Consider the following 57671-nt stretch of genomic DNA (forward strand, 5'->3'; position numbering starts at 1 on the left):
CGCAAAACCCCTATCTGCGCATGCAGGTAGGGGTTTTGTCTTTTCTGCGCGCCGTAAAATCAGCTGACACTTACACCTTGCTCTCAAGTTGCGGCATGCCCGGCCAGATGGCATCGTTTCCTCTCGAAAACCCCAGGTAGCCCTATGTCGCAGCACGAGTCCATCACCCCCGGCTTCATGGTCATCCACGGCAACCGCTCGGACGACCTGCGTAACCTGGTAGTGGAATGGATGCGCCTCTATCCGCTGCGGCCCCTGGAGAACGAAGTGGTCCTGGTGCAGAGCAACGGCATTGCCCAATGGCTGAAAATGGCCTTGGCAGCAGACTCCGACGATGGCGGCTGCGGTGTGGCCGCCGCGATCGACGTACAGCTACCCGGCAGTTTTCTCTGGCGCCTGTACCGGGCGGTGCTTGGCCGCTCGGAAATCCCGGAGACCTCGGTACTCGACAAAGGCCCGCTGACCTGGCGTCTGATGCGGCTACTGCCCGTACTCATCGAACAACCGCTCTTCGCACCCCTCGCACGTTTTCTCAAGGACGACCGGGACATGCGCAAGCGCTACCAGTTGTCCCAACGCCTGGCCGACCTCTTTGACCAGTACCAGGTCTACCGTGCCGACTGGTTGGAAGACTGGGCCGAAGGCCGTTACCAGCTGCGCAACGGCCGCGATGAGCTTCGTCCGCTCGCCGAAGGCAACCAATGGCAAGCCGCGCTGTGGCAAGCTTTGTTGCAGGATGTCGGTACCGAGGGTATGGCACAAAGCCGAGCCGGCGTGCACCAACGCTATATGCATACCATCGAAGCCGCCCAGATCGCGCCGGCCGGGCTACCTAGCCGAGTGATCGTATTCGGCATTTCGTCGCTGCCCGCCCAAGTGCTGCATGCGCTGGCCGGGTTGTCTCGATTCACCCAAGTCCTATTGTGCGTGCACAACCCTTGCCGCCACCACTGGGCCGATATCGTCGCCGACAAAGACCTGCTGCGCCGCGAATACCGCCGCCAGCACCGCAAGCCAGGCATACCGCTGCAGCTCGATGCCACCAGCCTGCACCAGCACGCGCAACCGTTGCTCGCCGCCTGGGGCAAACAAGGCCGCGACTACATCGCACTGCTCGATGAATTCGACCAGCCGGACAGCTACCGCGGTGCGTTCAGCGACGGCAAGATCGACCTGTACAGCGACGAGCCGGCGCAAACGCTGCTCAACCAGTTGCAGGACGACATCCTCGAACTGCGCCCGCTCGCCGAGACCCGCGAGGTCTGGCAACCCGTCGACCCTGCTGCGGACGATTCGATTCGTTTCCACATCGCCCACAGTGCCCAGCGTGAAGTGGAAGTGCTGCACGACCAACTGCTCGAGCATTTTTACCGCAACCCGGCGTTGAACCCCCGCGACATCATCGTCATGGTCCCGGACATCAATGGCTACGCGCCGCACATCCGCGCAGTGTTCGGGCAGATGCCACGCGAGGACAAGCGCTTCATCCCCTTCACCCTGAACGACCAGCTCCAGCGCGGCCGCGACCCGCTGCTCATCGCCTTGGAACACCTGCTGCAATTGCCCGACAGCCGTTTCGCCGTCGGCGAAATCCTCGACCTGCTGGACGTGCCTGCCGTCCGTGCACGGTTCGACATTCCCGAGCAATCCCTGGCCATTTTGCACCGTTGGATCGAGGGCGCCGGCGTGCGCTGGGGGCTGGATGCGCGGCAGCGCACGGCATTGGGGCTGCCGGCCAGCATGGAGCAGAACAGTTGGCGCTTTGGCCTGCGCCGCATGCTGCTCGGCTATGCCGTCGGCAGCGGCGAGGGCTTTGCGGGTGTTGAGCCTTACGATGAAGTAGGGGGGCTGGACGCCGCGTTGGTCGGCCCGTTGTTCGCCCTGATCGACCGCCTCGACCATTGGTACCAGGCCCTGCTCGAACCTGCTGCTCCGGCTGTCTGGGGCCAGCGTTTGCAAGGCTTGGTCAACGACTTCTTCAAACCCGAAGACGAGCACACCGAATACCTCCTGATCCAGCTCGACGAACTGCGCGACCAATGGTTGCAAACCTGCGCCTCGGTCGAGCTCGAAGAGCCGCTGCCATTGACGGTGGTGCGCGAAGCCTGGCTGGCCGGGCTCGACCAGGGCGGTCTGAATCAACGCTTTCTCGCCGGCTCGGTGAATTTCTGCACTCTGATGCCGATGCGTGCCATTCCCTTCGAGATGGTTTGCTTGCTGGGCATGAACGACGGCGATTACCCGCGCGCGCAACCGCCGCTGGATTTCGACTTGATGGCCGCCGATTACCGTCCAGGCGACCGCTCCCGACGCGAAGACGACCGTTACCTGATGCTCGAAGCCGTACTGTCGGCGCGCAACCATCTGTACATCAGTTGGGTAGGCCGCAGCATCCGCGACAATACCGAGCGTCCGCCTTCAGTGCTGGTCGGGCAGTTGCGCGACCACCTGGCTGCCGGCTGGCGCTTGCTTACCGACACGTCCGACAACGACCCGTCGGAAGGGGGCCAGGCACTGCTTCATGCGCTGACGCTGGAGCACCCCTTGCAGCCCTTTAGCATTCGCTACTTCCAAGCAGGCACGCCGAGCCTGTTCAGTTATGCCCGTGAATGGCAGGCCGTGCATGAACCCTGCGCAGCACAAATGCCGTTCGACCGCCTGCAACCGTTCGAGCCGGATGGGCCACTGGCGATCGAGGTGTTGACCAACTTCCTGCGCAGCCCGGTCAAGCATTTCTACACGCAACGTTTGAAAGTGCATTTCGAACAGGTGCAGGGCGCCCTCGAAGAAGCCGAGCCCTTCACGCTCGATGGGCTGCAGCACTACACCCTGAGCACCGACCTGCTGGAAGCCGCCCTCAAGGAAGAGGACGGCGAACTCGACGCCCGCCTGCGCAACCAGGCCAACAGGCTACAGGCCACCGGTCGTTTGCCCATGGCCGGCTTTGGCGAATCGCTGCAAGCCGAACTGATCGCACCGCTGCCAGACCTCATCGGCCGTTTCCAAGCGCTACGGGTGCGCTGGCCCATTCCCGTGGAGAGCGCTTTGCCGCTGTACTTCACCGCCTACGGCCTGGAGGTCGAAGGCTGGCTTGCGAACCTGCACGAAGCGAATGACGGCAGCCTGTTGCGCGTCACCTTGCTGGCCAACGCGATCAACACCCGCAGTGGACGCAAATGGCCGCGCCTGATCGACAGCTGGGTCCATCACCTGATGGCGTGTGCGCAAGGTTTGCCGTTGCACACTGCGGTGGTCGCCACCGACACCACGTTATTACTGCCGCCGCTGAGCGCGGACGCAGCCAGGACCGCGCTGAGCGACCTGCTCCTGGCCTGGCGGCAGGGCATGGCCGAGCCCTTGCCGGTAGCGCCGCGCACGGCGTTCGCATTCCTTGCCGGCAAGGACCGTGAGGCTGGGCTGAAGGTTGCCCAGGTCACATACGAAGGCTCCGAATTCAGCCAGGGCGATGCCGGCGAGCGCGCCCGCGACATGGCCCTGGCCCGGCAGTATCCGGATTTCGCTGCGCTGACGGCCGACGAGTCGTTCGAAGGCTGGGTGCAGGCGCTCTACCAACCGTTGTTCGAGGCCCCATGGGCAGACCTGCAAGCCCAGGAGACCAAGCGATGAGCGAAGCCGCCAGCCGCCCCCTTGCCTTGACCTTCCCTTTGCGCGGCAGCCAGCTGATCGAAGCCAGCGCCGGCACCGGCAAGACCTTCACCATCTCGGCCCTCTACCTGCGCCTGATTCTGGGTCACGGCCTGGACGACAGCGGCTTTGGCCGTGAACTGCTGCCCCCGCAAATCCTCGTGGTGACCTTCACCGACGCTGCCACCAAAGAGCTGCGCGACCGCATCCGCGCGCGCCTGGCCCAGGCGGCGCAGTTCTTCCGTGACGAGATCGCCGCGCCCGACGCACTGGTTGCCGAGTTGCGCGACGACTACCCCAGCGACACCTGGCCGCTCTATGCCAGCAAGCTGGACGCCGCCGCGCAGTGGATGGACGAAGCCGCGGTTTCGACTATCCATGGCTGGTGCCAACGCATGCTGCGCGAGCATGCCCTGGACAGCGGCAGCCTGTTCACGCAAAGCCTGGAAACCGACCACAGCGAGTTGCTCAACGAAGTCACCCGCGATTACTGGCGGCAATTCTGCTACGGCATGCTGGGCGAGACCCTGGCCTGGGTGCGCGAACACTGGCAGTCGCCCGCCCACCTGCTGGCGCGCGCCAAAGGCCTGCTCGCCAGCGCCGGGCCGCTGGAAGACGGCGCCCATCCCGCGCAACATATCGAGGGTGGTCTGCGCCGACGGCATGAAGCCTTGGCCAGCATCAAGCAGCCTTGGGGCGTTTGGATCGAGGAGCTGCGCGCACTGCTGATGCAGGGCATCGCCGACAAGACTGTCGACGCACGCAAGCTACAAGTGCGCTACGTCGAGCCCTGGCTGGATGCCCTGAGCCAATGGCATGCCGACCCGGACAGCCATCAGTTGGACCTCGGCAAAGGTTTCGAACGGCTCACCCCCCAAGGCCTGGCCGATGCCTGGAAAGGCATGCCGCCCAGCCACGCCGCGCTGGAGGCCATGCTCACCCTGCGCGAACGCCTGCAACAGTTGCCCGACCCCGGCGCCGATGCGCTCGACCACGCCGCCGCCTGGATCTCCACACGTTTCGAGGGTGAGAAGCGTCGCCGCGCCGAGATGGGCTTCGACGACATGCTCCTGCGCCTGGACGCAGCCCTGCGCGGCGATGCCGGCGAGGCGCTGGCGCAGATCATCCGCGAGCAGTTCCCGGTGGCCCTGATCGACGAGTTCCAAGACACCGACCCTGTGCAATACCGCATCTTCGAGCGCATCTACCAGATCGAGCAGAACCGCCAGGACCTGGGCATCTTCCTGATCGGCGACCCCAAGCAGGCCATCTACGCGTTTCGCGGCGCCGACATCCACACTTATCTGCGCGCGCGGCGTGCCAGTGCGGGCCGTTTACACAGCCTGGGCACCAACTTCCGCTCCACCGAGGCCATGGTCGCGGCGGTCAACCGCGTGTTCGAGCAGGCCGAGGCGCGCCCCGAGGGACGTGGCGCTTTCCTGTTCCGCAAGGGCGAGGACAATCCGGTGCCGTTCCTGTCGGTGGCCGCCCAGGGGCGCAAAGACACCCTGGTCGTGCAGGCCCAGGCGCAGGCAGCGCTGACCTTCTGGACCCTGCCCAGCGAAAAACCGGTGGCCAAAGGCACCTACCGCGACCAGTTGGCACCGGCCTGCGCCAGCGAGATCGTGCGCCTGTTGGAGCTGGCCAAGACTGGCGAGTGTGGGTTCGTCGACGGCAACGGCGCACAGCGCCCATTGGCCCCGGCCGACATCGCCATTCTGGTGCGCGACGGCGGCGAGGCCCAGGCCATCCGCAGCCAATTGCGCGCCCATGGCGTGCGCAGTGTGTACCTGTCCGACAAGGAGTCCGTGTTCCGCAGCCAGGAAGCCCTGGACGTACTGGCCTGGCTGCGCGCCTGCGCCGAGCCGGACGCCGACCGCCTGCTGCGTGCCGCCCTGGCCAGCGTCACCCTGGCGCGCCCCCTGGCCGAGTTGGAAGCGCTGAATCGCGACGAACTGGCCTGGGAAGCGCGGGTCATGCAGTTCCGTGACTACCGCACCTTGTGGCGCACCCAAGGGGTGCTGAGCATGCTGCGCCGGCTGCTGCACGACTTCGAGCTGCCGGTGCGCCTGACCGCCCGCGCCGATGGCGAGCGGGTGCTGACCAACCTGCTGCACCTGACCGAACTGTTGCAACAGGCCTCGGCCGAACTGGACGGCGAACAGGCCCTGATCCGCTACCTGGGCGAACGCCTGACCAGCCAGGCAGACGGCGGCGAAGAGCAGGTGGTGCGTCTGGAAAGCGACGAACAGTTGGTCAAGGTGGTGACCATCCATAAGTCCAAGGGCCTGGAGTATCCGCTGGTGTTCCTGCCCTTCGTCTGCAACACCCGACCGGTCGACGGCAGCCGCTTGCCGGTCGGTTGGCACGACGAACGCGGCGAGCTGCGCATGACGATGACGCCGGACGAGGCCGTCATCGCCGCCGCCGACGACGAGCGTCTGGGCGAAGACCTACGTCTGCTGTACGTCGCCCTGACCCGCGCCCAGTACGCCTGCTGGTTGGGCGTGGCGGATCTGAAACGCGGCCGCGAGAGCCGCTCGGTGCTGCACCGTTCGGCGCTGGGTTACCTGCTGGGCGGTGGCGAGCCACTGCCGGCCTCCACCGACCTGAGCGCCTGGTTGACCGAGGTGCGCGGCAGCAACCCGGCGGTGCAGGTGCAGCCGTTGCCCGAGATCAGCGATCGGGTCTACACCCCGGTGCACAGCGAGCAACGCCTGCAACCGGCGCGCGAGCCCGGTCGACGCGCCGCCGAATACTGGTGGATCGCGTCCTACAGTGCCCTGCGCATCGCCGACAGCATCAGCGGCGAACTGGCGCCCGACAGCCTGCGTGCGCAGAACCTGCTCGACGACGAGCCGTTGAGCAATGCCAGCGAGCTCGCACCCGGCCAAGGCTCGATCCATCAGTTTCCCCGCGGCCCGCACCCCGGCACCTTCCTCCACGGCCTGCTGGAGTGGGCCGGGCGCGAGGGCTTCGGGCAACTGGCCGCACAGCCCGAGGCATTGCGCGATGCCGTGGCGCGGCGCTGTGCCACGCGCGGGTGGGAAGGCTGGATACCGACCCTGGAGCACTGGTTGAACGCCATGCTCGGCGTTGCCCTGCCGCTCGCCGAGGGCGCCGAGGTGCGCTTGCGCGACCTGGCCGACTACCGCTACGAAATGGAGTTCTGGTTCGCCAGCCGCGAGGTCGATGTGGTCCGCCTCGACACCCTGGTACGCCAGTACACCCACCAAGGCGCGCCGCGCGCGGCGGCCGAGGGCGGTCGGCTCAATGGGTTGTTCAAGGGTTTCATCGACCTGTGCTTCGAGCATGAAGGCCGCTATTACGTAGCCGACTACAAGTCCAACTGGCTGGGCGCGGACAACGCCAGCTATTCGATGGCGGCCATGGAGGTGTCCATCCTGGAACACCGCTACGACCTGCAATACGTGCTCTACCTGCTGGCCCTGCATCGACAGCTCAAGGCGCGCCTTAGCGACTACGACTACGACCGCCACATCGGCGGCGCGCTGTTCATCTTCCTGCGCGGGCTCGGCGCGCGAAGCCGAGGGGTGTACTTCAGCCGGCCACCCAAAGCCCTGATCGAACAGCTCGACCTGCTGTTCCAGGGCAAGCTGCACACCTTGGCCACTGCGGCCCAGGTCGATCTTTTCGCGGAGAATCGTCCATGAGCGACCTGTTCACTCCCTCTGGGCCCGAAACGGAAACGGCGCCGTCGCTGGCGTCCAACGCAGGCCTGTTCGCCTTGCTGGAGCGCTGGGTGGGCCGTGGTTGGCTACGTGCGCTGGACCTGGCCCTGGTGCGCTTCCTCGACGAGCAAGCGGCGGGCGAACAGCCGCTGGTGTTGCTCGCCACTGCCCTGACCAGCCATCAGTTGGGCCACGGTCATGTCTGCCTCGACCTGGCGCAGACCCTGGCCGAGCCCGATTTCGCGCTGTCGTTGCCGCCCGAGGGCGAGGACAGCCAGACGGTCGAAGTCTTGCCGTCCAGCGTCATGGCTGGCCTGGACCTGGCCGAGTGGGTCCGGACATTGAGCCATTCGCCCTTGGTGGCGCCGGACCAGCACGGCCCGAGCGACCGGCCTCTGGTGCTCAGCGGCGAGCGCCTATACCTGCGCCGCTACTGGACGTACGAGCGTGCGGTGGAAAGCAGCCTGCGTACCCGCCTGGCCTTACCCTTCGACGTGCCGGACGACCTGCCCGCCAGGCTCGCCGGCCTGTTTCCAGCACCCGCTACTGCGAGCATCGACTGGCAGAAGCTGGCCTGCGCCCTGGCCACCCGCGCGGCGTTGAGCATCATCACCGGCGGCCCCGGCACCGGCAAGACCACCACGGTGGTGCGCCTGCTGGCGCTGCTGCAAGGCCCGCGGGTGGAAGCCGACCGGCCCTTGCGCATCCGCCTCGCCGCGCCGACCGGCAAGGCCGCCGCACGGCTCACCGAGTCCATCGGCGCCCAGGTGCAGAGCCTCGACGTGGCGCCGGCGATCAAGGCGCGCATTCCTACCGAAGTGACCACCGTGCACCGCCTGCTGGGCAGCCGCCCCGGCACCCGGCATTTCCGCCACCACCGCGGCAACCCGCTGCCGCTGGACGTGCTGGTGGTCGACGAAGCCTCGATGATCGATCTGGAAATGATGGCCAACCTGCTCGAAGCGCTGCCGCCACGGGCGCGGCTGGTGCTGCTCGGCGACAAGGACCAACTGGCCTCGGTGGAAGCCGGTGCGGTGCTGGGCGACCTGTGCCGCGACGCCGAAGCCGGCTTCTACAGCCCGGCCACCTGGGCCTGGCTGGAAGCGGTCGCCGGCCATCGGCTCGAGGCCCCCGGCTTGCGCGAGGGCGACCCGCAACGCCACGCCCTGGCCCAGCAACTGGTGATGCTGCGCCATTCGCGGCGCTTCGCCGAAGGCAGCGGCATCGGCGAGCTGGCTCGTGCGGTGAACGAACAGCGCGCTGCCGATGCCCGCCGTGTGTTGAACGATGCAGGCCTTGCCGACGTGGTCAGTTGCCGTCTGCGCGGCGAGCAGGACCACGCGCTCGACCGCCTGCTGATCACCGGCAGTGGCCAGGGACGCGGCAAAGCCGGCGGCTACCGGCACTATTTCGATGTGCTGCAGCGCCAGCGTCCCGCAGCGGACACGCCCCTGGCCGATCCTGCCTGGCTAGCCTGGGCCAGCCAGGTCCTGACGGCCTTCGACCGCTTCCGCCTGCTCTGCGCGGTGCGCAAGGGCCCCTGGGGCGTGGAGGCCGTCAACCAGCGCGCCACCCGCGCCCTGCAAGGCGCCGGGCTGATCGAGGGCGACCACCAATGGTACGAAGGCCGCCCGGTGCTGATCACCCGCAACGACTATGGCCTGGGCCTGATGAACGGCGACATCGGCGTGGCCCTGCGCCTCCCCGAGTCCGAACACAGCCAGCACCTCACCCTGCGCGTGGCCTTTCCGCGCAACGACGGCCAGGGCGGCGTGCGCCTGGTGCTGCCCAGCCGCTTGAGCGATGCGGAAACCGTCTACGCGATGACCGTGCACAAGTCGCAAGGCTCGGAATTCGAACATACGGCGCTGATCCTGCCCGACGTGCTCAACCCGGTGCTGACCAAGGAGCTGGTCTACACCGGCATCACCCGCGCCCGGCAGTGGTTCACCCTGGTGGAGCCGCGGGTGGGGGTGTTCGAGGAGGCGGTGAATCGGCGGGTGAGGCGGTTGAGTGGGTTGATGCTGGAGGCGGGTGGGGCGACATAGGCTCAGAGGACTGACCGTGTCGCTTGGCCGTCCTCATCAAGGCGCACTCGAGTCAAACAAGTGAGGTAATTCGCGGATCGTGAAACGGAAAAGCTTTCAACAGAACTTGTTAGCCCCGCTGCGTCAGATGAAGCCGCGCGGGTAACCTAGGCTAAACCCGCTGTCGCCGTGACCTCTGTGCTATAGCGGGCGTACCACAACTTTGCATCAAGGCAGCGCGATCGAGAAAGCCGCAATGGCCATCAGGCGCCAAAAACTTGCAATGCCGACTTTTCACTCGGTGAACACCAACGATCGGGTCTGACCTAGCAGGAGTGTTCGGTTTCGCTCCGTCGTATCGCGGATGTAATCCCACAACAACGTAATGCGCTTGAGCTTGCGCAAATCCTCCCGGCAATACATCCAGAACTGCCGCGTCACCTCCACCTCCCTCGGCAACACCTCCACCAACCGTGCATCCTGCGCCGCGATGAAGCACGGCAGGATTGCCAGCCCATGCCCCTGCACCGCCGCCGTGTACTGCGCGATCACGCTGGTGCTGCGCAGCGGTGCGTGGGCGTCGGGGATCAGGTGGTTGAGATAGAGCAGCTCGGCGCTGAAGGCCAGGTCTTCCACGTAGCTGATGAACCGGTGCTGGCGCAGGTCGTCGAGGGTTGCCACGGGCCGGTGGCGCGCCAGGTACTCAGGCGTGGCGTACAGGCGCAGGCGGTAGTCGCACAGTTTGCAGCACACATAGGCACCGTGTTCGGGACGTTCCAGGGCGATGACGATGTCGGCTTCGCGCTTGGACAGGCTGATGAAATGCGGTAGCGGCAGGATGTCGACGGAAATCGCCGGATAGGTGTCGACGAAGTGGCTCAGTTGCGGGGTGACGAAGAAGCTGCCGAAGCCCTCGGTGCAGCCGATGCGTACGTGGCCCGACAGCGCCATGCCCGAGCCGGACACCTGTTCGCAGGCCATGTGCAGGGTGCTTTCGATGGACTCGGCGTAGCCCAGCAGACGCTGGCCTTCGAGGGTCAGCAGAAAGCCGCTGGTGCGCGACTTTTCGAACAGCAGCGTACCGAGCGCCTGTTCCAGCGCGGCAATGCGCCGCGACACCGTGGTGTAGTCCACGCCCAGGCGCTTGGCGGCGCTGCTGGCTTTGCGCGTGCGCGCGACTTCGAGAAAGAACTTCAGGTCGTCCCAGTTCAGGGTGCCGAGGCGGGTAGGGTCTTTTTGCATGACGATCCGGTTTTTTTATTCGGTTTTGCGGGATGTTTGCACATCTATACTCAAAAGCATCCTGGTGGCGCCATGCCTGCATCGCGGCAGGTGCCTTTGATCGCGTCCTTACAACAATTCCAAGGAGAACGTCGATGAATGCCCCGCAACAGCCCCATAGCACCCAAGTCAGGTCGGCCAAGCTGCTGATCGACGGCCAGTGGGTCGAATCCCAGACCCGCGAATGGCGCGATGTAATCAACCCGGCTACCCAGCAGGTGCTGGCGCGGGTGCCGTTCGCCACCGACGCCGAAGTCGAGGCGGCCGTGGCCGCAGCGCAACGTGCCTTCCTGACCTGGCGCGAAACCCCCATCGGCGTGCGTGCACGGATCATGCTCAAGCTGCAGGCGCTGATCCGCGAGCACAGCACGCGCATCGCCCAGACCTTGAGCGCCGAACAGGGCAAGACCCTCGCCGACGCCGAGGGCGATATCTTCCGCGGTCTTGAAGTGGTCGAGCATGCCGCCGCCATCGGCACTTTGCAGATGGGCGAATTCGCCGAGAACGTAGCGGGCGGCGTCGACACCTACACCTTGCGCCAGCCCATCGGCGTGTGCGCCGGCATCACACCGTTCAACTTCCCGGCGATGATTCCGCTGTGGATGTTCCCCATGGCCATCGCCTGCGGCAACACCTTCGTGCTCAAGCCCTCGGAGCAGGACCCGCTGTCGACCCTGATGCTGGTGGAGCTGGCGCTGGAAGCGGGCGTGCCGGCCGGGGTGCTGAACGTGGTGCATGGCGGCAAGTCGGTGGTCGATGCGCTGTGCACGCACCCGCAGATCAAGGCCGTGTCGTTCGTCGGCTCCACCGAGGTGGGCACCCATGTGCATACCCTCGCCAGCCAGCACGGCAAGCGGGTGCAGGCGATGATGGGGGCGAAGAACCATGCCGTGGTGCTGCCCGACGCCAACCGCACGCAGACCGTCAATGCCCTGGTGGGCGCCGCGTTCGGCGCGGCGGGCCAGCGGTGCATGGCCACTTCGGTGGCGGTGCTGGTGGGCAAGGCGCGCGAGTGGCTGCCGGATATCAAAGCCGCCGCCAGCCGGCTCAAGGTCAATGCCGGCAGCGAGCCGGGCACCGATGTCGGCCCGTTGATTTCGCGGCGCGCCCAGGAGCGGGTGCTGGGGCTGATCGAGCGCGGCGTGGCGCAAGGCGCGGTGCTGGAGCTGGACGGGCGCGGCGTGCAGGTGCCGGGTTACGAGCAGGGCAACTTCGTCGGGCCGACGCTGTTCTCCGGCGTGGCCACCGACATGGACATCTACACCCAGGAGATCTTCGGCCCGGTGCTGGTGACCCTGACGGTGGACACCCTCGACGAGGCCATCGCCCTGGTCAACCGCAACCCCTTCGGCAACGGCACCGGCCTGTTCACCCAGAGCGGGGCGGCGGCGCGCAAGTTCCAGAGCGAGATCGACGTCGGCCAGGTGGGCATCAACATCCCCATTCCGGTGCCAGTGCCGCTGTTCAGCTTCACCGGTTCGCGCGGGTCGAAGCTGGGCGACCTGGGGCCCTACGGCAAGCAGGTGGTGCAGTTCTACACCCAGACCAAGACCGTGACCGCCCGCTGGTTCGACGACGACAGCGCCCATGACGGCGTGAACACCACCATCAGCCTGCGTTAAGGAGGTCGGCATGCGTATCGCATTCATCGGTCTGGGCAACATGGGCGCGCCGATGGCGCGCAACCTGCTCAAGGCCGGCCAGCAACTGAATCTGTTCGACCTCAACCCTACCGTGCTCGCCGAGCTGCAAGCCTTGGGCGGCCAGGTCTGCGCTTCGCCCAAGGAAGCCGCCGGTACGGCGGACGCAGTGATCACCATGCTCCCCGCCGCCGCCCATGTGCGCAGCGTGTACCTAGGCGAAGACGGGGTGCTGGCCGGTATCCGCGCCGGCACGCCGACGCTCGATTGCAGCACCATCGACCCGCAGACCGCCCGCGAGGTCAGCCAAGCAGCGGCGGACAACGGCGTGGACATGGGCGATGCGCCGGTCTCGGGCGGTACCGGCGGCGCGGCGGCCGGCACCCTGACCTTCATGGTCGGCGCCAGCGACGCGCTGTTCGCCACCTTCAAGCCGGTGCTGGCGCACATGGGGCGCAACATCGTGCATTGCGGGGGTGTGGGCACGGGGCAGATCGCCAAGATCTGCAACAACCTGCTGCTGGGCATTTCGATGATCGGTGTGTCGGAAGCCATGGCCCTGGGCGATGCCCTGGGCATCGACACCCAGGTGCTGGCGGGGATCATCAACAGTTCGACCGGGCGTTGCTGGAGCTCCGACACCTACAACCCCTGGCCGGGCGTCGTCGACACGGCGCCTGCTGCGCGGGGGTATACCGGTGGCTTCGGTGCAGAGCTGATGCTCAAGGACCTGGGCCTGGCCACCGAAGCGGCGCGTCAGGCGCACCAGCCGGTGATCCTGGGCGCCGTGGCGCAGCAGTTGTACCAGGCGATGAGCTTGCGCGGCGAAGGGGGCAAGGACTTCTCGGCGATCGTCGAAGGTTATCGCAAGCGCGGATGAGGGTTGCGATAGGGCGCAAGGCGCCTTTGCCACACGACTGAAACGACTTCGCCCGCATCGAGCGGGCGAAGCGGGCCACCGACGCGAATCAGGCGAAGACGAAGTACTTGCGCACCGTCTCGACGACTTCCCAGGTGCCTTTCATCCCTGGCTCGATCACGAACACGTCGCCACCCTTGAGGTGCTTCGGCTCTTCGCCTTCGGGGGTGATGATGCAGTAGCCCTCGAGGAAGTGGCAGAACTCCCACTTGTCGTAGTTCACCTCGAACTTGCCCGGGGTGCAGATCCAGGTGCCCATGATCTTGCTGCCGTCGGCCGACAGGTAGGCGTTGAGGTTGACCGTGTGCGGCTCGCCGCCGATGCGCTTCCATTTGGTGGCATCGACCACAGGCGTCGGGCAGGTTTCACGCAGAACGGTGATGAAATCGGACATGTGCAGGCTCCTAGGCAGGCGGATTGACGGGCCACCATAGGCGCAATGGCCGAGCGCCAGTTGCCTGGGCTCGACCCCTAAGTGCCTGGACGCGCTGTTTCACGCCCACCAGTAGCGCACGAAGTGGAAGAACACGGGCGCGGCGAAGCACACCGAGTCCATGCGGTCGAGCATGCCGCCGTGGCCTTCGATCATGTGACCCCAGTCCTTCACGCCGCGGTCGCGCTTGATCGCCGACATCACCAGCCCGCCGAAGAAGCCCATGGCGTTGACCACCAGCGCCAGCAAGCCCGCCTGCCAGAAGCTGAACGGCGTGATCCAGCACAGCAGCGCACCGACCAGGGTCGCCAGCGCCACGCCACCGAGCAGCCCCTCGAGGGTCTTGGACGGCGACAGGTTCGGCGCCACCTTGCGTTTCCCCAGCAGCTTGCCGCACACGTACTGCAGCACGTCGCTGAGCTGCACCACCAGGATCAGCCAGGCGATCAGCAGCAGGTTGCGGCCTTCGTAGCCGGGGATGTCGAGGGTCATCAGCGCGGGCACCGTCGACACGCAATACACCGCGATCATCAACCCCCACTGCACCTTGGAGGTACGCTCCAGAAAGCGCGTGGTGTCGCCGCCCAGGCTCGCCAGGATCGGCAGCAGCAGGAACACGTAGACCGGAATGAAGATGCTGAACAGCCCGTACCAGTCGCTGGCGATCAGCACGTACTGCACCGGCAAGGCGATGTAGAAGGCGGCGGCCAGGGCCGGGTAGTCGCTGCGCCGGGTCGGGGTGAGGGTCATGAATTCGCGCAGGGCGTAGAACGACACGCCGTAGAACAGCACGATCACGCCGTACTTGCCGAACACGAAGGCGATGCCGATCACCAGCACCATCACCCACCAGGCGTTGATGCGCGCGTTGAGGTTGTCGATGACCGGGTGCTGGCCGGCGCCGGCGCGCCACTTGAGCAGGCGGCCGATGACGCTGGCTAGCAGCAGCAGGGCGCCGATGCCGGCGAACAGCGAAAGGGTGTTGTCGTCCATGTCAGGCCTCCTTGGGGGCCAGGGTGAGCAGGGCCAGGCGGGCCCGTTCGAGAAAGTCCGGTTTGCTCTCGCCAGGGAGCCGGTGCAGGGGTTCGCCGAAGCTCAGGGTGCACAGCAGCGGCAGGGGCAGGGCGCGGCCTTTGGGCATGACGCGGTTGAGGTTGGCGATCCACACCGGCACCAGCTCGATCTGCGGATGGGCCGCCGCCAGGTGGAACAGGCCGCTCTTGAACGGCAGCAGCGGCTCGTCGCCGAGGTTGCGCGTGCCTTCGGGGAAGAAGATCAGCGAGTCGCCCTGGGCCAGGGCGTCGAGCACCGGTTGCAGGGGGCTGTCCAGAGTGTCGCTGCGCTGGCGGTCGATCAGCACGGCATTGAAGACCTTGCGGATGATGAACTCGCGCAGGCCTGGTTTGCACCAGTAGTCGGCGCCGGCCACCGGCCGGGTGCGCTTGCGCAGCGCGTCGGGCAGGGACGCCCAGAGCAGCACGAAATCGCCGTGGCTGCTGTGGTTGGCGTAGTACAGCCGTTGCACCGGCTGCGGCGTGCAGCCCAGCCACAGGGCGCGGGCGCCGGTGATCAGGCGGGCGGCGGAAGTGATGCTGAAGGCGGTGAGGTCAGCGAGCATGGGGCGCGGTCATCCGAGCAAGGGCAGTGTCAGTAGGGTAGCCAACAGCAGCAGGGTCTGTAGACCCAGGCACAGGGCCTGGCGGCGCAGCAGGGCCAAGGCGCCTTGGCTGCGTGCCGGCCAGTCGCGGGGGGTGGCGGTGTGGGGCTTCAAGTGCAGGGCCTGCAGGGCATGGTCCAGGGCCAGGGTATCGTCGGCCAACGCAGGGCCGCTGTCGGCCATGCGGGCGAACAGCTCGGCATCCAGCGCCACGCGCACGGCCCAGTATTTGTGCGCAAGGCCCAGCACCACCAGCAGCACGGCGCCCGCGCTCGCCCAGGGCACCAGCGGAGCGCCGAGCAGGGGCGCCAGCGCATAGGCGGCCGCCAGCAGGGTGATGCCATCGGACAAACGCTCCAACTGCGCGCCGCGGCGCAGCAGGGTGGCGACGACGAAGAGCTTCATGGGTGCGGCTCCGACGGCAGCGAATTTCGACGTCGCCCGCTCGGCCGAAGCGCGCCAGAGCGCGTCGGTTGCAGTCTTGTGACCAGATAGCGGTTCACGAACAGACCGCCAGCCAAGGCAGAACCTGTCGACGGTCGGTGTGCAGAAACGTTCGGCTGCGGTTTCGCAATCGCAGATCGCTTCACGCTGTGCTCTCCAGCCGGCCCAAGACCTGCCGGTGGTCCGCATGCAAGACGACCGTAGGCCGTGCCAGACGAATCAGCGCCTCGGCAGCCTGCAATGTGGCGCAGCGCCGGGTCAGCAGCAGCCAGGCCGCCACCGCGCTGGCGCTGCGCGAATAGCCCAGGGCGCAGCACACCAGCACCGGGCCATGTTGGCGCAGGACTTCGATGTCGGCCGCAGCTTGCGCCAGCACCGCCCCATCCGGCACCACCAGATCGAGGCTGGGCAGGCTGCGGTAGTGGGGCACCTGCGCCGCGCAGCGCAGCTCGGCGCACAGGTCGACGATGGCGACGAAGGGCGCGGCATCGGCATGGTTCGGCACGCGCCCCAGGTACACGCCTTCGCAGATCTCGTCGCAGCGCGGCCGCTTCTTGGTCCAATACCAGGCATTGAGCCTGGCGCCGAGCACATACGGCGCCAGCAGCACGCGGGCCGCGACCGACAGCTGTCCATCGGCGCGTTTCTGGAACCCATCAGGCCCCAGCACCGCGTAGTTGAGCGCCACCAGCAGCAGCGCCACGGCAGGCCACAGCAAGACCAACGCCGCGCCGCCGACCGCCAGTGCCAGAGCCGCCAGCAGTGCCGCCCCCAGCGCGTAGATCCCCGCAAGCCGCCAACAGCGCACGTCCCGGCTGAACCGCGCATGCTGCCAGGGCAACGCACCCTGGGCCGGCCACAGCCACAAACACAGCAACCCCACCAGCGCGCCGCTGGGCACGTCGATGAAGTGGTGCTGCCAGGTGGTCAGCACCGACACCCCGATCAGCGCCATCCAGCCATGCACCAGCCAGCGCCAGGGCTGGGCGTGCACGTGCCGGGCGAACATCGTCCAGACGATCACCAGCAGCGCGATGTGCAGCGAGGGCGCCTGGTTGAAGGGTTTGTCGAAGCCCATCAGCACGTCGAACAACCAGCCGAACAGGCCGTCCAGCGCGGGGCGCTCGAAGGTGAAGCGCAACGGCCAGAGCAGAAAGCCCGCCACGCACAGCACCTGCGCGCTGAGCAGGGCCAGGGCATGGCGGTCCATTTCGCGGCGGCTCAGGGGCAAGAGGAAGGACAGACCGTAGAGCAGGTCGATGGACCAGTACGGAATGATCGTCCACGGCCACAGCGGCACCCGATGTTCCCAGTCGAACACCAGGGTGCCGACGTCGGCGCGCGTGGCGGTGTGGCTGTTGCTCAGGCCGTAGCTGATGAAGAACAGCGGCCCGAGCAGCAGCAACCACAGCACGCCACGGCGGATCAGGCCCGGTTCGCGCAGCGCGGTCATCCACGCACCCGCTGCGCCAGGCTGACGCTGAAGATGCCCCACTCGTCGATGCGTTGGGCGATCTTGCGAAAGCCTGCGGCCTCGACCAACTGGTCCATCTCGGCCTGGCTGCGCCGGCGCATGACCCAGGCCTGCCCTTGGCGGTGGCTGGTCAGGGCGCGGGCGATCATCTCCAGTTGCGGGTGCCAGGGCTGGCCGGTGTAGACCAGGTAGCCGCCGTCTTCGACCGCATCGGCCAGGCCTGCCAGGGAGTTGCCGACCAGCGCGTTGCTGGCGAACAGCTCGTACAGCCCCGACACCACCGCCAAGGTCGGCCGTGGATCGAGGGCAGCCAGGCTGGCGCGGTCGAAGGCATCGGCCTGCACGAAGCGGGCGATGTCGGCCAGGCCTTTCTCCTGGATCAGCGCGCTGCCTTGTCGCACGTTCAGCTCGCTGTAGTCGCGCAGCAGGATCGAGTCGGGTTTCTCCGTCAGCGTGTGCAAGGCTTCGAGGATGTAGCGCCCGTGCCCGGCGGCGATGTCGACGATGTGCACCGGCCGCTGCGCTTCACGCAGGCGGGCGATGGCCTCGCGCAGCAGTTCCTCGGCGTGCAGCTTGCGCTGGCGGATGCCGCGCCAGCCGATGGCGTCGAGGTAGTTGCGGTCGATGGCCCGGCCCAGCTTGCCCTTGCCGATGGCCTGGTTGCGGTACACGTAGTCCAGGGTGCTGCCCGAATCGAAGCCGGTGTCGAAGCCCAGCTTGACCCCTTCGGAGAAGCCTTGGCCCAGGCGCAGCCCGGCGCGGGTCGCGCGCCAGTACAGCGCGCGCGGCGAATGGGGCGGCAGCGGCGCGGCCAGGCTTTCGGCTTCGGCCAGGCTGGCGCCGACGCGGTCGGCATCGAGCAGCGACACGGGCGCGACGGGCGCGTCGAAGCAATGCGTGACGAAGCGCTTGATCCGCGCCAGGGCATGGGCGCGGTCGCGCTCGCCCAGGGTGTCGTGGAAGAAGCCCGGCAGCACATGCATTTCCTTGCGTGCGCTGCCCAGGCGTTCGAAGAAGCGTTCCTGCGGGGCGCGCTCGACCACGAAGTCGGCGCCCGACACCAGCAACTGCGTCGGCACCTGGATCGCCTGGGCGTCGGCCACCACGCGGTCGGCGGCTTCGTACAGCCCCAGCAGCATGGTCACCGAGATCGGCCGGCTGATCAGCGGGTCGGCCTTGTACGACATCACCCGGTCGGGGTCATGGGTCAGCAGGCGCGGCTTGACGTAGCTGTTGACGAAGAAGTTGCCGCGCAGCGCCTTCATCAGCTTCAGGCCGGGGCGGGCGAAGGGTACGTAGAGCTTGACCTTGAACGCCGGCGAGGCCAGCACCAGGCAACGCACCTTGGGGTTGTAGTCGTGGGCCCAGGTGGCCACCACGACTGCGCCGACGCTCTGCGCCAGCACCACCATGTCCTGTTCTTCGATGCCGTGGCGCTGGTGCAGGTGCTCGATGAAGGTCTGCACGTCGCGCACGCTGGTGGCGAAGCTCGGGCTGTCGCCGCGGGCGCCGGGGGACAGGCCGTGGCCACGGGCGTCCCAGGCGAAGAAGTCGTAGCCGGCCATGTCCAGCTCGTCGGCCAGGTGCGCCAGGCGCCCGCCGTGCTCGTGGCCGCGGTGGAACATCACCACGGCGCGGCGCGGCTGGTGTTCGCTCAGCGTGGCGGGCCAGTGGCGGTAGTGCAGGTCGACACCGTCATGGGTAGGGAAATGCAACGATTGCGCTTGGCGCATGGCGAAAGTCCTTGTCCGACAGAGAAGTGCAGAGGGTGGGTTTCAGGGAGTGGTTCGACGCGCTTCGAGAAGCCCGTGGCGAACCCGGTTGTACAGGGTGTAGAGCGATAGCAGCAGCACCAGCGCCAGCAGCCCGTTGATCCAACTGGCGGCCAGCAGCCCCAGGCCGACGCCGGTGCCCAGCACGCCGAAGGCGAAGGCACGGTCGCTCTTGCCCATGGGGCCGTCGTAGCGCCGCGAAGCGCCTACTAAGGGGCCCATCACCCCGGCGTATTCGCTGACCACGGCCAGCACCACCGTGAGCACCACCAGGCTTGGCGACACGCCCGGCAGCAGGGCGAAGGGCAGGTACAGGGCAGCGTCGGCGACCACGTCGCACAGCTCGTTGAGGTAGGCGCCCAGGGTCGACTGCTGGCCGAACTCGCGGGCAAGCATGCCGTCCACGGCATTGAGCGCCATGCGCAGCAGCATCCACAGCGGCACCAGCAGGAACAGCCCGGTGGCTTCTGGGCGCCAGGCCAGCAGCAGGCCGAGCAGCACCGAAACTGCGGCAGCGGCCAAGGTGACCTGATTGGCCGTGACGCCACGGTCGTACAGGCGCTGCACGCTGGGGCGCAGCAAGGCCTGGAAACGAGGTTTGAGCTGGTAGATCGACGGCATGCGAAGTGTCCTTTCAAGCTGCGACGGTCAGCGAGTGTGCGCGGCCTGCGCAGGCACGGCAAGGCTATACCGCCCACGCTGTGACCGGGTGCTGCACGCCGGGGTCGGTCGGGGCCTGGGCCATTGCGCGGGTCGGGGTCGGCGGGGTGAGTTGTCAGCGCTCGCGGTGCCAGGCACGATGCCTGCCATGCACACATTTCTCGGTTTCTATCAGGACATCGGCGCCGCGCTTTCGTTGCTGGTGCTGCTGACCTTCCTCCTCGCCGGCGCGGTCAAGGGCGTGATCGGCCTTGGCCTGCCCACGGTCGCCATGGGCCTGCTCGGGCTCGGTCTGCCACCGGCCCAGGCGGCGGCACTGCTGATCGTGCCGTCGACCGTGACCAACCTGTGGCAACTGGCCTTCGGCGGGCACTTGCGCGCGTTGCTGCGGCGCTTGGGCAGCCTGTTGGCGATGATCTTCCTCGGCACCTGCCTGGGCAGCCTGTGGCTGGGCATCGACAGCGGGCCGTGGGCTGCCCATGCCCTGGGCGGCGCCTTGGTGGTGTATGCGCTATACGGGCTGGCGGGTCCGCAACTGCGCGCGGCGCCGCGGCACGAACGCTGGCTGGGGCCACTGTGCGGGTTGATCACCGGGGTGGTGACGGCCGCCACCGGCGTATTCGTCATGCCGGCTGTGCCCTATCTGCAAAGCCTGGGCTTGAGCCGCGACGAGATGGTGCAGGCGCTGGGCCTGTCGTTCACCGTGTCCACCCTGGCCCTGGCGGTGGGCCTGGCGGGGCAGGACGCCCTGGGCGGTCAGGCACTGGGCGCTTCGCTGCTGATGCTGCTACCGGCGCTGCTGGGCATGTTCGCCGGGCAGTGGCTGCGCCAGCGCATCAGCCCGACCCTGTTCAAACGCTGTTTCTTCGTCGGGCTGGGGCTGCTGGGGCTGCACCTGTTGCTCAACGGCTAGCGGGGCTGAGCATTTCGATGCGCTGAACGTCGAACTCGCCTTCCAGGTATTCGGCGCGCTGCTCGACGAAGGTGCGCATGTGCGGCAGGGCCATGTGCGTGTTGAAGTCGTGTTCGCTGGCCCAGACCTCGAAGAAGATGAACAGGCTCGGATCGTCCAGGTCGCGCAGCATGTGGTATTCGATGCAGCCCGGTTCGCGTCGGCTCGGCTCGACATAGGCGCGGAACAGACGCTCGAAGGCGTCGGCGCGTTCCGGGTGGGTTTTGGCTTTGAGGATGAAGGCGTGCTGTTGCGTCATGGGCAGGATTCCGCAGAAGTTGAAGTGCGAGTCTATGACAACAGTAAGGCCAGGATTCGTGATTTTCGCGCAATTATCATTTGCCCCATCGTGGCTGTTTCCCACGCCCGAGGCTGGTTAGTCTGCCGGCCTTCTTAGCGATCCGGTCGGCAACGACCCCAAGGCCCCCCATGAAAAACATTCTTCTGCTCAATGGCGGCAAACAGTTCGCCCACTCCGACGGCCGCCTCAACCAGACCCTGCACGACACCGCCCTGACGCACCTGGACCGTGCCGGCTTCGACCTGCGCCAGACCTTCATCGACGGCGGTTACGACGCCGAGCAGCAGGTGCAGGACTGGCTCTGGGCGGACGTGGTGATCTACCAGATGCCCGGCTGGTGGATGGGCGCGCCGCACACCGTCAAGCAGTACATGGACGAAGTCTTCACCGCCGGCCACGGCAGCCTGTACGCGAGCGACGGCCGCACCCGCGCCGACGCCTCGCAGAAATACGGCAGCGGCGGCCTGCTGCAAGGCAAGCGCTACATGATTTCCGCGACCTGGAACGCACCGCAGCAGGCTTTCGACGACCCGAGCGACTTCTTCGAAGGCAAGGGCGTCGATGCCGTGTACTTCCCCTTCCACAAGGCCCACCAATTCCTCGGCATGCGCGGGTTGCCGACCTTCCTCGCCACCGACGTGATGAAGCGCCCCAATGTCGAAGCCGCCGTCGCCGCCTACCGGGCGCACCTGAGCGAGGTGCTGGGCCAGGCGTGACGCGCTGTGACGCCCGCAGGCGACAAGGCTTGCGATCCTGTGCACGAGCCGTTATCTAGTTCGGTTCATTCCGCAACAGGCCCGTGCGCTGTGAAGACCCGCTCCGAAGAACTCCAGGTATTCGTCACGGTGATCGACTGCGGCTCGATCTCCGCCGCCGCCGAGCAACTGGCGCAGACGCCCTCGGCGCTCAGCCGCACGCTGTCGCGCCTCGAATCGCGGCTGGGTGTGACCTTGCTCAACCGCACCACCCGGCGCATGGAGCTGACCGAAGAAGGGCGCTTCTTCCTCGAACGCGCACGGCTGATCCTGGCGCAGATGCACGACTTGGAAGAGCACCTGGCGCTGCACCGCCAGCAGCCGGCCGGGCGCCTGCGGGTCAATGCGGCCGCGCCTTTCATGCTGCACGCCATCGTGCCGTGGATCGGCGAATTCCGCCGCGCCTACCCAGGCATCGAGCTGGAGCTGAACACCGACGACCTGATCATCGACCTGCTCGAACAGCGCACCGACGTCGCCATCCGCATCGGCGAACTGGCCGACTCCAGCCTGCACGCGCGTTCGTTGGGGTGCAGCCCGCTTCTGGTGTTGGCCAGCCCCGACTATCTGGCGCGTCACGGCACGCCGACCACGGTGGAGGCATTGGAGGGCCACTGCCTGCTCGGCTTCAGCCAGCCGGAAAGCCTCAACCACTGGCCGCTGCGCCACGCCGAGGGCGACCGCTGGCGCATCCGCCCGCAGGTGCTGGCGTCCAGTGGCGAGACCTTGCGGCAACTGGCCCTGGCCGGGGAGGGCATCGCCTGCCTATCGCACTTCATGACCCACCACAACATCCGCGCCGGCCGTCTGCAGGTGCTGCTGGCCGAGGCCAACAGCGGCTACCGCCAGCCGATCCATGCGGTGTACTACCGCAACACGCAGCTGGCGCTGCGCATCCAGTGCTTCCTCGACTTCATCCAGCACAAGCTTGCCGCCTACGCCTGTTGAAAGCCGTTTGCGCCGCGCCTTGCCTTGGGCCTTAATGGGCAGTCAAAAAGAACAATTACCCAAGGAAAGTGCCCATGCGTATCGTCATGTTCCAGTCCCTGGCCGTCACGGCCTTCCTGCTCGGCAGCCCAAACAGCTTTGCCGTGACCCTCGAAGGCGGCGCCGTCGCCGCCCCCGACCAGTACGCGGCCAAGGTCGCCGCCGACATCCTCAAGCGCGGCGGCAACGCGGTGGATGCTGCGGTCGCCACCGCCTTCACCCTGGCGGTGACCTACCCCGAAGCGGGCAACATCGGCGGCGGCGGTTTCATGACCCTGTTCGTCGACGGCAAGCCGTATTTCCTCGACTACCGCGAAGTGGCGCCCAAGGCAGCCACGCGCAACATGTACCTGGACGACAAGGGCGAACCCATCGAGAACCTGAGCCTGGTCGGCGCCCGCGCCGCCGGGGTGCCGGGCACGGTGATGGGGCTGTGGGAGGCGCACCAGAAGTTCGGCAAACTCAAGTGGAGCGAGCTGCTCACCCCGGCCATCGGCTACGCCAAGAACGGTTTCACCGTCGCCGAGCAGCAGTACCAGTACCGTGAAGACGCCAAGGGCCTGTTCAAGGACGGCACCAACTTCAACGACTACTTCGCCAGCATGCAGGCCGGCCAGCCGTTCAAGCAGCCCGAGTTGGCCATGACCCTGGAACGCATCGCCGACAAGGGCGTCAGCGACTTCTACCAGGGCCGCACCGCCGAACTGCTGGTCGAGCAGATGCAGGCCGACAAGGGCCTGATCACCCGCGAAGACCTGGCCGGCTACAAGGCCGTGTGGCGCGACCCGATCGCCATCCAGTGGCGCGGCAACGTGGTCTACACCGCGCCGCCGCCAAGCTCGGGCGGTGTCGCGCTGGCGCAACTGCTGGGCATCAAGGAAGACCGCGCCGCCGACTTCAAGGGCGTGGCGCACAACTCTGCGCGCTACATCCACCTGCTGGCCGAGATCGAGAAGCGGGTGTTCGCCGACCGCGCCGATTATCTGGGCGACCCGGCCTTCACCAAGGTGCCGGTCGACCAGCTCATCGCCAAGGACTACCTGGCCAAGCGCGCCGCCCAGGTCAACCCCACCGCCATTTCCGCCACCGACGGTGTGAAACCGGGGCTGGAATCGCACCAGACCACGCATTTCTCCATCGTCGACAAGCAGGGCAACGCCGTCAGCAACACCTACACCCTCAACCTCGACTATGGCAGCGGCGTGGTGGTCAAGGGCGCAGGTTTCCTGCTCAACGATGAGATGGACGACTTCAGCGCCAAGCCCGGCGCGGCCAACGTGTTCGGTGTGGTGGGCGGTGCGGCCAACGCTATCGAGCCGGGCAAGCGCATGCTGTCGTCGATGAGCCCGACGCTGGTCACCCGTGATGGCAAGGTCACCTTGGTGCTGGGCACGCCCGGCGGGTCGCGGATCTTCACCTCGATCTTCCAGGTGATGAACAACCTCTACGACTACGCCATGCCGCTGGACAAGGCCGTGGCTGCGCAACGCGTGCACCACCAGTTGCTGCCCAAGGACACGATCTATTTCGACAGCTACGCGCCGCTGCAAGGGCCAGCGGCCGAGGCGTTGAAGAAGATGGGCTATGTGCTGGAGGACCAGGGCTGGAACATGGGCGACGTGCAGGCCATCCGCGTCGAGGGCACCCAGCTGGAAACGGCGTCCGACCCGCGTGGGCGGGGGCAGGGCATCATCGTCAAGTGACTTGGACGAGCCGGCCCACGCCGCGCGAAACGGTTTTTCTGTCAAAACGCGTGGCTGGGTTGGGGCGGCTCTGCCGCCCATCGCGGCTGAAGCCGCTCCCACAAGGTCACTGCATTGGCGGGCGCTGAACCTGGGTTCAGCGCCCGCCATAGAGCGCCGATCAGACTTTGAACTGGCTGACCAACATCTGCAGGTGACCGCCCAGACGCGCCAGCTCGACGCTGGCCGTGGCGGTTTCGTTGCTGGCCGAAGCCGTCTGTTCCGACACGTCGCGCACATTGAGGATGCTGCGGCTGATTTCTTCGGCCACGGCGCTCTGCTGCTCGGCGGCGGCGGCGATCTGCTGGTTCATGGCCTGGATGTTCGACACCGTGCCGGTGATGCTGCCCAGCGAAACGCCGGCCTTGCGCGCCAGCTCGACGCTGCTGTCGGTCAGCTCGCGGCTGCCGAGCATGATCGAGGCGACCTGCTGGGTACCGCGGTGCAGGCCGGCGATCAGAGCTTCGATCTCTTCGGTGGATTTCTGCGTGCGCTGCGCCAGGCCGCGTACTTCGTCGGCGACCACGGCGAAACCACGCCCGGCTTCACCGGCGCGTGCCGCTTCGATGGCGGCGTTCAGCGCCAACAGGTTGGTCTGCTCGGCCACCGACTTGATCACGTCCATGACGCTGCCGATCTTCTGGCTTTCCTGCTGCAAGGTGTTCATCGCCTCGCTGGAGCGGTGCACCTCGCCGGCCAGGCGCTCGATTTGCTCGACCGCTTCGCCCACCACTTGCTCGCCCACGCGGGCTTCGCCGTCGGCGCTGGTCGCCGCGCGCGAGGCTTGCTCGGCATTGCGCGCCACTTCCTGCACGGTGGCAGCCATTTCGTGCATGGCCGTGGCCACCTGGTCGGTTTCGATCTTCTGGCTGTTGGCCCCGGCGTTGGTCTGCTCGGTGACCGCCGACAGTTCCTCGGCGGCGCTGGCGATCTGCGTGACGCTGTCGCGAATGCCGCCGATCAGCTCGCGCAGGGTGGTGGCCATGTGGCTGATGCTCTGTTGCAGCACGCCCAGCTCGTCACGGCGCGTCACGCGCACGTTGTGGGTGAGGTCGCCATGGGCGATGCGGTCGACCACGCCCAACGTTTCCTGCAAGGGTTTGGTGATCTGGCGGGTGATGAGCACCGCTGCCAAGACACCGAACAGCAGGGCCAGCAAGGTTGCGGCGATCTGCAAGGTACGCGCCTGGGCGCTTTCGCTGTCGCGGCGATCGAGCTGGAGCTTGTACAGGGCTGCGCTGGTCTTGACGATGTCGGCACCTTCGACGGTCATCTCCTGGCGCGCGGTGGCGATGGTCGCCACGGCTTCGCGGAAGGCCTGGAGGGATTGGCCGTAACCTTGCAACTGCGTGGCGAAAGGTTGCACCGCAGGTTCGCCGGGCAGTTGCCGTTGCAGCTCGTCGGCCGCCAGGCGGGTCACTGCGAACTGGTCGAGCGCGGCCTTTTCCTGGGTGGCGTTGGTGTCGGCGATGTAGCTGCGCACGTTCACGCTCAGGCGCAGGAACTGTTGGCGGGCGTTGCTGATGAGTTGGTAGTTGGCCAGGCGCGTGGCATCGGCCTCCGGCCGGGAGAGCAGGTCCTTGGCCAGCGCTTCCAGGGCCGCATCGGCTTCGGCGGCGGCGGTGCGCATACGCGTGCGTGCCGTGTTCGAAGCGGCGTAGCCGCCACGCATCAGGTTCAACGACACCTTGTACTGCTCGATGGTCTTGCCCAGCTCGCCGAGCAGGCGCACGTTCTCTTCGCTCTTGAAGGCCTTGGCCAGGCGTTGCTGTTGCGCGCTGAAGGTGTCGAGTTTGGTCTGGACGTTGGTCGCCGAGGCGTCGTCGCCATTGGCGATCATGTATTGCAGGCGCGCGACGCGCAGCTCGGTCAGGTCGTTGTTGAGCTGGCCGATATCGCTCATCCAGTTGCTGCGGTCGATCAGACCGCCCACGCTGAACCAGCCGGTCAAGGCCAGCAGACCGGTCAAGAGCAGGACCAGGCCAAAGCCCAGTCCCAGTTTTAGGTTGACGCTGATGTTGGCAAACCAGCTGTTCATTGCACACGCTCCCTGAAGAAATTTCGCTCACTTGATTCGTCATCGCGGGGCGTTTTTGTTCTTCAGAGCCCGCGGATACCCGAGAGTTATCGGCTGACATCGCGTTCGCTGAAACGCTTTTTCAGCAGAATTTTCCTAGGAAAATCTGGCTATAGGCCATTACTGACGGTAGCTGTTTTCCAGCCAGCGCCGGTGCGCAGGTAGGGAAGGGAGCCGAAACGGACGCGGGCCGCCTACCAGGCAGCCCGCGTTCGGAGCGATCGGTTTACAGGTTGCGGGCGTTGAACGTATCGCACTGGGTGGCGTCACCCTGTTCGAAACCGGTTTTGAACCAGCGTACACGCTGCTGCGAGGTGCCGTGGGTGAACGAATCGGGAACCACACGGCCCTGGCCTTGCTGCTGCAAACGGTCGTCGCCAATGGCGTTGGCCGCGTTCAGCGCCTCGTCCACATCGCCCGGTTCCAGCCAGTTCAGGCGTTTCTGCGCCTGGTAGGCCCAGACCCCGGCGAAGCAGTCGGCTTGCAGTTCCTGGCGCACCAGCAGACCGTTGGCGCCTTCCATGCGCTCGCCACGTTGGCGGGCAGCCTGCACTTCCTTCGACACGCCGAGCAGGGTTTGCACGTGGTGGCCGATTTCATGGGCGATCACATACGCCTGGGCGAAATCGCCGGCGGCGGAAAAGCGGGTTTCCATTTCGCGGAAGAACGACATGTCCAGGTACACGCGCTGGTCGGCGGGGCAGTAGAACGGCCCGACCGCCGCCGAAGCGAAACCGCAGGCCGAATTGACTTGGCCGCTGAACAGCACCAGCTTGGGGTCGCGGTACTGTTGGCCCGATTGGGCGAACAGGGCTTTCCAGGTGTCTTCGGTATCGCCCAGGATCGAGGCGACGAAGTCGGCCTGCTGGTCGTTGGCCGGAGGCGCCTTGCCCTCGGTGCCGGCGGGCGCCGCCTGGCGCTGCTCGACATGGCCGCCTTGCCCGGTCAGTTGGCCGAGGATCTGCAACGGGTCCTGGCCGGTCAGCCAGCCGATGCCGACGATCAGCAGGATCGCCCCCAGGCCCAAGCCTTTGCCACCGCCGAAGCGCATACCGCCGCCTCCGCCCCCCGAACCTCGGGCATCCACTACGTTGTCGCTACGCCGGCCTTTTCGCCAATCCATGAGAGTCTCCTGCAATAAGCTGTATGAGCTTCGCGCGACGCGATTAGTTCAGGCGGTCGAAGCATCGAAAACGGGCACCTTATCCATAACCAATTCGATAAGCGATAGGGCGGTCTTTTCAATGTTCGGCGGCGTTTACCTCACGGAAACTGCATGTCCGTCTGCCACGCCCAGGCGCCCACAATTCCAAGAGAGGACAATGGCCATGCCCGCCGAGGACAATCGCCGCTTCGTGATCCGTGATCGCAACTGGCACCCCAAAGCCCTGACCCCCGACTACAAGACCTCGATCGCCCGTTCGCCGCGCCAGGCGCTGGTGAGCATTCCACAGTCGATCAGCGAAACCACCGGCCCGAACTTCGCCCACCTGGGCTTCGGCGAACACGACCACGACCTGCTGCTCAATTTCGACCACGGCGGCCTGCCCATCGGCGAGCGCATCATCGTCGCCGGGCGCGTACTGGACCAGTATGGCCGTCCTGTACCTAACACCTTGGTGGAAATGTGGCAGGCCAATGCCGGTGGCCGCTATCGGCACAAGAACGACCGCTACCTGGCACCGCTCGATCCGAACTTCGGCGGCGTGGGTCGCTGCCTGACCGACCGCGACGGCTTCTACAGCTTCCGCACCATCAAGCCCGGCCCCTATCCCTGGCGCAACGGCCCCAACGACTGGCGCCCGGCGCACATCCACTTCTCCGTGAGCGGCCCTTCGATCGCCACCAAATTGATCACCCAGCTATATTTCGAGGGCGATCCGTTGATCCCGCTGTGCCCGATCGTCAAATCCATCGCCAACCCCGAGGCGGTGCAGCAACTGATCGCCAAGCTCGACATGGGCAACGCCAACCCGATGGACTGCCTGGCCTACCGCTTCGACATCGTCCTGCGCGGCCAGCGCCAGACCCATTTCGAGAACCGCTGAGGAATCCTACATGCCTATTCAACTGCTGCCGGAAACCCCCTCGCAGACGGCGGGGCCTTACGTGCACATCGGCCTGGCGCTACAGGCCGCCGGCAATCCGCCCAGGCCCGAGGAAATCTGGAACCGCCTGGCCAAACCCGAAGCGCCCGGCGAGCACATCCTGCTGATCGGCCATGTCTACGATGGCAACGGACATTTGGTGCGCGATTCGTTTTTGGAGGTGTGGCAGGCCGACGCCGACGGCCGCTACCACGAGGACTACAACCTGGAAAACGCCTTCAACAGCTTCGGCCGCACCGCCACCACCTTCGACGCGGGGGAGTGGACGCTGCATACGGTGAAACCGGGCGTGGTGAGCAACGCGGCGGGCGTGCCGATGGCGCCGCACATCAACGTCAGCCTGTTCGCCCGGGGCATCAACATCCACTTGCACACGCGGCTGTATTTCGACGACGAGACCGAGGCCAACGGCCGATGCCCGGTGCTCAACCTGATCGAACAGCCCCAGCGCCGCGAAACCCTGATCGCCCGGCGCTGCGAGGTGGACGGCAAGACGGCCTATCGGTTCGACATGCGTATCCAGGGCGAAGGGGAGACGGTGTTCTTCGATTTCTGAACCCCGGTAGATAGCGGCGGGTTCGGCACTCCGATCGAGCGCGATGACCAAGGCTCATCCCCTGTGGGAGCGGCTTGAGCCGCGATGGCCGGCAGCGCCGGCCTAATGGTCGCGATGCCGCTCGACAGGGAGTAAGGGGTGCCTGATCTAGGGCGGCGTTGCCGCCCATCGCGACTGAAGTCGCTCCTACAGCTCCTACAGCTCCCACAGCATTCACAGCATTCACAGCATTCACAGCACCCACAGGGTTCGCAGGGTCCATAGGATCCAAAGAACCCACCGACCTCAACGCCGAACCAGCAACACGCCACTTTCCATATGGTGGGTATACGGGAACTGGTCGAACAACGCGCAGCGCTCGATGCGGTGGGTGTCGTGCAGTTGGGCGATGTTGGCCGCCAGGGTCTCGGGGTTGCAGGAGATGTACAGGATGCGCTCGAAGCGCCGGGTCAGCTCGCAGGTGTCCGGGTCCATGCCGGCGCGCGGCGGGTCGACGAACACGGTGCCGAAGGCGTACCGCTTGAGGTCGATGCCCTGCAGGCGGCGGAACGGCCGCACCTCGTTCAGCGCCTGGGTCAGCTCTTCGGCCGACAGGCGCACCAGGGTCACGTTGTCGATGCCGTTCTCGTCCAGGTTGCTCAGTGCGGCATTGACCGACGTCTTGCTGATCTCGGTGGCCAGCACCTGACGCACCCGGGTGGCCAGCGGCAGGGTGAAGTTGCCGTTGCCGCAGTACAGTTCGAGCAGGTCGTCGTCGCGCTCGCCGATAGCCTCGAAGGCCCAGCCCAGCATCTTCTGGTTCACCGTGCCGTTGGGCTGGGTGAACGCACCTTCCGGCTGGCGATAGCTGAACACCCGGCCGGCGACTTCGAGTTTCTCCAGCGCATAGTCGCGGCCGATCACCAGGCGCTTGCCCTTCGAACGGCCGACCACGCTCACCTGCAACTCGCCGGCCAGCGCTTGCGCAGCGGCTTCCCAGGCTTCGTCGAGGGGGCGGTGGTAGCACAGGGTGACCATCGCATCGCCCGCCAGGGTGGTGAGGAATTCCACCTGGAACAGACGGTTGCTCAGTGCTTCGCTGGCCTGCCAGGCTGCCTTGAGGCGTGGCATCAGGTCGTTGATGCGCTGGCTGGCGATGGGGAAGTCGTCGATCAGGATCGCTTGGTGCTTCTCGCCGGGCGCGAACATCGCATAGTGGCGGTCGCCGCCTTCGCGCCACAGGCGAAACTCGGCGCGCAGCCGGTAATGTGCCTGGGGCGAGTCGAACACCTGCGGCGCGGGCGCGTCGAACGGCGCCAGCAGCGCGCGCAGGCGCTCGGCCTTGGCGTTCAGTTGCTCGGTGTAGGTGGTAGGGTCGAAAGCGGCACTCATGCGTTGAACCAGCCCAGCTTGATGACGAACAGAATGGACAGGATCACCAGCGCCGCGTTCAGGTCGCGGTAGCGGCCGGAGATCAGCTTGATGGCGGTCCAGGCGATGAAGCCGAAGGCGATGCCGTTGGCGATCGAGTAGGTCAGCGGCATGGCCAGGGCGGTCACCACTACCGGCGCGGCTTCGGTGATGTCGTCCCAGTTGATTTCCGCCAGGCCCGAGGCCATCAGCACCGCCACGAACAGCAGCGCCGGCGCGGTGGCGAAGGCCGGCACACTGCCGGCCAGCGGGGCGAAGAACAGCGCCAGCAGGAACAGCACGGCGACCACGATGGCGGTAAGGCCCGTACGGCCACCGGCGCTGACGCCTGCGGCCGACTCGATGTAGCTGGTGGTGGTCGAGGTGCCCAGCAGCGAACCGGCCATGGCCGCGGTGCTGTCGGCGATCAGGGCGCGGCCCATCTTCGGCATGTGGCCGTCCTTGCCCATCAAACCGGCGCGCTTGGCCACGCCGATCAGGGTGCCGGAGTTGTCGAACAGGTCGACGAAGAGGAAGGCGAAGATCACGCTGATCAGCGCCACGTCGAGGGCGCCGGCGATGTCCAGTTGCAGGAAGGTCGGTGCCAGCGACGGCGGCATCGATACCACGCCTGCGAACGGCGTCACGCCCAGCGCGATGGAAGCCACGGTCACGGCCAGGATGCCGATCAGCACCGCACCGCGCACCTTCAACGCTTCCAGGCCGACGATCAGGAAGAAGCCCAGGGTGGCGAGGATCGGCGCGGGGTTGCGCAGGTCGCCCAGGCCCACCAGGGTCGCCGGGTTATCGACGACGATGCCGGCGTTGTGCAGGGCGATCAGCGCCAGGAACAGGCCGATGCCGGCGGCGATGGCCGAGCGCAACGGCAGCGGAATGCTGTTGACGATCCACTCGCGGATGCGCAGCACCGAGAGCACGAAGAACAGCACCGCCGAAACGAACACCGCGCCCAGCGCGACCTGCCAGGTGTGGCCCTGGTGCAGCACCACGGTGTAGGTGAAGAAGGCGTTCAGCCCCATCCCCGGCGCCAGGGCGATGGGGTAGTTGGCGATCAGGCCCATGGTCACCGAGCCGATGGCCGCCGCCAGGCAGGTGGCGACGAACAATGCGCCCTTGTCCATGCCGGTCTCGCCGAGAATGCTCGGGTTGACGAACAGGATGTAGGCCATGGCCAGGAAGGTGGTGACGCCCGCCAGTATCTCGGTGCGCACGTTGGTGTTGTGTGCTCTTAGTTGAAACAGCCTTTCCAGCATGCCCGCTCCCAAGTCGCCGTCGGCGCCGTGAATGTATCGACCCCAAGAGCAAAGCACAGGCGGCGAAGGCTGCCGTGTTTTATCCGGGGCGGAAAAAAGCCGCGCATCATACCAGCATGCTTGGCGAGCGGTAGGTTCTGTCTGAAATGTCGGGTGGCAAGGCGACGCAAGGTGGGCGCGCGGGTGCCTGCAGGCCGTTGCGCGGTCTTCGGCTACACTGCGCATCCGTTTTGGAGCCCAAGCCCGTGCACCTGATCGACTACCGCAACCTGACCCAGGCCCAGCAAGCCCAGGCGCTCGACATCCAGCTGCCGCCCGAACAGCAGCGTCATGCCGGCGACGCGGCCAGTGCGCTGTACCTCGCGCGCAACCCCAGCGAGCAGCAGCGCTGCCTGGTGCTGATGCACGAGCAGGTGCCGCGCGGTCTGCTGTTGCTCCAGCGCGGCGTGTTCCTGCCCGCCTGGGCCGAGGCCGATGCGGCGATGCTGATCGCCTTGCAGGTCGACCGGCGCCATCAGGGCCGCGGCTTGGGCAGTGCATGCATGCAGGCCTTGCCAGGTGTGGTGCGGGCACTGTGGCCGGACATCGGCCGTCTGCAACTGTCGGTGGCGCCCGACAACCACCTGGCGCGGCGGCTCTACCGCCACAGCGGGTGGAGCGACAGCGGGCTGGGCCATCGCGCCCGCGACGGGCACGAACTGAGCATGAGCTTGGTGCTGTGAGCGGCGCTTTACGGGTTGATCTCACTGTGTAGCCGGTCGCGGTTGGCCAGGGTCGGGAACAGCTTGATCCACACCCCGGTCACCAGCAGCGTGCCGACCCCGCCCAGCACCACCGCCGGCACCGTGCCCAGCCAGTGCGCGGTGACCCCCGATTCGAACTCGCCGAGCTGGTTCGAGGCGCCGATGAACAGGCCGTTCACGGCGCTGACCCGGCCGCGCATCTCATCGGGCGTCTCCAACTGCACGAAGGCGCTGCGGATCACCATGCTGATCATGTCGGCCGCGCCCAGCACCACCAGCACCGCCAGCGAGAACCAGAACGACGTCGACAGGCCGAAGGCGATGGTCGCCACACCGAACACGGCCACGGCGGTGAACATGGTGCGCCCCACCTTGCGCTCGAAGGGAAAGCGCGCCAGCCACAGCGACATCAGCAAGGCGCCGACCGCCGGCGCCGAGCGCAACAGGCCCAGGCCCATGGGGCCGGTGAACAGGATGTCCTTGGCGAACACCGGCAACAGCGCCGTGGCGCCGCCCAGCAGCACGGCGAACAGGTCCAGGGAAATGGCGCCGAGGATGTCCTGGCGGCTGCGGATGAAGCGGATGCCGGCCAGCAGCGATTCCAGGCTGGCGCGACCGCGTTGGGCCACTTGCGCACGCACGCTCAGGCTCAGGGTCAGCAGGCAGGCGATGGCGTACAGCAGCACGGTCGGGCCGTACACCCAGAGGCTGCCGAAGGCATACAGGAAGCCGCCCACCGCTGGCGCGACGATGGTCGCCGATTGGCTGGCCGAGGCGGAGGCCGCGACCGCGCGCGGGAACAGCCCCGGCGGCACGATGTTGGGCAGCAGCGCCTGGGTTGCCGGCATCTCGAAGGCGCGGGTGGCGCCGAGCAGGAAAGCCAGCGCGAAGATCAACTCGCGGCTGACGTTGTCGGTGGCGCTGCCCAACGCCAGGCCGAGCGCGATCAGACCTTGCAGGGCCTGGCACAGCGCGGCCACACGGCGCCGGTCGTAGCGGTCGGCGACGTGTCCGGTGTGCAGCATGAACAAGACGCGCGGGGCGAACTCCACCAGCCCGACCAAGCCCAGGTCGAGGACGTTGCCGGTGAGCTGGTAGAGGTGCCAGCCGATGGCCACGGTGAGCATCTGGAACCCGCTGGCGGTGAACACCCGGGCGAACCAGAAGGCGACGAACGGGCGGTGATGGCGAAGTAGAGTGGGTTCGGACATAAAGAAAGTCGTTGGCCTTTAAGAACGGCGCCCTCAGCGTACCACCTGTTTGTAACAAAGGGTTGCTGCTTGCCTGCCTCTACACAGTCCGCTCACCGGGTAAACCCAGTGAGACCTTCCGTCACGCGGCATTCGACCACAGCCCCCACCCGGTGCCAGAGGACTATGCTTGGTCCTATCCGTTGATCTGGATCAAAACGACCCGCGCCGACGGACAGCCGTACCCCCGCGATCCGACCGAACAATTCCAATGCACAGCGCTCGATACACCGGGGGGCAGTGAGCGGAGGGCCGCGTGCCCAGCCGCCGGATCACCTGACGAGGAAAATGCCCATGTTCGGTCTAGAAGCCTTGGAGCTTGCCCGAATCCAGTTCGCCTTCACCGTGTCGTTCCACATCCTGTTTCCCGCCATCACCATCGGTCTGGCCAGCTACCTGGCCGTGCTCGAAGGGCTGTGGCTGAAGACCGACAGGCAGGTCTACCGCGACCTCTACCATTTCTGGTCGAAGATCTTCGCCGTCAACTTCGGCATGGGCGTGGTTTCGGGGTTGGTCATGGCCTACCAGTTCGGCACCAACTGGAGCCGCTTTTCCGAGTTCGCCGGCTCCGTCACCGGCCCCTTGCTGACCTACGAAGTGCTCACCGCCTTCTTCCTCGAAGCGGGCTTCCTCGGCGTCATGCTGTTCGGCTGGAACCGTGTGGGCCGTGGCCTGCACTTCTTCGCCACGCTGATGGTGGCCCTCGGCACGCTGATCTCGACCTTCTGGATCCTGGCTTCCAACAGCTGGATGCAGACGCCGCAAGGCCACGAGATCGTCGACGGGCGAGTGATTCCGGTCGATTGGCTGGCGATCATCTTCAACCCCTCGTTCCCTTACCGCCTGCTGCACATGTCGGTCGCCGCCTTCGTCGCCACGGCGTTCTTCGTCGGCGCTTCGGCGGCCTGGCACCTGCTGCGCGGGCGTGACAATCCGGCAGTGCGCAAGATGCTGTCGATGGCCATGTGGATGGCGTTGATCGTGGCGCCAGTACAGGCGGTGATCGGCGACTTCCACGGCCTCAACACCCTCAAGCACCAGCCGGCGAAGATCGCCGCCATCGAAGGCCACTGGGAAAACCCGCCGGGCGAGCCGACGCCGTTGATCCTCTTCGGGCTGCCGGACATGCAGGCCGAGACCACCCGCTACAAGGTCGAGATTCCGGTGTTGGGCAGCCTGATCCTGACCCACAGCCTCGACAAGCAAGTGCCGGCGCTCAAGGAGTTCGCGCCTGAGGACCGACCCAACTCCACCGTGATCTTCTGGTCGTTCCGGGTGATGGTGGGCCTTGGCATGCTGATGATCCTGGTCGGCCTGTGGAGCCTGTGGCTGCGCCGCACGGGTGGGCTGTACAGCTCGCGGCCCTTCCTCTACCTGGCGCTGTGGATGGGGCCGTCCGGGCTGATCGCCATCCTCGCCGGCTGGTTCACCACCGAAATCGGGCGCCAGCCTTGGGTGGTGTATGGGCTGATGCGCACCGCCGAAGGCGTGTCGAACCACAGCGAAACCCAGCTGGGCTTCACCTTGGTGATGTTCGTGGTGGTGTACTTCGCGCTGTTCGGCACCGGTTTGGGTTACATGATGCGCCTGGTACGCAAGGGCCCGCACACCGGCGAAGGCAACCAGCCGCGGCCGGGCGGCCCTGGGCGCAAACGTACGCCGGCGCGGCCACTGTCGGCCGCCGAAGAAGGCTCTGGCAACGATGCCGGATCCGCGCGTCTGAACGAGGGGAACTGAACCATGGATATCGATCTTCCGCTGGTCTGGGCCGGCATCATCATCTTCGGCGTGATGATGTACGTGGTGATGGACGGCTTCGACCTGGGCATCGGCATGCTCTTTCCCTTCGTCCCGGCCAAGGCCGACCGCGACGTGATGATGAACACCGTGGCGCCGGTCTGGGACGGCAACGAGACTTGGCTGGTGCTCGGCGGGGCGGGGTTGTTCGGCGCTTTCCCGATGGCCTATGCGGTGGTGCTCGAAGCCCTCTACCTGCCGCTGATCCTGATGCTGGTGGGGCTGATCTTCCGCGGCGTGGCCTTCGAGTTCCGCTTCAAGGCCAGGGACGCCAAGCGCCACCTGTGGGACAAAGCCTTCATCGGCGGTTCGCTGGTGGCGACCTTCTTCCAAGGCGTGGCGCTGGGGGCGTTCATCGAGGGCTTCAAAGTGGTCGACCGACACTACGCCGGCGGCTCCCTGGATTGGCTGACCCCGTTCAGCCTGTTCAGCGGGCTGGGGTTGATCGTGGCCTACGCGCTGCTGGGCGCGACCTGGCTGATCATGAAGACCGGCGGCTCCTTGCATCAGCGCATGCACCAACTGGCCAAACCCCTGGCCCTGGTGCTGCTGGCGGTGATCGGCGTAGTCAGCCTGTGGACGCCGCTGGCCTACGGGCAAATCGCCGAACGCTGGTTCAGCCTGCCCAACCTGATCTGGTTCCTGCCCGTGCCGATTCTGGTGCTGGTGACTTTCTACGCCTTGCTCAAGGCGGTGGCGCGCGGCAGCCATTACGCGCCCTTCCTGCTGACCCTGGTACTGATCTTCCTTGGCTACAGCGGCCTGGGCATCAGCCTGTGGCCGAACATCATTCCGCCGTCCGTGTCGATCTGGGAGGCCGCCGCGCCGCCGCAGAGCCAGAGCTTCATGCTGGTGGGCACGCTGTTCATCCTGCCGCTGATCCTGGGCTATACGTTCTGGAGCTATTACGTGTTCCGCGGCAAGGTCGGGCACGACGACGGCTATCACTGAGGAGCGACGTCCTATGAAGCCTGAACCCCATGAGACACCGACGCCCTTGTGGCGGCGACTGGGCTGGCTGGCGCTGATCTGGCTGGCCAGCGTGGCCAGCCTGGGCGTATTCGCCTGGCTGATGCGCCTGTTCATGAGTGCGGCGGGGCTCACCACGCACTGATCGCGCGCGTGCCACCGTCCGGCCCAGGCGCGCTTATTTACGCGCCTTGAGAATGACGAACTTGGGCGTGGCCGCCACCTGCTCCACGCCGCGGAATAGCCGCGCCAGCTTGCTGTGATAGCCCAGGTGGCGATTGCCGACGATGTACAGCGCGCCGCCTACCACCAACGCCTCGCGCGCCTGCTGGAACATGCGCCAGGCGAGGAAGTCACCGACCACCTGCTGCTGGTGGAAGGGTGGATTGCACAGCACCACGTCCAAGGATTGCTTGGGGTGTCCGGCAAGACCGTCTGCGGCCACGAAGTCGGCCGGCCGCTCGCCGAGCGCCGCGCGCCAGTTCTCCTCGGCCGACTGCACCGCCATGTACGACTCGTCCACCAGGGTGTAATGCGCCTCGGGGTTGCTCAGGGCACTGGCGATGGCCAGCACGCCGTTGCCGCAGCCAAGGTCGGCGACCCGTGCGCCGCCGAGGTTGCTCGGCAGATGGGGGAGGAAGGCGCGCGTGCCGATGTCCAGACCTTCGCGGCAGAACACGTTGGCGTGGTTGACCAGCGTCAGCGGCGGCGCATCGAGCAGGTAGCGGGTGGGATAGGGCGAGACGGCGGTTGGCCGTTCGCTGGCGGTGGCCGTCAGCAGGCGGGCCTTCTTCTGCGCCAGCGAGGCCTGCACGGGGCCTATGTACTTTTCCAGCAGGTCGCCTGCGGCGCGCGGCAGGTGCTTGACCATGGCGCCGGCGATCACTTGGGCGCCCGGTGCCAGTTGGCCTTGCAGGCGGATCAGTTGTTCTTCGAGCAGGGCGAGGGTCTTGGGCACGCGTAACAGCACGCAGTCGAACGGCCCCTGCCACGTGGCACTGGCCGGTACGAACGCCACCTCGGGCCTGGCATTGCGCGCCAGGTTCTTGTCCAGCGCCAGATGGGCCAGGTACGAATCGCCACTGCTGACCACCGCCACGCGGCCGCTCAGGCTCGCAGCCAGGGCACCGAAACTGTCGTTGAGCACCAGCACCCGGCTGTGCGCGGCAGGCGCCTGTTCGGCGAAGCGCTGCAGCAGGTACTCGTCGGCAGCGTCGAAGGCCTGCAACGGATCGTTGGCTTGGTCGGGTTGGCGGATCAGGTCGAGATCGGCGAAGGGGGAGGTTAGCGAAGGCATGAGGCGGACCCTGAAGGGAATCGTCCGGTCGCCTGGGCGACCCTGGTTGGGCGCGGATTCTACAGGGCTTTGCTAAAGGAGGGGCAGGCCGGTTTCAGATCATGCCATGCATGGCGGCAATGGCGGTGGCACCGGCTTTGTTCGAGGCGTTGGTCTTGGTGATGACGCTACGGATGTGGAAGTTCACCGTGCTCTGCGACAACGAGAGAATGCAGGCGATGTCGGCGGCGGTCTTGCCCGCGGCAGACCAGCGCAGCACTTCCATTTCCCGGTCGCTCAAGTGCGCGACGGGCGACTCGGCTTCCAAGCGGACCTTGTGGTATTCGCCGAGCAAGGCGTGCAGGGTGTTACAGAGCCACAGGACTTCAGCGCCCTTTTCATAGAACTCGGCCATGCCGATCTTGCCCGAAGGACGCGACACGCTGAGATGGCTTTCGAAACCGCGCAGGCCGTGCACCGCTTGGGTCCAGCCATAGCGCAAGCCATGTTTGCAGGCAGCGTGGCGGTACCGTGGGCAGGCCGCGAAATGCGTTTCGTCCCACAGCACCGGCAGCGTGGTGTGATGGCACATGGATCTGATCGGATCGATCTGGCTCAGCTCTTCACGCTCGTACTGCTCGTTCCACTCGGGCGGGTAGTTGTTGTAGCACAGCAGATTGATGCCGCGGGCCACGCTTTGCACGTGCAGACGCAAGCCCAGGTGGGTCATGCCCAAAGCTTGGGCCAATTCGATCGAGCGGTCAAAGATCGCGGTGGGCTCTCGTTTTTCCAGCAGATCATGCAATTGTCTGGACGTCCAATGTGGCATTGCGATTCCCCGGAGACTCTATCTATCAGGTGAAGACAGTACCCAGTGTAGGGAATGTCTGGAAATGGAGTTCTGCTTTTTCGCTATAAGCGTCTTTCGGTTTAATCATTTAGAACGGTTGGCACTATAGGCCCGTGCCTTGCGTGGTTTTTATCCGGGCGGCTTTGCGCCACACTGGCGTACCTGTTTTCCGGAGTGCCCCATGACCGACAGCGCCGACAAGTTCACCGCACAGACCCTGCTGGACGTAAAACCGTTGACCCCGAGCCTGTTCAGTCTGCGGGTGACTCGCGACGCCGGTTTTCGCTTCCGCTCCGGCCAGTTCGCCCGTCTGGGGGTGACCAAGGCCGATGGCAGCATCGCCTGGCGTGCCTATTCGATGGTCAGCGCGCCCCATGACGAATACCTGGATTTCTTTTCAATTGTTGTGCCAGGTGGAGAGTTCACCAGCGAGCTGAGCCGCCTAGGCCAGGGCGATACCCTGCTCATCGACCGCCAGGCCTTCGGTTACCTGACTTTGGATCGCTTCGTCGGCGGTCGTGACCTGTGGCTGCTGGCCACTGGCACCGGCATCGCGCCGTTCATGTCGATCCTGCAAGACTTCGAGGCCTGGGAGCGTTTCGAGTCGATCAAGCTGGTGTATTCGGTGCGTGAGGCCAAGGAGCTGGCCTACCTCGACGAGATCGCCGGGCTCGAGCAGCGCGACTATCTGGCCGAGTTCGCCGGCAAGCTGCAATTCATCCCGGTGGTCACCCGTGAAGCGCATCCGGGTGCACTGAATGCGCGCATCACCACGCTGATCGAAACCGGTGAGCTGGAACGGGCGGCGGGGCTGGCGTTCTCGCCCGAGCATTCGCGCATCATGCTCTGCGGCAACCCGCAGATGATCGACGACACGCGCCAGGCATTGAAGGCACGGGATCTGCAATTGAGCTTGAGCCGGCGACCTGGGCAGGTGGCGGTGGAGAACTACTGGTAATTAAAGAAGGGTAAAGGCGAAGGGCCGCCTTGTGCGGCCCTTTCGCATGGGCTCAGGGCAGTCTGTTCTGGTTTTGCGTCTTGAGCAGGTCGCGGATTTCGGTCAGCAGCGTCTCTTGCGGCGTTGGGGTCGGTGGTGCGCTCGGGGCGACCGCTTCTTCGCGCTTGAGGCGATTGATGGCCTTCACGCCCATGAAGATGGCGAAGGCGACGATGATGAAGTCGATCACGGTCTGGATGAATTTGCCGTAGGCCAATACCACGGCCGGCACATCGCCTTGGGCGGCCTTGAGGGTGATGGCCAGGTCGCTGAAGTCGACGCCGCCGATCAGCAGCCCCAGCGGTGGCATGATCACATCACCGACGAACGACGAGACGATCTTGCCGAACGCCGCACCGATGATGATGCCGACGGCCATATCGACGACGTTGCCTTTGACCGCGAAGGCCTTGAATTCCTTGATCACGCTCATGCTGTGTTTCCTTGTAACTAATTGAGAATGTGCTCGCAGTGTAGCCAGCATCGGTTGCATGCGTTGCGCATGCTGCAAGTGACTGTATTGCCAGCCAATAGTTTTAGCCGATGAGCGCCTGCAGTGCGGATGCGAGGGTCGGTTATGATGGTGGCTTTTTCCAGGAGACCGACCCATGGCCAAGGCCAAGCGCTTGTATGGCTGCACCGAGTGCGGCGCCACCTTTCCCAAATGGGCGGGCCAGTGCGGCGAGTGCGGCGCCTGGAACACCCTGGTGGAAACCCAGATCGAGAGCGGCGGTGCGGCCGCGCCCAGCAGCGGACGGGCCGGCTGGACCGGCCAGCAGGCGCAGCTCAAGACCCTTGCCGAAGTCAGCGTCGAGGAAATCCCGCGTTTCACCACCAGCAGCGGCGAGCTCGACCGGGTGCTGGGCGGCGGCCTGGTCGATGGCTCGGTGGTGCTGATCGGCGGCGACCCCGGCATCGGCAAGTCGACCATCCTCTTGCAGACCCTGTGCAACATCGCCACGCACATGCCCGCGCTGTACGTCACCGGCGAGGAGTCGCAGCAGCAGGTGGCGATGCGCTCGCGCCGTCTGGGCCTGCCCCAGGACCAGCTCAAGGTGATGACAGAAACCTGCATCGAGACCATCATCGCCACCGCCCGCGTGGAAAAGCCGCGGGTAATGGTCATCGACTCGATCCAGACCATCTTCACCGAACAGCTGCAATCGGCGCCGGGCGGTGTGGCCCAGGTACGGGAAAGCACGGCGCTGCTGGTGCGCTACGCCAAGCAGAGCGGCACGGCGATCTTCCTGGTCGGCCACGTTACCAAGGAAGGCTCGCTGGCCGGGCCACGCGTGCTCGAGCACATGGTCGATACCGTGCTGTATTTCGAGGGCGAGTCCGACGGCCGTCTACGCCTGTTGCGGGCGGTGAAGAACCGTTTCGGCGCGATCAACGAACTGGGCGTGTTCGGCATGACCGACCGGGGTTTGAAAGAGGTGTCCAACCCATCGGCGATCTTCCTCAACCGCGCCCAGGAAGCGGTGCCGGGCAGCGTGGTCATGGCCACCTGGGAAGGCACGCGGCCCATGCTGGTCGAAGTGCAGGCGCTGGTCGACGACAGCCATCTGTCCAACCCGCGGCGGGTGACCCTGGGCCTGGATCAGAACCGCCTGGCCATGCTGCTGGCCGTGCTGCACCGCCACGGCGGCATTCCCACCCACGACCAAGACGTGTTCCTCAACGTGGTCGGCGGGGTCAAGGTGCTGGAAACCGCATCCGACCTGGCCTTGCTCGCGGCGGTGATGTCCAGCCTGCGCAACCGGCCGCTGGCCCACGGCTTGCTGGTGTTCGGCGAGGTCGGCCTGTCGGGCGAGGTACGGCCGGTGCCCAGTGGTCAGGAGCGGCTCAAGGAAGCGGCCAAGCACGGCTTCAAACGCGCCATCGTGCCCAAGGGCAACGCGCCCAAGGATGCGCCGGCGGGGTTGCAGGTGATTGCGGTGACGCGGTTGGAGCAGGCGTTGGATGCGTTGTTCGAGGAGTGATGCTTCGTGCCTGCGGCCTGCCAACTGCTTTGGCCTGAAGAGAAAACCCCGCATAGGCGATGCCGTTCACTCAACTCCGACGTTGCCCCGTCCAGGGCTGTACATCAGCCCTGACCCAGGCGATGCGCTACTGCCAAGCTGCTGGTGTCGTAGCCATCGGGCCGGCGATGCCGGCCATCGCGGCTAAAGCCGCTCCAACAAGAGCGCAGTACTGTTGGAGCGGCTTTAGCCGCGATGGACCGCAAAGCGGTCCCAGTACAGGCTACGCCCAATGGTGGTCAGTAAGCGTCAAGCGGCGGTCGGTTCGGCGCATTCACGAGAGTGCACGGATAAAAAAGAGGCCTCGACGATGCGCACCGGGCCCCTGCGCCCGAGCGGGCAATCGGTTCAGTGCTCCGCCACCGCCTTGCGCCGTGCCGAGGGCGTGTCGGTCGCTTCGGCGTCGAGCAGTGGTACTTCGTGTCCTTCGGCATCGTACAGGTGGCCGTCCTTGAAGTAGTCGCCGTCGCGCAGGGCCGAGATGTCCGAATAGTGGATGGTGCGCTCGTAGCCGGCGGCGAACACCGAGGGGTTCTGCGGATTGCCGGCGGTGAAGTGGTTGAACATCAGGTTGAGCGCGATGGCCATGATCGCGGCCGAGCTGATGCCCGAATGGAAGATGGTCTCGAACCAGCTGGGGAACTGGTGGTAGAAGGTCGGTGCGGCGATGGGGATCATGCCGAAGCCGAGCGAGGCCGCGACGATGATCAGGTTGACGTTGTTCTGGTAGCCGACCTTCGACAGGGTACGGATGCCACTGGCCGCCACCGTACCGAACAGCACGATCCCGGCACCACCGAGCACCGGCGTAGGGACTGCGGCGATCACCCGGCCCATCACCGGCAGCAGGCCGAGCACCACCAGGATCACGCCACCGGTGGCCACCACGTAACGGCTCTTGACTCCAGTGACTGCCACCAGGCCGACGTTCTGGGCGAAGGCGCTCTGCGTGAAGGAACCGAACAACGGCGCCAGGATGCTCGATGCCATGTCCGCGCGCAGGCCATTGCCCAGGCGCTTGGAATCGACCTTGGTGCCGATGATGTCGCCCACGGCGAGGATGTCGGCCGAGGTTTCCACCAGGGTCACCATGATCACGATGCACATCGACAGGATCGCGGCGAGGTGGAAGGTCGGCATGCCGAAGTGCAGCGGGGTGGGCATCGCCAGCATCGGGCCTTGGCCGACGCCGCTGAAGTCGGCCATGCCCAGCGCCCAGGCGATCAACGTGCCGATCACCATCGCCAGCAGAATCGACAGGCGCGACAGCGCGCCGCTGCCGATCTTGCTCAGCAGCAGCACGATGGCGAAGGTCAATGCGGCCAGGCCGATATTGGCCACGCTGCCGTAATCGGCGGCAGCGCTGTTGCCGCCCATCACCCAACGTGCGGCGACCGGCATCAGGGTCAGGCCGATGGTGGTGATGACGATGCCGGTGACCAGCGGCGGGAAGAATTGCGTGATGCGCGAGAACACCGGGGTGATCAGCAGGCCGATCAAGGAAGCCGCCATCACCGCGCCCAACACGGCGGGCATGCCGCCACCGCCTTCGGTGCCGAGAATCGCGCCCATGGTCGCCACGCCGGCGAACGACACCCCTTGCACCAACGGCAACTGACAGCCGAAAAACGGCAGGCCCAGGGTCTGCAGCAGGGTCGCCAAGCCGCCTGCGAACAGCGAGGCGGCGATCAGCAGGCCGATGTCCGCCGGGGCCATGCCGGCAGCCTGACCGAGGATCAGCGGCACGGCGACGATACCGCCGTACATGGTCAGGACGTGTTGCAGACCATAGGCGAGGTTGGCGCCCAGACCGAGGTTTTCGTCCTCGGGCCGGGCGGGGGAGGAGGTGCTATGGGACGTGGTCATGGAGCAGGCTCTCTCGAATTATTGTTGTGGCGCTACCGGTATGAATCGTACCGAAGGCGTTGTATCGATTGTATACAATAATTCGAATATGGCCTCGATCAGCCCCTTTTAAGCCCTGATCGAGGCATGCCAAAACGCTTTATTACAAGGCGTATTACCTGTGCTAGAGCGGTGTGTACAAAGCACCGAGCATCGCCAATAAAGTTGTCCGACTGGACAGAAAAGCGCATCTGGCGACTTAGTTGGCCCGCTAAATGACCTCAATCTTCGATAAGTTCGCCCAGTTCCCGCTGCATTTCCGTTTCATCGGCCAGATTCAATTCCACCAGGCGATGCAGGTGGCTGATCGAATCGATATCCATCGAGGTGCAAGCGAAGCCCAGCCGGCCCGCCTCTTCATGGCGCAGTTCGACCTGCATGCGTACCAGGACATCGGCGCCCAGTTGTACCCTCGCTTCGAACGGCTGGGTGAGGTCGACTGGCCAGGCGGCCGGGCGCTCGATCAACAGGCCCTTGAGCGACAGATCGATGAGTGCGACCGGCCAGCACTGCCCGTGCTGGCAGAGTTGCGTGGCGGCATCGAAAGGAATGCGTTGGAAACGTCGACGTTCGCGGCTATCGCCCATGTTGGAACCCTCGGAAGTGCGTCGGATGCGCGTGGCGGATGGCGTTCGCGCGAGGGCTGGCGAATGTGTCTGCAAAGGCTCTAGACCAAAGCAGATGTGGCAATGCGCAAGCACTCGCCCTAGACTCGGTGAGCGGCGTTATTCCAATAATCCAGCTGGAAGTAAAACCATGAACAACAATAATAGCCTGCTGCGCCACATACCGTGGCTAGCGCTGGCAGTCCTGGGGGCCTGTGCGCTGGGCGTAGTCGCCCTGCGTCGGGGCGAAGCGGTCAATGCCTTGTGGATCGTGGTCGCGGCGGTTGCCCTGTACCTCGTCGCCTACCGTTACTACAGCCTGTTCATCGCCACCAAGGTGATGCAACTCGACCCGCGCCGGGCGACGCCTGCGGTGCTCAACAACGACGGTCTGGACTACGTGCCGACCAACAAGCACATCCTCTTCGGCCACCACTTCGCGGCCATCGCCGGTGCCGGCCCCTTGGTCGGCCCAGTGCTGGCGGCGCAGATGGGCTATCTGCCCGGCACCCTGTGGCTCATCGCCGGCGTGGTCCTGGCCGGCGCGGTGCAGGACTTCATGGTGCTGTTCCTCTCCACCCGGCGTAACGGCCGCTCGCTGGGCGACATGGTGCGCGAGGAGATGGGCCGCATTCCCGGCACCATCGCCCTGTTCGGTTGCTTCCTGATCATGATCATCATCCTCGCGGTGCTGGCGCTGATCGTGGTGAAGGCCCTGGCGGAAAGCCCATGGGGCATGTTCACGGTGATGGCGACCATCCCGATCGCGATGTTCATGGGCATCTACATGCGCTATATCCGCCCAGGGCGCATCGGCGAGATTTCCCTGATCGGCGTGGTGCTGTTGCTGCTGTCGATCTGGGTCGGTGGCCTGGTCGCCGCCGATCCGGTGTGGGGCCCGGCCTTCACCTTCACCGGCGTGCAGATCACCTGGATGCTGGTGGGCTACGGCTTCGTCGCCGCCGTGCTGCCGGTATGGCTGGTGCTGGCGCCACGCGATTACCTTTCTACCTTCCTCAAGATCGGCACCATCCTGGCCCTGGCCATCGGCATTCTGATCCTTGCGCCTGAGCTGAAGATGCCGGCCCTGACCCAGTTCACCGACGGCACGGGCCCGGTGTGGAAGGGTGCGCTGTTCCCGTTCCTGTTCATCACCATCGCCTGTGGCGCGGTCTCGGGCTTCCACGCGCTGATCTCTTCGGGCACCACGCCCAAGCTGCTGGACAACGAAACCAACGCCCGCTACATCGGCTACGGCGGCATGCTGATGGAGTCGTTCGTCGCCATCATGGCCATGGTCGCCGCTTCGGTGATCGAGCCCGGCGTGTACTTCGCCATGAACAGCCCGGCGGCCATCGTCGGCAGCGACGTGGTGTCGGTGGCGCAGACCGTCAGCAGCTGGGGCTTCATGATCACCCCCGACCAGCTCGAGGCGGTGGCCCGCGACATCGGTGAGCACACCATCCTGGCCCGTGCCGGCGGCGCGCCGACCCTGGCCGTGGGCATCGCGCAGATCCTGCACCAGGTGCTGCCGGGCGAGAACACCATGGCCTTCTGGTACCACTTCGCCATTCTGTTCGAAGCGCTGTTCATCCTCACCGCCGTCGATGCCGGTACCCGCGCCGGCCGCTTCATGTTGCAGGACCTGCTCGGCAGCTTCGTGCCGGCGCTCAAGCGCACCGAGTCGTGGGTCGCCAACATGATCGCCACGGCCGGTTGCGTGGCGCTGTGGGGTTACCTGCTGTATCAAGGCGTGATCGATCCGCTGGGTGGCATCAATACCCTGTGGCCGCTGTTCGGCATCTCCAACCAGATGCTGGCCGGTATCGCCCTGATGCTCGGCGCCGTGGTGCTGGTCAAGATGAAGCGTCAGCAATACGTGTGGGTGACCTTGTTGCCGGCCATATGGCTGCTGATCTGCACCACCACCGCCAGCCTGATCAAGCTGTTCGACGCCAACCCGGCAGTCGGTTTCCTGGCCCTGGCGAACAAGTACAGCACCGCGCTGCAAGCCGGTCAGGTGCTGGCGCCGGCCAAGGACATCGGGCAGATGCAGCACGTGGTGTACAACGCCTACACCAACGCCGGCCTGACCGTGCTGTTCCTGGTGGTGGTGTTCAGCATCCTGTTCTTCGCCTTGAAAGTCGGCTACCGCGCCTGGAACCACAAGGAACGCACCGACAAGGAAACCCCGTTCCAGGCTCTGCCTGAAGCATAACCAGAGAGGGCCGCGGCCATGTTCAACGACCTGGGACGACTGGGTAAGTACCTTGGGCAGGCCGCCCGCCTGATGGTGGGCATGCCTGACTACGACAACTACGTCGAGCACATGCAGCGCACACACCCGGACCAGCCGGTGATGAGCTACGAGGCATTCTTCCGCGAACGCCAGGAAGCCCGTTACGGCGGCAAGGCCGGACCCAAGTGCTGTTAGGCGTGGCCCGCAACGTGCTGACCGAAGCGCAAGCGAACCGGCCTGCGCGCCGTACCTTTGCGGCGTACTTGCCCTTACGCTACACCCTGCCCGAACCTGTGGGAGCCCGGACAACCGCGCTCCCACATTCATTTTCGGCTCCATGGAGGTATCTGCGTGCAAACGCCCATTCCCGTCACCGTCCTCACCGGCTTCCTCGGCGCCGGCAAGACCACCTTGCTCAAGCACATGCTCAAGGCCGAGCACGGTCTGAAGATCGCCGTGATCGAAAACGAATTCAGCGAAGTCGGCATCGATAGCCAGTTGCTCGGCGACGAGCCGGTGCAGGTCATGACCCTGGCCAACGGTTGCGTGTGCTGCACCATCCACGGCGACCTGACCCGTGCCCTGTATCTGCTGCTCGAACGGCTCGACGCCGGCGAAATCGCGTTCGACCGCTTGGTGATCGAGTGCACGGGCCTGGCCGATCCGGCACCTGTGGCGCAAACCTTCTTCATCGACGAAGAGCTGCGCGAGCGCTACCTGCTCGACGGCATCATCACCTTGGTCGACGCCCTGCACGCGGACGTTCACTTGACCCAGACCATCGCCCAGGCGCAGGTGGGTTTCGCCGATCGCCTGCTGCTGAGCAAGACCGACCTGGTGGAGCCTGCCGCCGTCGAAGCCTTGCGCGAGCGGCTGGGCCGGATCAACGGGCGCGCCGCGATTCGGGTGGTCGAGCAAGGGCGCATCGAACTTGCCGAGTTGCTCGACGTGCGCGGCTTCAACCTCAATCCGGACTTGGGCCTGCGCCCGACGCCGAGCCTGCGTCCGGTGCTCAAACCGGCCACGCCCGACCGCATTTCCACCTTGGTGCTGCGCAGCGACACGGCGCTGGACATCGACCGCCTCAGCGATTTCATGAACGAGCTGCTGGAAGAACACGGCAAGCAGTTGCTGCGCTACAAAGGTGTGCTGAACATTGCCGGCGACGAGCGCCGCCTAGTGTTTCAGGGTGTGCTCAAACTATACGGTTTCGATTGGGACGCCGAATGGCGCGAGGGCGAAGCGCGCGAGAGCGTCATGGTGTTCATCGGCGATGAGTTGCCGGAGCAGCAGATCAAGGCGGGGTTCGCGGCGCTGAGCAGGAATCCGGCGACGACAGCGCCGGACTGATTGCGCTTCAGCATTCATGAGGCGTGTTGGCAGTACCGTGTTTCATGGGCTGCTCACGCTTCGTCGGGATGGCTGACCCATGGCACGTTTCTCGCCATGATCGTCAGCGTCCATGGCAGCGGTGTGCCTTCGGCACGGGTCAGGTAAGTGTGCTGCGAGTAGCTGCGTCTGCCCAGGACGATCGGCTTGCCACCCGCTTCCAGCATGACGGAATGGGCGTCGTCCGGTAGGCCGTCGAGGTCGACGTCCTGGCCATCGGGTGTCTTGAGCATCACCGGTTGCGGATTGGATTCGTACGTCGAGCCCAGGCTGAGGTACATGCCGTCGACCAGCTTGATGCCTTTGCCGAAGTGCTTTCCCGGCTCACGCACGTACAGCCGATAGCCGGACTCGGTATGGCGGAAGTAGAGCAGCAGTGGCGCCGCATGTTCGCTGGGCTGGCAGCCGAGCAGGTTCGAATCGTTGCGTACCGTGCTGGCCAGCCCTGGCAGCACGCCAGCACCGCCCAGGCGGTTGACCCACACGGGCGAGCCGTGCAGAGACTCCAAGGTGTGCACCGGGTGGGCACCGAGGCTCAAGTTACCCAGAAAGGAGAGTTGGCGTGGCGTGGGCATGGTCCAGGTTCCTGACGTCGAAAAAGGGGCATCCTCCTGCGACCGGTCTCGACGCAACAGCTGGCACCGCTTCCGTCCGGACGGCGCGATGCCGAACGCGTGGTTCGTGCCACCGTCCTGGGCGCCGACCTTTCCCATCGCCCATGAAAAAGCCCGGCTAAAAAGCCAGGCCTCTTTGCACCACTGCGATTACTGACCGTAGACCGGCAGCTTCTTGCAGATGGCCTGGACCTTCTCACGCACGGCGCCGATCACCGCTTCGTTGTCCAGGTCGGCCAGGATGTCGCAGATCCAGCCGGCCAGCTCGCGGCATTCGGCTTCCTTGAAGCCGCGGGTGGTCACGGCCGGGGTGCCGAAGCGCAGGCCCGAAGTGACGAACGGCGAGCGTGGGTCGTTCGGCACCGAGTTCTTGTTCACGGTGATGAACGCTTTGCCCAGGGCTGCGTCGGCGTCTTTGCCGGAGATCTCCTGCTTGATCAGCGAGAGCAGGAACAGGTGGTTCTCGGTACCGCCGGAGACCACGTCGAAACCGCGCTCGATGAACACGCCGGCCATGGCCTGGGCGTTTTTCACCACTTGCTGCTGGTAGGCCTTGAACTCAGGCTGCAGCGCTTCCTTGAAGCAGATCGCCTTGGCTGCGATGACGTGTTCCAGCGGGCCGCCCTGGGCGCCGGGGAAGACGGCCGAGTTGAGTTTCTTCTCGATGTCGGCGTTGGCACGGGCCAGGATCAGGCCGCCACGCGGGCCGCGCAGGGTCTTGTGGGTGGTGGTGGTGACCACGTCGGCGAACGGCACCGGGTTGGGGTACACACCCGCCGCGACCAGACCGGCGACGTGGGCCATGTCGACGAACAGGTAGGCACCGACCTTGTCGGCGATTTCGCGGAAGCGTGGGAAGTCCAGCACCTGCGAGTAGGCCGAGAAGCCGGCGACGATCATTTTCGGCTTGTGTTCAACCGCCAGACGCTCGACTTCGTCGTAGTCGATCAGGCCGTTGCCGTCGATGCCGTACTGCACGGCGTTGTACAGCTTGCCCGACGAGCTGACGCTGGCGCCGTGGGTCAGGTGGCCGCCGTGGGCCAGGCTCATGCCCAGGATGGTGTCGCCGGCCGACAGCAGGGCCAGGTAGACCGCGGCGTTGGCCTGGGAACCGGCGTGCGGCTGGACGTTGGCGTAGTCGGCGCCGAACAGTTGCTTGGCGCGGTCGATGGCCAGCTGCTCGACCACGTCGACGTGCTCGCAGCCACCGTAGTAGCGCTTGCCTGGGTAGCCTTCGGCGTACTTGTTGGTCAGCACCGAGCCCTGGGCTTCCATGACGGCCGGGCTGGTGTAGTTTTCCGACGCGATCAACTCGATGTGATCCTCCTGGCGCAGCGCTTCTTGCTGCATGGCTTCGAAGAGCTCTGCGTCGTACTTGGCAATGGTCAAATCACGGCTGAACATGGCGGTCCTCAAGGATCGGGCTGGAAAGGGCAGGCATTCTATCCCATTGCGCCGCCGCAGCGCAGCCGCGAGCGGCGAGTGGCGACGTACGAGCGCCAAGCGGCCAATTGACTACCCGCGCGGCCGTCAATCCGACAAAACCGGGTACTCGGGCACTGGTATGCAACGAAGGCGTGCGAAGCGCCGGATGCTCGACGCACCGTTCGGCTGTGTTCCGCGACTGACCCGCTCAGCCCAACATGAACAGCGCTTCGTTGCTGAACTGCGCTTCGAACTGGTTGGCCGGCATCGGCCGGCCGAACAGGTAGCCCTGCACTTCGTCGCAGTCGTGTTCGCGCAGGAACTCCAACTGCTCGTGGGTCTCGACGCCCTCGGCGATCACCGCGAGGTTCAGGCTGTGGGCCATGGCGATGATGGCGCGGGCGATCTGTGCGTCCTGCTCGCCGGCGGGCAGGCCGTCGACGAAGGTGCGGTCGATCTTCAGCACGTCGATGGGGAACTGCTTGAGGTAGTTGAGCGAGGAATAACCGGTGCCGAAGTCGTCGACGGCAATGCTCAAGCCCAACTGCTTGAGGCTGTCGAGGATCTGCATCGCCTCATTGACCTCGCGCATCAGGATGCTTTCGGTCAGCTCCAGCTCCAGGCACGCCGGCGGCAGGCCGCTTTCCTTGAGGATGGTGGCGATGCGCATGCCCAGCTGGCCGTCGGAGAACTGCCGCGCCGAGAGGTTGACCGACACCTTCGGCACGCGTACCCGCGCCCTGCGCCAGGCCATGAGCTGCCGGCTGGCCTCGCGCAACACCCAGTCGCCGACGTCGACCACCAGCCCCAGCTCCTCGAGCACCGGAATGAAATCCCCCGGCGGCACCAGCCCGCGTCGCGGATGGCGCCAGCGCAGCAGCGCCTCGGCGCCGGTCAGGCGCTTGCCGTCGCCGCTGAACTGCGGTTGGTAATACAGGATGAACTCGTTCTGCTCCAGGGCGTGGCGCAGGTCGCTTTCCAGTTCCAAACGCTCCAGGGCGCTGGCGTTCATGTCGGCCTGGTAGAACTGGAAGTTGTTCTTGCCGCGCTCCTTGGCGTGGTACATCGCCGTGTCGGCGTTCTTCATCAACTGGCTGAGCTCGCTGCCGTCCTGCGGGCTCAGGGCGATGCCGATGCTGGCGGTGACGAAGAACTCGCGGTTCTCCAGCACGAAAGGCCGGACCAGGCTGGCGAGGATGTTTTCGGCCACATGGATGGCACGGTTGAGCGACGCCTCGCGGGTCGGCTTGGGTTGCAGCAGCAGGGTGAACTCGTCGCCGCCCATGCGCGCCACGGTGTCGTCGTCGTGCACGCAGGCCAGCAGGCGCTCGGCCATGTCCTTGAGCATGCGGTCGCCGGCGGCGTGGCCGAGCGAGTCGTTGATCGGCTTGAAGCGGTCCAGGTCGAGGAACATCAGCACCACCCAGGACGTGCTGCGCTGGGCCTGTTGCAGCGCGGTGTGCAGACGGTCCTGGAACAGCGTGCGGTTGGGCAGGTGGGTCAGGGCGTCGTAGTAGGCCAGGCGGTGGATGCGCTGCTCGCTGGCCTTGCGTTCGCTGATGTCGGTGAAGAAGCACACGTAGCTGGCCAGGTCGCCTTCGTCGTCGAACACCGCCGTCACACCGACCCAGGCTGGGTAGTGCTCGCCGCTGCGGCGCTTGAGCCACACTTCGCCTTCCCAGCTGCCGCGCTGGTGCAACTGCTTGAGGACATAACGCAGGTGCGCCTCCTGCTGGCTGTCGACCACCAGCATGATCGGCAGTTGGTCGAGCACGTCGCTCACGGCGTAGCCGCTGACCCGGCTGAAGGCTTCGTTGGCCTGCACGATGTAGCCGGCCGGGTCGGTGATCAGAATGGCCGAGGTGGAGTGCTCGAAGACCGTGGCGGCCATGCGCAGGTCTTTCTCGGCGCGGCGCTGCTGGCTGATGTCGCGGCCAACGCCGAGGATGCCCTCGAAGCCGCCGTGCTCGTCCCAGACCAGCACCACCCGCAGCTCGATGGGGATCTTGCGGCCGTCGGCGCGCAGGCAGTCGAACAGGAACAGCTGGGTCGGCAGTTCCAGGCGCAGGTGCTCGAGCTGCTCGGCATCGTCCAGGGCGTGGGTGACCTGCTCCAGCAGGCGCAACACGCCGCTGAGCTGGGCCGGGTTGGCGATGGTCGATTGCCAGCCGTTGTCGAACACCCAGTCCACTTCGTAACCGAGCACTACCTGTACCGAGGGGCTGATGTAGTTGAGCTGCAGCTGTCCATCGGTGGAAAAGATCACGTCGCTGATGCTTTCGGCCAGCATGCGGTAGCGCTGTTCGCTGTCGCGCAGCGACTCGCTGGCTTCGATCTGCACCGTGACATCCTTGCCCACGCCGATGATGCGCATCACCTGGCCTCGGGGGTCGTGGGTCAGCACCTGCTCGCGGATATCGTAGCAACGCCAGGTGCCGTCCTGATGGCGGAAGCGCGTCTGGTAATGCAGGGGTTGGTTCTTGCCGGCTTCACGGTGGTGCCAGCGTTGCGCGCGGTACTGTTCGGCATCTTCGGGGTGCATCAGCAGTTCCCAGAAGCGGTCGCCCATCTGCGCCAGTTCCGCACGGGTATAGCCCAAGGTCTGGCCCAGGTGGCGGTTGCTGAAGATCATCTGCTGGCTTTGCACGTCCTGCACATAGAGCTGGTCGGGCACCGTGCGCACCACGTCCGACCAGAAGCTTTCGCGTTCGAGCAGCGACAGCTCGACCTGTTTGCGGCTGGTGATGTCGCTGATGCTGAGGATCACGGCCTGGTAGTCGCGTGGCTCGGGCAGCCGCACCATCAGCCACAGATGCAGTTCGCCGGCATCGGGCGCGGGCAGGCGCACCTCCAGTTCCAGTTGCTCGCGCTGGTCGAGCACCGCGTAGATCAGTTGCATGCCGATGCTGTCGCGCTCGTCGATCGAGCTTTCGATCAACCTGCGCCAGGTGCTTTCGTTGGAGTCGACACCGAGCAGGCGGCGCGCCACCTGGTTGGTTTCGGTGATCTTCAACTCTTGCAGCAACGCGCGGCGCAGGTTGGGGTCCAGCGCCAGGCTGTGTTTCAAGGCCGCGCGGTTGCCGACATGATGGCGCTGCAACTGGCCGGGTAGGCTGGACAGGTCCAACACGCACAAGGCCACGCCCGTGCCTTCGAAGATGTCGTGGTAGCGGCGGCGGTCGGCCTGCAAGACGCGTTGGCGGCGACGCAGGTTGAACAGCGCCAGCACCGGCAGGCAGGCGCACAGCACCACCAGCAGGTACTTGCCGATCAGCGCCGGCAGCAGCTGCTCACGTACCCGTTCGGTATCGAACACACCGCGCAACTGCCAGGGGCTGTGGGCGAGGAAACTGAGCATGACGCTGTCCAGCTGGCCCCGTTCCAGGCTGCCGCCAACGGTGGCGGGGTGGCCCAGCAACAGCTGCGCGTCGCGGCTGTTTTCCAGGAGCCACAGCGGGTCCTTGGCGCCTTGCAGGCGCTGGCTGAGGGTGTGCAGGTAATCGGCCGACAGGCGCAGCAGCCAATAGCCGCCCGTGCTGGCCGAGGGCAGGGCGCCGGGCTGTTGCAGCAGCAGGTAGAGGGTCCGGCCATCGGTGCTGTTGGTGTAGAAGAAACCCTGGTCCTTGCCCAGCGCGAAAGCCGCTTGCCGCGCCTCACGGTCCAGGTCCGACGGGGCGCTGTCGAGCTCAACCTGACCGTTTGCGTCCAGCCAGGCCACGCCTTGGAGCGCCGGCAGCTTCTGCCGCCAGGCGTTGACCAGCCCCAGCAGTGCGGCAGGTTCTGGCGCCTGGGCATGGGGTTGCATCAGGTTGATGGCCTGTTGCGCCTGCAACGCCATGTTCAATTCCAAGTGCTCGGCAAGCTCCGCACTGGCGCTCAGACTCTGCTCGCGTTGCTCGGCCAGGGTGGCGTAGAACTGCGCGGACAGCTGCCAGGCGAGCAGGCCCAGCAGCACCAGCACGATCATGGCCAGGGCACCCTTGAGCGACCCGCCCAAAGGCTTGGTGGATGCGGGGTTGCCCGATGGAGGGGCAGGCGGTGGTGTGGTGATAGTCAAGCGCTCATCCTGCGAAAGGGCTGGCAAGGGCAGGGCATGGAAAAGCTGTCGGGCAGGTCAACGAAGTGATCCTGCGGCCGGCGCACTATAGTCCGCAATTGGGGAGGGCGCCCGGCGTGCGCGGCATTATGGCAAAGTGCTACGACTCTGTCCCGCCGTCCTGTCGGTTCGGCAGGCGCCGCTAGGTGTGCGAGAATGCCGGCCGTTTCAATGCCTGTGCTTTACGGAGATACCCGGTTTGGTTACCCACTATTCCACCAACGGCCTGCAGGCCGCCTGCGGCCGCACTGCGCAAACGCTGGTCAGCACTGGCGTGAGCGAGCAGGTGTCGTGCAAGTCGTGCCAGCGCACGCTGCTCAAACCGGCCGCAGTCAGCGTCACCAAGTCGCCGTCTTTGGCCGAGCTGCGCAAGCAGGCCAGCGCCGCAGGGGCAACAAGGCCTGCCGCGACCGCGTCCGTGCTGGCCGCGCCTAGGGCGGCCAGTACAGGTTTCAGCGTCAAGGCGGCCTGGGCTGCCAAGTTGGCCACCCAAGGCCATCGCGCTCCGCGCGGCAAGCTGCGCAAGCCCCGCGACTAGGCCGGGAGCGATGCCCGGTACGCCTGCTCGACATGACACACAAAGCGTTTGGGCCCACGGTTAGCGATGTACCAACGCTTTTTGTATCGGTAGAAACGATAGCGCACTCGATCGGATGCTCAAGCGTCTATACCCGGCATTGAAAGAGCAAGGTGCAATCATGATCGACCAAACGCAATGCGCGCCTTCTAAGCTTCAGCAGGTACTCGGAAAGCAGTGATCTGATGAGCCTGCGAGCACGCTCCAGGCGGCGGCCACTGTGCCTGAACACCAAGCCTCATAAACGCTGCAATGCCGAGAGGTGGCATTGCACACCTTTTTCCTTGCGGTCAATACGGCGCGTCAGATTCTGCGGATGTTGCAGGTGACTGCCGGCCGACAAAAGTTATGGCGAACGTTATATCGCAGTGGCCCCGCTGAATGGCTTGATACGATGTTGCGACAACGGGGTTCGTACGTTAACAAATTGTGAATATATCCATTTGCCTATCCCGTTTCCTAAAGAGAGGCGGTATCTTGTTTTTAAAGGCTTCTGCATCGCTCATGGCTTGTATGGTTTGAGCGCTGCCCAGAGTAGCCGTTCGGTAAAGGCACAGGGAGTGAATAAACAGGCAAAAAGATATTATTGCTAAGGTACTCATTCAAAAGGATCCCGGCAGTCGCTAAATCTTGTCGATTACTACTTTTCTGGGGAATCCAGATGAGGCGAATTCGCTCGCCTTTCATAAGTTGGAGTGCTTGGGGGAACTACGTCTGCGCAAGCGAGATGGGAAGTTCCAAAGGCAATGCCTATGAGGTTGACCTCAAAAAAAAAGGCCTGTAGGGTCGGGCAGATTATGTTTCCGCGACCACACGGAACTCAAATAAACAATGGACTGGCTACTGCCAATGGAGGGTACGATCTGTGATCATTTTAGGTATTAATTCATTTTTTGAGCATCCTGCTGTGGCACTGTTGAAAGATGGAAAGCTTCTCTTCGCGATTGAGGATGAACGCCTGACAAGAGTGAAGCACGGAAAGTCCTATACGCCGTACAAGACATTTGTACCTTTCGATTCCATCTATGCGGCACTCAAGGAAACGGGCATCCATGCGAGTCAAATCGATGAGGTCGCTTATTCCTACTCTTCGGAGTTGCATAGCCAAGCGTTGATGCGATACGCCCACGGCACGCGCAAAAGCTCCCAGGCTGAAGAAGAAGCGGCGCTGTGTTCGCTGAAGAACTTTCGCGAAGCGTTGAATGGAAAGTATGAACTGCCGAAAAGGTATTCGGACTTTCTTCCCGAAAATGGCCTGGCGAACGCCGCCTACCGAGAGTGGGACCATCACCTGTCTCATGCGGCATCTGCCTTCTTCTTTTCAGGTCTGAACGACGCTCTGATCATTGTCTCCGACGGCAGTGGAGAAATAAGCGCCACTTCGATATACGTCGGTAAAGGTGCGGAAATCAACAAGGTCGCTTCCGTAGATTTGCCGGACTCGCTGGGCTTCTTTTATTCTGACTTCACACAGTTCCTGGGTTTCGAACCCTTCTCTGACGAATACAAGGTCATGGGCCTCGGCGCCTATGGTTCGGATGCTTACAGAGAGAGCTTGGATAAAATCCTCAAGCAGGATGATGACGGCCGCTATGTCTATGACACTGCAGAACTCGAAGCGCTAAAAACCCGCATTGGCGCCCGGTCGTACGGTTCAGCACTGACAGAAAAAGATTTCGACTTGGCCTGCAGTGTACAAAGAAAGCTGGAAAGGGTGCTGATCAGTCTTATCTCGCACTACATGGAAAAAACCGGTTTGAAAAACGTCTGCTTGGCGGGTGGGACGTTCCTCAACGTGTTGGCCAACAGCCGTATCGCTGAAATCGACGGCATTGGCGAAGTGTTTATCCAACCGGCTTCGCACGATGCCGGTACAGCGCTGGGAGCCGCAGCCCTGTCCCATGTCCACGCCGGTGGTCAGCCGCAGATTGAATACGAATCGATGTTCCTAGGCTCCGAGTACGACAGTGAAAGCATTGAAAAAGCGTTGGAGCTGAGCAGTTTGGCCTATGAAAAGATACCGGCTGAAAGAATGACCGCCAAAATTGCGGAGGTCTTGCATGAAGAAAAGATTGTCGGGCTGTTCCGAGGGCGGATGGAATTTGGTCCTCGGGCACTGGGCAATCGCAGCATCATTGCATCGCCGCGTTCCGCCAAGACCAGAGAACATCTGAACATTCTGAAGGACAGAGAAATGTTTAGACCATTGGCGCCCATCGTTACCCACGAAGAATTTGATACGTTTTTTGTCGGTACTCGCAACAGGTACATGATGTTCACCTGCAACGCTACGAAGCGGGCGGTCGATCTTATTCCTGCCGTCGTACATGCCGACCAGACCTGCCGTGTTCAGACGATCAACAAAGCGGATGATGAGTTTCTCCACCAGATATTGAGCAAGTTCAAAGAAAAAAGTGGTGTGGCCGTGTTGATCAACACGTCGATGAATGTGAGGGGCAAACCCATAGACCTGACGCCACAGGATGCGCTGAACTCCTTTTTCACGTCGGGTATCGACTGCCTTGTGCTGAACGATTACTTCATTCACAACCCGATGAAGCGGTCAGGCAAATGAACAGAGCAGAGACGCTGGGCATCAACGCGTCCGCATGGGATAAACGAACCCAGGTACATGTTGATTCCGAATTCTACGCTACAGAAAAAGTCTTGAGCGGCACAAGCTCAATCCAACAACTGGATCTGTCACTGCTGGGCAACCTTGAAGGTTTGAAGTTGCTGCATTTGCAGTGCCACTTCGGCCTCGATACGATCAGCCTGGCCAGAATGGGCGCCGACTGCACGGGCATCGATATTTCAGTCGCTGCGATCGAAAAGGCCAAGGAGCTTTCCTTGAAGGCCGACACGCAGGTGGAATTTATTGTTGCCGACGCTCAGAGGATAGACCGTGCGGTCGCCCCTGCTTCTTTCGACATCGTCTACACCTCCTATGGCGTTCTCTGTTGGATAGAGGACATTCGGGAGTGGGCTCGGGGAATATCGAACGCTTTGAAGAAGGGCGGTCGGTTGATAGTGATCGAATACCATCCGTTTTTAAATGTCATTTTCCCTGGCTGCTTGACAGGCACACGCGAGTATTTCCATTCGCCGCGAGGCCATCGGTCACATTCCAACG

General features: G+C 64.9%; 45 protein-coding genes (1 of these 45 running past the window's edge). 23 read left to right on the forward strand and 22 right to left on the reverse strand.

The window, feature by feature from the left end; translation table 11 throughout:
- The first annotated feature begins 144 nt into the window (after positions 1-144).
- From recC to recD, 3 genes are read left to right on the forward strand one after another with little or no spacing between them, the layout of a single operon-like run.
- Entirely contained in the window at positions 145-3627 is a 3483-nt protein-coding gene (recC, locus tag B4M43_RS06675) for an exodeoxyribonuclease V subunit gamma (protein ID WP_296265356.1), read from the forward strand.
- Positions 3624-7319, forward strand: a complete 3696-nt coding sequence (gene recB, locus B4M43_RS06680; protein ID WP_296265358.1) for an exodeoxyribonuclease V subunit beta — start codon at positions 3624-3626, stop codon at positions 7317-7319. The genes recC and recB overlap by 4 nt, the downstream gene beginning before the upstream one ends.
- Positions 7316-9385, forward strand: coding sequence for an exodeoxyribonuclease V subunit alpha (recD, locus tag B4M43_RS06685; RefSeq protein WP_296265359.1), 2070 nt, complete (start codon positions 7316-7318; stop codon positions 9383-9385). The genes recB and recD overlap by 4 nt, the downstream gene beginning before the upstream one ends.
- 273 nt (positions 9386-9658) lie before the next feature.
- Here recD and B4M43_RS06690 read toward each other — a convergent pair whose 3' ends face one another.
- The gene (locus tag B4M43_RS06690; protein ID WP_296265360.1) at positions 9659-10606 is read right to left on the reverse strand and encodes a LysR family transcriptional regulator; all 948 of its coding nucleotides are present in this window, start codon (positions 10604-10606) and stop codon (positions 9659-9661) included.
- Positions 10607-10740: 134 nt separating this feature from the next.
- Between B4M43_RS06690 and B4M43_RS06695 the strand changes: the two genes are divergently transcribed.
- Together B4M43_RS06695 and mmsB are read left to right on the forward strand one after the other, a co-directional pair.
- Positions 10741-12267 carry a CoA-acylating methylmalonate-semialdehyde dehydrogenase gene (locus B4M43_RS06695; protein WP_296265362.1) on the forward strand — a complete coding sequence of 509 codons (1527 nt, stop codon included), beginning with the start codon at positions 10741-10743 and terminating at the stop codon, positions 12265-12267.
- Between the two features lie 10 nt (positions 12268-12277).
- Positions 12278-13165 (forward strand): 3-hydroxyisobutyrate dehydrogenase, encoded by an 888-nt coding sequence (gene mmsB, locus B4M43_RS06700; protein WP_296265364.1) that lies wholly within the window; start codon positions 12278-12280, stop codon positions 13163-13165.
- Between the two features lie 88 nt (positions 13166-13253).
- On the opposite strand, the gene B4M43_RS06705 is transcribed toward mmsB, so the two are convergent.
- The 7 genes from B4M43_RS06705 to B4M43_RS06735 all read right to left on the reverse strand — a co-directional run bounded on the left by B4M43_RS06705 (position 13254) and on the right by B4M43_RS06735 (position 19605).
- Positions 13254-13598, reverse strand: a complete 345-nt coding sequence (locus tag B4M43_RS06705; protein WP_038411964.1) for a cupin domain-containing protein — start codon at positions 13596-13598, stop codon at positions 13254-13256.
- A 99-nt stretch (positions 13599-13697) separates the two neighbouring features.
- Positions 13698-14630, reverse strand: a complete 933-nt coding sequence (locus tag B4M43_RS06710; protein ID WP_296265368.1) for a phosphatidate cytidylyltransferase — start codon at positions 14628-14630, stop codon at positions 13698-13700.
- A 1-nt stretch (position 14631) separates the two neighbouring features.
- The gene (locus B4M43_RS06715; RefSeq protein WP_296265371.1) at positions 14632-15255 is read right to left on the reverse strand and encodes a lysophospholipid acyltransferase family protein; all 624 of its coding nucleotides are present in this window, start codon (positions 15253-15255) and stop codon (positions 14632-14634) included.
- A 9-nt stretch (positions 15256-15264) separates the two neighbouring features.
- Complete coding sequence (locus B4M43_RS06720) at positions 15265-15699, reverse strand: hypothetical protein (protein ID WP_296265373.1); 435 nt, start codon at positions 15697-15699, stop codon at positions 15265-15267.
- A 181-nt stretch (positions 15700-15880) separates the two neighbouring features.
- Complete coding sequence (locus B4M43_RS06725) at positions 15881-17191, reverse strand: phosphatase PAP2/dual specificity phosphatase family protein (protein ID WP_296265375.1); 1311 nt, start codon at positions 17189-17191, stop codon at positions 15881-15883.
- A complete protein-coding gene (locus B4M43_RS06730) occupies positions 17188-18945 on the reverse strand; it encodes a bifunctional alpha/beta hydrolase/class I SAM-dependent methyltransferase (protein ID WP_296265377.1) in 1758 nt (585 codons plus the stop codon). The genes B4M43_RS06725 and B4M43_RS06730 overlap by 4 nt, the downstream gene beginning before the upstream one ends.
- Before the next feature lie 42 nt (positions 18946-18987).
- Positions 18988-19605, reverse strand: coding sequence for a CDP-alcohol phosphatidyltransferase family protein (locus B4M43_RS06735; RefSeq protein WP_296265379.1), 618 nt, complete (start codon positions 19603-19605; stop codon positions 18988-18990).
- A 187-nt stretch (positions 19606-19792) separates the two neighbouring features.
- Here B4M43_RS06735 and B4M43_RS06740 point away from each other — a divergent pair, with 187 nt between their 5' ends.
- Positions 19793-20557: a sulfite exporter TauE/SafE family protein gene (locus tag B4M43_RS06740; RefSeq protein ID WP_296265382.1), complete on the forward strand. Its 765-nt coding sequence runs from the start codon at positions 19793-19795 to the stop codon at positions 20555-20557.
- On the opposite strand, the gene B4M43_RS06745 is transcribed toward B4M43_RS06740, so the two are convergent.
- Positions 20547-20855: a putative quinol monooxygenase gene (locus B4M43_RS06745; RefSeq protein WP_296265383.1), complete on the reverse strand. Its 309-nt coding sequence runs from the start codon at positions 20853-20855 to the stop codon at positions 20547-20549. The two genes, B4M43_RS06740 and B4M43_RS06745, sit on opposite strands and share 11 nt — an antisense overlap.
- Before the next feature lie 170 nt (positions 20856-21025).
- Between B4M43_RS06745 and B4M43_RS06750 the strand changes: the two genes are divergently transcribed.
- The 3 genes from B4M43_RS06750 to ggt all read left to right on the forward strand — a co-directional run bounded on the left by B4M43_RS06750 (position 21026) and on the right by ggt (position 24342).
- Positions 21026-21613: an NAD(P)H-dependent oxidoreductase gene (locus B4M43_RS06750; RefSeq protein ID WP_296265385.1), complete on the forward strand. Its 588-nt coding sequence runs from the start codon at positions 21026-21028 to the stop codon at positions 21611-21613.
- Between the two features lie 90 nt (positions 21614-21703).
- The gene (locus B4M43_RS06755) at positions 21704-22600 is read left to right on the forward strand and encodes a LysR family transcriptional regulator (protein ID WP_296265387.1); all 897 of its coding nucleotides are present in this window, start codon (positions 21704-21706) and stop codon (positions 22598-22600) included.
- Positions 22601-22674: 74 nt separating this feature from the next.
- Complete coding sequence (gene ggt / locus B4M43_RS06760; protein WP_296265388.1) at positions 22675-24342, forward strand: gamma-glutamyltransferase; 1668 nt, start codon at positions 22675-22677, stop codon at positions 24340-24342.
- A gap of 160 nt (positions 24343-24502) precedes the next feature.
- On the opposite strand, the gene B4M43_RS06765 is transcribed toward ggt, so the two are convergent.
- Both B4M43_RS06765 and ypfJ read right to left on the reverse strand, forming a co-directional pair.
- On the reverse strand, positions 24503-26419 hold the full coding sequence (locus tag B4M43_RS06765; RefSeq protein WP_296265389.1) for a methyl-accepting chemotaxis protein: 1917 nt from the start codon (positions 26417-26419) through the stop codon (positions 24503-24505).
- Positions 26420-26684: 265 nt separating this feature from the next.
- Positions 26685-27581: a KPN_02809 family neutral zinc metallopeptidase gene (gene ypfJ / locus B4M43_RS06770; RefSeq protein ID WP_296265390.1), complete on the reverse strand. Its 897-nt coding sequence runs from the start codon at positions 27579-27581 to the stop codon at positions 26685-26687.
- Between the two features lie 205 nt (positions 27582-27786).
- Here ypfJ and pcaH point away from each other — a divergent pair, with 205 nt between their 5' ends.
- On the forward strand, positions 27787-28506 hold the full coding sequence (gene pcaH, locus B4M43_RS06775; protein WP_296265392.1) for a protocatechuate 3,4-dioxygenase subunit beta: 720 nt from the start codon (positions 27787-27789) through the stop codon (positions 28504-28506).
- Positions 28507-28516: 10 nt separating this feature from the next.
- Complete coding sequence (pcaG, locus tag B4M43_RS06780) at positions 28517-29122, forward strand: protocatechuate 3,4-dioxygenase subunit alpha (protein WP_296265394.1); 606 nt, start codon at positions 28517-28519, stop codon at positions 29120-29122.
- A 285-nt stretch (positions 29123-29407) separates the two neighbouring features.
- Here pcaG and trmA read toward each other — a convergent pair whose 3' ends face one another.
- Positions 29408-30493 (reverse strand): tRNA (uridine(54)-C5)-methyltransferase TrmA, encoded by a 1086-nt coding sequence (gene trmA, locus B4M43_RS06785; protein WP_296265396.1) that lies wholly within the window; start codon positions 30491-30493, stop codon positions 29408-29410.
- Positions 30490-31785 carry an NCS2 family permease gene (locus B4M43_RS06790; protein WP_296265398.1) on the reverse strand — a complete coding sequence of 432 codons (1296 nt, stop codon included), beginning with the start codon at positions 31783-31785 and terminating at the stop codon, positions 30490-30492. The genes trmA and B4M43_RS06790 overlap by 4 nt, the downstream gene beginning before the upstream one ends.
- A gap of 245 nt (positions 31786-32030) precedes the next feature.
- Here B4M43_RS06790 and B4M43_RS06795 point away from each other — a divergent pair, with 245 nt between their 5' ends.
- Complete coding sequence (locus B4M43_RS06795) at positions 32031-32507, forward strand: GNAT family N-acetyltransferase (protein ID WP_296265400.1); 477 nt, start codon at positions 32031-32033, stop codon at positions 32505-32507.
- An 8-nt stretch (positions 32508-32515) separates the two neighbouring features.
- On the opposite strand, the gene B4M43_RS06800 is transcribed toward B4M43_RS06795, so the two are convergent.
- On the reverse strand, positions 32516-33739 hold the full coding sequence (locus tag B4M43_RS06800) for an MFS transporter (protein ID WP_296265401.1): 1224 nt from the start codon (positions 33737-33739) through the stop codon (positions 32516-32518).
- A gap of 333 nt (positions 33740-34072) precedes the next feature.
- Here B4M43_RS06800 and B4M43_RS06805 point away from each other — a divergent pair, with 333 nt between their 5' ends.
- The 3 genes from B4M43_RS06805 to B4M43_RS06815 are packed head-to-tail and all read left to right on the forward strand — an operon-like array spanning position 34073 to position 36689.
- Entirely contained in the window at positions 34073-35515 is a 1443-nt protein-coding gene (locus B4M43_RS06805) for a cytochrome ubiquinol oxidase subunit I (protein ID WP_296265405.1), read from the forward strand.
- A 3-nt stretch (positions 35516-35518) separates the two neighbouring features.
- Positions 35519-36526: a cytochrome d ubiquinol oxidase subunit II gene (gene cydB / locus B4M43_RS06810; RefSeq protein ID WP_296265407.1), complete on the forward strand. Its 1008-nt coding sequence runs from the start codon at positions 35519-35521 to the stop codon at positions 36524-36526.
- A 13-nt stretch (positions 36527-36539) separates the two neighbouring features.
- Positions 36540-36689 (forward strand): DUF2474 domain-containing protein, encoded by a 150-nt coding sequence (locus B4M43_RS06815; protein ID WP_296265408.1) that lies wholly within the window; start codon positions 36540-36542, stop codon positions 36687-36689.
- A gap of 33 nt (positions 36690-36722) precedes the next feature.
- Here B4M43_RS06815 and B4M43_RS06820 read toward each other — a convergent pair whose 3' ends face one another.
- Both B4M43_RS06820 and B4M43_RS06825 read right to left on the reverse strand, forming a co-directional pair.
- Positions 36723-37841, reverse strand: a complete 1119-nt coding sequence (locus tag B4M43_RS06820; RefSeq protein ID WP_296265409.1) for a methyltransferase — start codon at positions 37839-37841, stop codon at positions 36723-36725.
- A gap of 94 nt (positions 37842-37935) precedes the next feature.
- On the reverse strand, positions 37936-38649 hold the full coding sequence (locus B4M43_RS06825; RefSeq protein WP_296265412.1) for an autoinducer binding domain-containing protein: 714 nt from the start codon (positions 38647-38649) through the stop codon (positions 37936-37938).
- Between the two features lie 202 nt (positions 38650-38851).
- Between B4M43_RS06825 and B4M43_RS06830 the strand changes: the two genes are divergently transcribed.
- Positions 38852-39628 carry a ferredoxin--NADP reductase gene (locus B4M43_RS06830; RefSeq protein WP_296265414.1) on the forward strand — a complete coding sequence of 259 codons (777 nt, stop codon included), beginning with the start codon at positions 38852-38854 and terminating at the stop codon, positions 39626-39628.
- A gap of 52 nt (positions 39629-39680) precedes the next feature.
- On the opposite strand, the gene mscL is transcribed toward B4M43_RS06830, so the two are convergent.
- The gene (gene mscL / locus B4M43_RS06835; protein WP_028696186.1) at positions 39681-40100 is read right to left on the reverse strand and encodes a large-conductance mechanosensitive channel protein MscL; all 420 of its coding nucleotides are present in this window, start codon (positions 40098-40100) and stop codon (positions 39681-39683) included.
- Between the two features lie 175 nt (positions 40101-40275).
- Here mscL and radA point away from each other — a divergent pair, with 175 nt between their 5' ends.
- Positions 40276-41649, forward strand: coding sequence for a DNA repair protein RadA (gene radA, locus B4M43_RS06840; protein WP_296265417.1), 1374 nt, complete (start codon positions 40276-40278; stop codon positions 41647-41649).
- Positions 41650-42036: 387 nt separating this feature from the next.
- Here radA and B4M43_RS06845 read toward each other — a convergent pair whose 3' ends face one another.
- Both B4M43_RS06845 and B4M43_RS06850 read right to left on the reverse strand, forming a co-directional pair.
- The gene (locus B4M43_RS06845; RefSeq protein ID WP_296265420.1) at positions 42037-43554 is read right to left on the reverse strand and encodes a nucleobase:cation symporter-2 family protein; all 1518 of its coding nucleotides are present in this window, start codon (positions 43552-43554) and stop codon (positions 42037-42039) included.
- 260 nt (positions 43555-43814) lie between these two features.
- On the reverse strand, positions 43815-44180 hold the full coding sequence (locus tag B4M43_RS06850; protein ID WP_296265422.1) for a PilZ domain-containing protein: 366 nt from the start codon (positions 44178-44180) through the stop codon (positions 43815-43817).
- A gap of 169 nt (positions 44181-44349) precedes the next feature.
- Here B4M43_RS06850 and B4M43_RS06855 point away from each other — a divergent pair, with 169 nt between their 5' ends.
- The 3 genes from B4M43_RS06855 (at position 44350) to yjiA (ending at position 47787) form a co-directional block, all read left to right on the forward strand.
- A complete protein-coding gene (locus B4M43_RS06855) occupies positions 44350-46416 on the forward strand; it encodes a carbon starvation CstA family protein (protein ID WP_296265423.1) in 2067 nt (688 codons plus the stop codon).
- 18 nt (positions 46417-46434) lie between these two features.
- Complete coding sequence (locus B4M43_RS06860) at positions 46435-46632, forward strand: YbdD/YjiX family protein (RefSeq protein ID WP_296265425.1); 198 nt, start codon at positions 46435-46437, stop codon at positions 46630-46632.
- A 156-nt stretch (positions 46633-46788) separates the two neighbouring features.
- A complete protein-coding gene (gene yjiA / locus B4M43_RS06865) occupies positions 46789-47787 on the forward strand; it encodes a GTPase (protein WP_296265428.1) in 999 nt (332 codons plus the stop codon).
- A 53-nt stretch (positions 47788-47840) separates the two neighbouring features.
- On the opposite strand, the gene B4M43_RS06870 is transcribed toward yjiA, so the two are convergent.
- The 3 genes from B4M43_RS06870 to B4M43_RS06880 form a co-directional block, all read right to left on the reverse strand.
- The gene (locus B4M43_RS06870; protein WP_296265430.1) at positions 47841-48401 is read right to left on the reverse strand and encodes a hypothetical protein; all 561 of its coding nucleotides are present in this window, start codon (positions 48399-48401) and stop codon (positions 47841-47843) included.
- A 189-nt stretch (positions 48402-48590) separates the two neighbouring features.
- Entirely contained in the window at positions 48591-49844 is a 1254-nt protein-coding gene (gene glyA / locus B4M43_RS06875) for a serine hydroxymethyltransferase (protein WP_296265432.1), read from the reverse strand.
- A gap of 229 nt (positions 49845-50073) precedes the next feature.
- Positions 50074-53832, reverse strand: coding sequence for a bifunctional diguanylate cyclase/phosphodiesterase (locus tag B4M43_RS06880; protein ID WP_296265746.1), 3759 nt, complete (start codon positions 53830-53832; stop codon positions 50074-50076).
- A gap of 328 nt (positions 53833-54160) precedes the next feature.
- Between B4M43_RS06880 and B4M43_RS06885 the strand changes: the two genes are divergently transcribed.
- The 3 genes from B4M43_RS06885 to B4M43_RS06895 all read left to right on the forward strand — a co-directional run.
- The gene (locus B4M43_RS06885; RefSeq protein ID WP_296265434.1) at positions 54161-54499 is read left to right on the forward strand and encodes a hypothetical protein; all 339 of its coding nucleotides are present in this window, start codon (positions 54161-54163) and stop codon (positions 54497-54499) included.
- A gap of 904 nt (positions 54500-55403) precedes the next feature.
- Positions 55404-57113, forward strand: a complete 1710-nt coding sequence (locus B4M43_RS06890) for a carbamoyltransferase family protein (RefSeq protein ID WP_296265436.1) — start codon at positions 55404-55406, stop codon at positions 57111-57113.
- On the forward strand, positions 57110-57671 hold the 5' portion of the coding sequence (locus tag B4M43_RS06895; RefSeq protein ID WP_296265438.1) for a class I SAM-dependent methyltransferase. The gene runs 242 nt beyond the window's last position; the window shows 562 of its 804 coding nt (coding positions 1-562); the start codon lies at positions 57110-57112; the stop codon falls past the right edge of the window. The genes B4M43_RS06890 and B4M43_RS06895 overlap by 4 nt, the downstream gene beginning before the upstream one ends.

Origin of the sequence: Pseudomonas sp. UBA6562 (assembly GCF_002434265.1) — a bacterium.
Taxonomy (GTDB): domain Bacteria; phylum Pseudomonadota; class Gammaproteobacteria; order Pseudomonadales; family Pseudomonadaceae; genus Aquipseudomonas.

Coding starts and splice junctions, on each gene's coding strand:
- B4M43_RS06850 (WP_296265422.1), bottom strand. CDS start 44,180: ATGGGCGATAGCCGCGAACGTCGACGTTTCCAACGCATTCCTTTCGAT.
- recB (WP_296265358.1), top strand. CDS start 3,624: ATGAGCGAAGCCGCCAGCCGCCCCCTTGCCTTGACCTTCCCTTTGCGC.
- recC (WP_296265356.1), top strand. CDS start 145: ATGTCGCAGCACGAGTCCATCACCCCCGGCTTCATGGTCATCCACGGC.
- B4M43_RS06710 (WP_296265368.1), bottom strand. CDS start 14,630: ATGGACGACAACACCCTTTCGCTGTTCGCCGGCATCGGCGCCCTGCTG.
- B4M43_RS06805 (WP_296265405.1), top strand. CDS start 34,073: ATGTTCGGTCTAGAAGCCTTGGAGCTTGCCCGAATCCAGTTCGCCTTC.
- B4M43_RS06855 (WP_296265423.1), top strand. CDS start 44,350: ATGAACAACAATAATAGCCTGCTGCGCCACATACCGTGGCTAGCGCTG.
- B4M43_RS06800 (WP_296265401.1), bottom strand. CDS start 33,739: ATGTCCGAACCCACTCTACTTCGCCATCACCGCCCGTTCGTCGCCTTC.
- B4M43_RS06880 (WP_296265746.1), bottom strand. CDS start 53,832: ATGATCGTGCTGGTGCTGCTGGGCCTGCTCGCCTGGCAGCTGTCCGCG.
- B4M43_RS06740 (WP_296265382.1), top strand. CDS start 19,793: ATGCACACATTTCTCGGTTTCTATCAGGACATCGGCGCCGCGCTTTCG.
- B4M43_RS06725 (WP_296265375.1), bottom strand. CDS start 17,191: ATGACCGCGCTGCGCGAACCGGGCCTGATCCGCCGTGGCGTGCTGTGG.
- B4M43_RS06690 (WP_296265360.1), bottom strand. CDS start 10,606: ATGCAAAAAGACCCTACCCGCCTCGGCACCCTGAACTGGGACGACCTG.
- B4M43_RS06750 (WP_296265385.1), top strand. CDS start 21,026: ATGAAAAACATTCTTCTGCTCAATGGCGGCAAACAGTTCGCCCACTCC.
- B4M43_RS06715 (WP_296265371.1), bottom strand. CDS start 15,255: ATGCTCGCTGACCTCACCGCCTTCAGCATCACTTCCGCCGCCCGCCTG.
- B4M43_RS06705 (WP_038411964.1), bottom strand. CDS start 13,598: ATGTCCGATTTCATCACCGTTCTGCGTGAAACCTGCCCGACGCCTGTG.
- B4M43_RS06860 (WP_296265425.1), top strand. CDS start 46,435: ATGTTCAACGACCTGGGACGACTGGGTAAGTACCTTGGGCAGGCCGCC.
- pcaH (WP_296265392.1), top strand. CDS start 27,787: ATGCCCGCCGAGGACAATCGCCGCTTCGTGATCCGTGATCGCAACTGG.
- B4M43_RS06815 (WP_296265408.1), top strand. CDS start 36,540: ATGAAGCCTGAACCCCATGAGACACCGACGCCCTTGTGGCGGCGACTG.
- B4M43_RS06825 (WP_296265412.1), bottom strand. CDS start 38,649: ATGCCACATTGGACGTCCAGACAATTGCATGATCTGCTGGAAAAACGA.
- cydB (WP_296265407.1), top strand. CDS start 35,519: ATGGATATCGATCTTCCGCTGGTCTGGGCCGGCATCATCATCTTCGGC.
- B4M43_RS06830 (WP_296265414.1), top strand. CDS start 38,852: ATGACCGACAGCGCCGACAAGTTCACCGCACAGACCCTGCTGGACGTA.
- B4M43_RS06870 (WP_296265430.1), bottom strand. CDS start 48,401: ATGCCCACGCCACGCCAACTCTCCTTTCTGGGTAACTTGAGCCTCGGT.
- mmsB (WP_296265364.1), top strand. CDS start 12,278: ATGCGTATCGCATTCATCGGTCTGGGCAACATGGGCGCGCCGATGGCG.
- B4M43_RS06720 (WP_296265373.1), bottom strand. CDS start 15,699: ATGAAGCTCTTCGTCGTCGCCACCCTGCTGCGCCGCGGCGCGCAGTTG.
- B4M43_RS06765 (WP_296265389.1), bottom strand. CDS start 26,419: ATGAACAGCTGGTTTGCCAACATCAGCGTCAACCTAAAACTGGGACTG.
- mscL (WP_028696186.1), bottom strand. CDS start 40,100: ATGAGCGTGATCAAGGAATTCAAGGCCTTCGCGGTCAAAGGCAACGTC.
- B4M43_RS06695 (WP_296265362.1), top strand. CDS start 10,741: ATGAATGCCCCGCAACAGCCCCATAGCACCCAAGTCAGGTCGGCCAAG.
- B4M43_RS06745 (WP_296265383.1), bottom strand. CDS start 20,855: ATGACGCAACAGCACGCCTTCATCCTCAAAGCCAAAACCCACCCGGAA.
- B4M43_RS06820 (WP_296265409.1), bottom strand. CDS start 37,841: ATGCCTTCGCTAACCTCCCCCTTCGCCGATCTCGACCTGATCCGCCAA.
- radA (WP_296265417.1), top strand. CDS start 40,276: ATGGCCAAGGCCAAGCGCTTGTATGGCTGCACCGAGTGCGGCGCCACC.
- ggt (WP_296265388.1), top strand. CDS start 22,675: ATGCGTATCGTCATGTTCCAGTCCCTGGCCGTCACGGCCTTCCTGCTC.
- pcaG (WP_296265394.1), top strand. CDS start 28,517: ATGCCTATTCAACTGCTGCCGGAAACCCCCTCGCAGACGGCGGGGCCT.
- B4M43_RS06735 (WP_296265379.1), bottom strand. CDS start 19,605: ATGCCGTCGATCTACCAGCTCAAACCTCGTTTCCAGGCCTTGCTGCGC.
- B4M43_RS06790 (WP_296265398.1), bottom strand. CDS start 31,785: ATGCTGGAAAGGCTGTTTCAACTAAGAGCACACAACACCAACGTGCGC.
- B4M43_RS06845 (WP_296265420.1), bottom strand. CDS start 43,554: ATGACCACGTCCCATAGCACCTCCTCCCCCGCCCGGCCCGAGGACGAA.
- recD (WP_296265359.1), top strand. CDS start 7,316: ATGAGCGACCTGTTCACTCCCTCTGGGCCCGAAACGGAAACGGCGCCG.
- trmA (WP_296265396.1), bottom strand. CDS start 30,493: ATGAGTGCCGCTTTCGACCCTACCACCTACACCGAGCAACTGAACGCC.
- glyA (WP_296265432.1), bottom strand. CDS start 49,844: ATGTTCAGCCGTGATTTGACCATTGCCAAGTACGACGCAGAGCTCTTC.
- ypfJ (WP_296265390.1), bottom strand. CDS start 27,581: ATGGATTGGCGAAAAGGCCGGCGTAGCGACAACGTAGTGGATGCCCGA.
- B4M43_RS06730 (WP_296265377.1), bottom strand. CDS start 18,945: ATGCGCCAAGCGCAATCGTTGCATTTCCCTACCCATGACGGTGTCGAC.